At 62.5% G+C, this 55,298-nt stretch carries 55 protein-coding genes, 1 tRNA gene, 1 other RNA gene and 1 pseudogene (2 of these 58 running past the window's edge); 24 read left to right on the top strand and 34 right to left on the bottom strand.

Annotated elements, in window-relative coordinates:
• On the bottom strand, positions 1–1,447 hold the 5' portion of the coding sequence (gene putA, locus ACR0NB_RS08885) for a bifunctional proline dehydrogenase/L-glutamate gamma-semialdehyde dehydrogenase PutA (RefSeq protein WP_480775440.1). It extends 1,952 nt beyond the left edge of the window; only the first 1,447 of its 3,399 coding nucleotides appear in the window; the start codon lies at positions 1,445–1,447; the stop codon falls past the left edge of the window.
• A gap of 102 nt (positions 1,448–1,549) precedes the next feature.
• On the opposite strand from putA, the gene ACR0NB_RS08880 reads away from it, so the two are divergent.
• Positions 1,550–2,038, top strand: a complete 489-nt coding sequence (locus ACR0NB_RS08880) for an Lrp/AsnC family transcriptional regulator (RefSeq protein WP_170368032.1) — start codon at positions 1,550–1,552, stop codon at positions 2,036–2,038.
• Between the two features lie 30 nt (positions 2,039–2,068).
• Positions 2,069–2,635: a tetratricopeptide repeat protein gene (locus ACR0NB_RS08875; RefSeq protein WP_480752741.1), complete on the top strand. Its 567-nt coding sequence runs from the start codon at positions 2,069–2,071 to the stop codon at positions 2,633–2,635.
• Between the two features lie 54 nt (positions 2,636–2,689).
• Here the strand turns inward: ACR0NB_RS08875 and ACR0NB_RS08870 are convergent, their stop codons facing one another.
• Positions 2,690–4,579 carry a PhoX family protein gene (locus ACR0NB_RS08870; protein ID WP_480775439.1) on the bottom strand — a complete coding sequence of 630 codons (1,890 nt, stop codon included), beginning with the start codon at positions 4,577–4,579 and terminating at the stop codon, positions 2,690–2,692.
• A 307-nt stretch (positions 4,580–4,886) separates the two neighbouring features.
• Between ACR0NB_RS08870 and ACR0NB_RS08865 the strand changes: the two genes are divergently transcribed.
• From ACR0NB_RS08865 to ACR0NB_RS08850, 4 genes are all read left to right on the top strand, one after another.
• Positions 4,887–4,960: transfer RNA gene (locus tag ACR0NB_RS08865), tRNA-Gly, on the top strand.
• Between the two features lie 128 nt (positions 4,961–5,088).
• Positions 5,089–6,909 (top strand): ABC transporter transmembrane domain-containing protein, encoded by a 1,821-nt coding sequence (locus tag ACR0NB_RS08860; RefSeq protein ID WP_480775438.1) that lies wholly within the window; start codon positions 5,089–5,091, stop codon positions 6,907–6,909.
• Between the two features lie 154 nt (positions 6,910–7,063).
• Entirely contained in the window at positions 7,064–8,953 is a 1,890-nt protein-coding gene (locus ACR0NB_RS08855) for an acyl-CoA synthetase (RefSeq protein WP_170340702.1), read from the top strand.
• A 12-nt stretch (positions 8,954–8,965) separates the two neighbouring features.
• The gene (locus tag ACR0NB_RS08850; RefSeq protein ID WP_170369558.1) at positions 8,966–9,889 is read left to right on the top strand and encodes an alpha/beta hydrolase; all 924 of its coding nucleotides are present in this window, start codon (positions 8,966–8,968) and stop codon (positions 9,887–9,889) included.
• A gap of 6 nt (positions 9,890–9,895) precedes the next feature.
• Here ACR0NB_RS08850 and ACR0NB_RS08845 read toward each other — a convergent pair whose 3' ends face one another.
• The 16 genes and pseudogenes from ACR0NB_RS08845 to ACR0NB_RS08770 all read right to left on the bottom strand — a co-directional run.
• Positions 9,896–10,732, bottom strand: coding sequence for an alkaline phosphatase family protein (locus ACR0NB_RS08845; RefSeq protein WP_170405376.1), 837 nt, complete (start codon positions 10,730–10,732; stop codon positions 9,896–9,898).
• Positions 10,733–10,890: 158 nt separating this feature from the next.
• The gene (locus tag ACR0NB_RS08840) at positions 10,891–12,528 is read right to left on the bottom strand and encodes an ABC transporter ATP-binding protein (RefSeq protein WP_480775437.1); all 1,638 of its coding nucleotides are present in this window, start codon (positions 12,526–12,528) and stop codon (positions 10,891–10,893) included.
• Complete coding sequence (locus ACR0NB_RS08835) at positions 12,525–13,340, bottom strand: ABC transporter permease (protein WP_170340710.1); 816 nt, start codon at positions 13,338–13,340, stop codon at positions 12,525–12,527. Before ACR0NB_RS08835 ends, ACR0NB_RS08840 begins: the two co-directional genes overlap by 4 nt.
• Positions 13,337–14,293: an ABC transporter permease gene (locus ACR0NB_RS08830; protein ID WP_170340107.1), complete on the bottom strand. Its 957-nt coding sequence runs from the start codon at positions 14,291–14,293 to the stop codon at positions 13,337–13,339. The genes ACR0NB_RS08835 and ACR0NB_RS08830 overlap by 4 nt, the downstream gene beginning before the upstream one ends.
• A gap of 15 nt (positions 14,294–14,308) precedes the next feature.
• Positions 14,309–15,895, bottom strand: a complete 1,587-nt coding sequence (locus ACR0NB_RS08825) for an ABC transporter substrate-binding protein (protein WP_170368044.1) — start codon at positions 15,893–15,895, stop codon at positions 14,309–14,311.
• Between the two features lie 127 nt (positions 15,896–16,022).
• Positions 16,023–18,017, bottom strand: a complete 1,995-nt coding sequence (locus ACR0NB_RS08820; protein WP_480775436.1) for a CocE/NonD family hydrolase — start codon at positions 18,015–18,017, stop codon at positions 16,023–16,025.
• 51 nt (positions 18,018–18,068) lie between these two features.
• Positions 18,069–19,172 carry a glycerate kinase type-2 family protein gene (locus ACR0NB_RS08815; RefSeq protein ID WP_480775435.1) on the bottom strand — a complete coding sequence of 368 codons (1,104 nt, stop codon included), beginning with the start codon at positions 19,170–19,172 and terminating at the stop codon, positions 18,069–18,071.
• On the bottom strand, positions 19,172–19,609 hold the full coding sequence (gene dtd, locus ACR0NB_RS08810; protein WP_170340719.1) for a D-aminoacyl-tRNA deacylase: 438 nt from the start codon (positions 19,607–19,609) through the stop codon (positions 19,172–19,174). The genes ACR0NB_RS08815 and dtd overlap by 1 nt, the downstream gene beginning before the upstream one ends.
• Before the next feature lie 24 nt (positions 19,610–19,633).
• Positions 19,634–20,314: a nitroreductase gene (locus tag ACR0NB_RS08805; RefSeq protein ID WP_170369547.1), complete on the bottom strand. Its 681-nt coding sequence runs from the start codon at positions 20,312–20,314 to the stop codon at positions 19,634–19,636.
• Between the two features lie 99 nt (positions 20,315–20,413).
• Complete coding sequence (locus ACR0NB_RS08800; RefSeq protein ID WP_170440661.1) at positions 20,414–21,529, bottom strand: TFIIB-type zinc ribbon-containing protein; 1,116 nt, start codon at positions 21,527–21,529, stop codon at positions 20,414–20,416.
• A gap of 6 nt (positions 21,530–21,535) precedes the next feature.
• Positions 21,536–21,853, bottom strand: a complete 318-nt coding sequence (locus ACR0NB_RS08795) for a CPCC family cysteine-rich protein (RefSeq protein WP_480775434.1) — start codon at positions 21,851–21,853, stop codon at positions 21,536–21,538.
• Positions 21,854–21,862: 9 nt separating this feature from the next.
• Complete coding sequence (locus ACR0NB_RS08790; protein ID WP_170440665.1) at positions 21,863–23,011, bottom strand: SPFH domain-containing protein; 1,149 nt, start codon at positions 23,009–23,011, stop codon at positions 21,863–21,865.
• A 22-nt stretch (positions 23,012–23,033) separates the two neighbouring features.
• Entirely contained in the window at positions 23,034–23,987 is a 954-nt protein-coding gene (locus tag ACR0NB_RS08785; RefSeq protein WP_170340731.1) for a DUF2927 domain-containing protein, read from the bottom strand.
• A 13-nt stretch (positions 23,988–24,000) separates the two neighbouring features.
• Positions 24,001–25,191 carry a toxic anion resistance protein gene (locus tag ACR0NB_RS08780; RefSeq protein ID WP_170420325.1) on the bottom strand — a complete coding sequence of 397 codons (1,191 nt, stop codon included), beginning with the start codon at positions 25,189–25,191 and terminating at the stop codon, positions 24,001–24,003.
• 30 nt (positions 25,192–25,221) lie between these two features.
• Positions 25,222–26,136 carry a 5-bromo-4-chloroindolyl phosphate hydrolysis family protein gene (locus ACR0NB_RS08775; protein ID WP_480695759.1) on the bottom strand — a complete coding sequence of 305 codons (915 nt, stop codon included), beginning with the start codon at positions 26,134–26,136 and terminating at the stop codon, positions 25,222–25,224.
• Between the two features lie 180 nt (positions 26,137–26,316).
• A pseudogene (locus tag ACR0NB_RS08770) lies at positions 26,317–27,126 on the bottom strand (pseudouridine synthase); the annotation flags it as partial.
• A gap of 61 nt (positions 27,127–27,187) precedes the next feature.
• Between ACR0NB_RS08770 and ACR0NB_RS08765 the strand changes: the two are divergent.
• Complete coding sequence (locus ACR0NB_RS08765; RefSeq protein WP_480775433.1) at positions 27,188–27,658, top strand: nucleoside deaminase; 471 nt, start codon at positions 27,188–27,190, stop codon at positions 27,656–27,658.
• 7 nt (positions 27,659–27,665) lie between these two features.
• Here the strand turns inward: ACR0NB_RS08765 and ACR0NB_RS08760 are convergent, their stop codons facing one another.
• Together ACR0NB_RS08760 and ACR0NB_RS08755 are read right to left on the bottom strand one after the other, a co-directional pair.
• On the bottom strand, positions 27,666–28,844 hold the full coding sequence (locus ACR0NB_RS08760) for a M24 family metallopeptidase (RefSeq protein ID WP_480775432.1): 1,179 nt from the start codon (positions 28,842–28,844) through the stop codon (positions 27,666–27,668).
• Positions 28,841–29,533, bottom strand: a complete 693-nt coding sequence (locus tag ACR0NB_RS08755; protein ID WP_480775431.1) for a metal-dependent hydrolase — start codon at positions 29,531–29,533, stop codon at positions 28,841–28,843. The genes ACR0NB_RS08760 and ACR0NB_RS08755 overlap by 4 nt, the downstream gene beginning before the upstream one ends.
• A 57-nt stretch (positions 29,534–29,590) precedes the next feature.
• Here ACR0NB_RS08755 and ACR0NB_RS08750 point away from each other — a divergent pair, with 57 nt between their 5' ends.
• The gene (locus ACR0NB_RS08750) at positions 29,591–30,277 is read left to right on the top strand and encodes a ceramidase domain-containing protein (RefSeq protein WP_480775430.1); all 687 of its coding nucleotides are present in this window, start codon (positions 29,591–29,593) and stop codon (positions 30,275–30,277) included.
• Here ACR0NB_RS08750 and ACR0NB_RS08745 read toward each other — a convergent pair.
• From ACR0NB_RS08745 to ACR0NB_RS08735, 3 genes are all read right to left on the bottom strand, one after another.
• On the bottom strand, positions 30,237–30,995 hold the full coding sequence (locus tag ACR0NB_RS08745; protein ID WP_480775429.1) for a class I SAM-dependent methyltransferase: 759 nt from the start codon (positions 30,993–30,995) through the stop codon (positions 30,237–30,239). The two genes, ACR0NB_RS08750 and ACR0NB_RS08745, sit on opposite strands and share 41 nt — an antisense overlap.
• Before the next feature lie 6 nt (positions 30,996–31,001).
• The gene (locus ACR0NB_RS08740; RefSeq protein ID WP_480775428.1) at positions 31,002–31,565 is read right to left on the bottom strand and encodes a DUF4202 domain-containing protein; all 564 of its coding nucleotides are present in this window, start codon (positions 31,563–31,565) and stop codon (positions 31,002–31,004) included.
• Between the two features lie 201 nt (positions 31,566–31,766).
• Positions 31,767–31,928: a hypothetical protein gene (locus ACR0NB_RS08735; protein WP_480775427.1), complete on the bottom strand. Its 162-nt coding sequence runs from the start codon at positions 31,926–31,928 to the stop codon at positions 31,767–31,769.
• 227 nt (positions 31,929–32,155) lie between these two features.
• On the opposite strand from ACR0NB_RS08735, the gene gatC reads away from it, so the two are divergent.
• From gatC to rnpB, 5 genes are all read left to right on the top strand, one after another.
• The gene (gatC, locus tag ACR0NB_RS08730; protein ID WP_005981734.1) at positions 32,156–32,443 is read left to right on the top strand and encodes an Asp-tRNA(Asn)/Glu-tRNA(Gln) amidotransferase subunit GatC; all 288 of its coding nucleotides are present in this window, start codon (positions 32,156–32,158) and stop codon (positions 32,441–32,443) included.
• A 3-nt stretch (positions 32,444–32,446) separates the two neighbouring features.
• Complete coding sequence (gene gatA / locus ACR0NB_RS08725) at positions 32,447–33,934, top strand: Asp-tRNA(Asn)/Glu-tRNA(Gln) amidotransferase subunit GatA (RefSeq protein WP_480775426.1); 1,488 nt, start codon at positions 32,447–32,449, stop codon at positions 33,932–33,934.
• A 40-nt stretch (positions 33,935–33,974) separates the two neighbouring features.
• On the top strand, positions 33,975–34,673 hold the full coding sequence (locus ACR0NB_RS08720) for a hypothetical protein (protein WP_093964748.1): 699 nt from the start codon (positions 33,975–33,977) through the stop codon (positions 34,671–34,673).
• On the top strand, positions 34,612–35,379 hold the full coding sequence (locus ACR0NB_RS08715; protein ID WP_170434549.1) for an N-acetylmuramoyl-L-alanine amidase: 768 nt from the start codon (positions 34,612–34,614) through the stop codon (positions 35,377–35,379). Before ACR0NB_RS08720 ends, ACR0NB_RS08715 begins: the two co-directional genes overlap by 62 nt.
• 12 nt (positions 35,380–35,391) lie before the next feature.
• Positions 35,392–35,807: RNase P RNA component class A (rnpB, locus tag ACR0NB_RS08710), an RNA gene on the top strand.
• 7 nt (positions 35,808–35,814) lie between these two features.
• Here the strand turns inward: rnpB and ACR0NB_RS08705 are convergent.
• The 3 genes from ACR0NB_RS08705 to ACR0NB_RS08695 form a co-directional block, all read right to left on the bottom strand.
• Complete coding sequence (locus ACR0NB_RS08705) at positions 35,815–36,147, bottom strand: GYD domain-containing protein (RefSeq protein ID WP_149774644.1); 333 nt, start codon at positions 36,145–36,147, stop codon at positions 35,815–35,817.
• A 77-nt stretch (positions 36,148–36,224) separates the two neighbouring features.
• The gene (locus ACR0NB_RS08700; protein WP_480775425.1) at positions 36,225–37,079 is read right to left on the bottom strand and encodes a DUF2182 domain-containing protein; all 855 of its coding nucleotides are present in this window, start codon (positions 37,077–37,079) and stop codon (positions 36,225–36,227) included.
• Positions 37,066–37,701, bottom strand: coding sequence for a DUF1326 domain-containing protein (locus ACR0NB_RS08695; RefSeq protein WP_149774645.1), 636 nt, complete (start codon positions 37,699–37,701; stop codon positions 37,066–37,068). The genes ACR0NB_RS08700 and ACR0NB_RS08695 overlap by 14 nt, the downstream gene beginning before the upstream one ends.
• Positions 37,702–37,993: 292 nt before the next feature.
• Between ACR0NB_RS08695 and rpmG the strand changes: the two genes are divergently transcribed.
• Positions 37,994–38,161 (top strand): 50S ribosomal protein L33, encoded by a 168-nt coding sequence (rpmG, locus tag ACR0NB_RS08690; RefSeq protein ID WP_007799108.1) that lies wholly within the window; start codon positions 37,994–37,996, stop codon positions 38,159–38,161.
• 219 nt (positions 38,162–38,380) lie between these two features.
• Positions 38,381–38,887, top strand: a complete 507-nt coding sequence (locus ACR0NB_RS08685; RefSeq protein ID WP_170340151.1) for a lipoprotein — start codon at positions 38,381–38,383, stop codon at positions 38,885–38,887.
• A gap of 141 nt (positions 38,888–39,028) precedes the next feature.
• Here the strand turns inward: ACR0NB_RS08685 and ACR0NB_RS08680 are convergent, their stop codons facing one another.
• Complete coding sequence (locus ACR0NB_RS08680; RefSeq protein WP_170340154.1) at positions 39,029–39,766, bottom strand: Bax inhibitor-1/YccA family protein; 738 nt, start codon at positions 39,764–39,766, stop codon at positions 39,029–39,031.
• Positions 39,767–39,939: 173 nt separating this feature from the next.
• A complete protein-coding gene (locus ACR0NB_RS08675; RefSeq protein WP_093964754.1) occupies positions 39,940–40,155 on the bottom strand; it encodes a DUF1127 domain-containing protein in 216 nt (71 codons plus the stop codon).
• 127 nt (positions 40,156–40,282) lie between these two features.
• Between ACR0NB_RS08675 and ACR0NB_RS08670 the strand changes: the two genes are divergently transcribed.
• Positions 40,283–41,164: a LysR family transcriptional regulator gene (locus ACR0NB_RS08670; protein ID WP_093965049.1), complete on the top strand. Its 882-nt coding sequence runs from the start codon at positions 40,283–40,285 to the stop codon at positions 41,162–41,164.
• Positions 41,165–41,169: 5 nt separating this feature from the next.
• Here the strand turns inward: ACR0NB_RS08670 and ACR0NB_RS08665 are convergent, their stop codons facing one another.
• Entirely contained in the window at positions 41,170–42,126 is a 957-nt protein-coding gene (locus tag ACR0NB_RS08665; protein ID WP_480775424.1) for an NADPH:quinone oxidoreductase family protein, read from the bottom strand.
• Positions 42,127–42,427: 301 nt separating this feature from the next.
• On the opposite strand from ACR0NB_RS08665, the gene ACR0NB_RS08660 reads away from it, so the two are divergent.
• The 3 genes from ACR0NB_RS08660 (at position 42,428) to ACR0NB_RS08650 (ending at position 45,083) form a co-directional block, all read left to right on the top strand.
• A complete protein-coding gene (locus ACR0NB_RS08660) occupies positions 42,428–42,799 on the top strand; it encodes a helix-turn-helix domain-containing protein (protein ID WP_093964756.1) in 372 nt (123 codons plus the stop codon).
• Between the two features lie 44 nt (positions 42,800–42,843).
• On the top strand, positions 42,844–43,635 hold the full coding sequence (gene hisN, locus ACR0NB_RS08655; protein ID WP_480775423.1) for a histidinol-phosphatase: 792 nt from the start codon (positions 42,844–42,846) through the stop codon (positions 43,633–43,635).
• A gap of 113 nt (positions 43,636–43,748) precedes the next feature.
• Positions 43,749–45,083, top strand: a complete 1,335-nt coding sequence (locus ACR0NB_RS08650; protein ID WP_480775422.1) for an 8-oxoguanine deaminase — start codon at positions 43,749–43,751, stop codon at positions 45,081–45,083.
• A 7-nt stretch (positions 45,084–45,090) separates the two neighbouring features.
• On the opposite strand, the gene guaD is transcribed toward ACR0NB_RS08650, so the two are convergent.
• On the bottom strand, positions 45,091–46,380 hold the full coding sequence (gene guaD / locus ACR0NB_RS08645; protein WP_170364666.1) for a guanine deaminase: 1,290 nt from the start codon (positions 46,378–46,380) through the stop codon (positions 45,091–45,093).
• A gap of 138 nt (positions 46,381–46,518) precedes the next feature.
• Here guaD and mgtE point away from each other — a divergent pair, with 138 nt between their 5' ends.
• Both mgtE and ACR0NB_RS08635 read left to right on the top strand, forming a co-directional pair.
• Positions 46,519–47,913 (top strand): magnesium transporter, encoded by a 1,395-nt coding sequence (gene mgtE, locus ACR0NB_RS08640; protein ID WP_475143142.1) that lies wholly within the window; start codon positions 46,519–46,521, stop codon positions 47,911–47,913.
• Positions 47,910–48,467 (top strand): 5-formyltetrahydrofolate cyclo-ligase, encoded by a 558-nt coding sequence (locus ACR0NB_RS08635; protein ID WP_093964760.1) that lies wholly within the window; start codon positions 47,910–47,912, stop codon positions 48,465–48,467. Before mgtE ends, ACR0NB_RS08635 begins: the two co-directional genes overlap by 4 nt.
• A gap of 3 nt (positions 48,468–48,470) precedes the next feature.
• On the opposite strand, the gene ACR0NB_RS08630 is transcribed toward ACR0NB_RS08635, so the two are convergent.
• The gene (locus tag ACR0NB_RS08630) at positions 48,471–48,701 is read right to left on the bottom strand and encodes a putative hemolysin (RefSeq protein ID WP_217354725.1); all 231 of its coding nucleotides are present in this window, start codon (positions 48,699–48,701) and stop codon (positions 48,471–48,473) included.
• Positions 48,702–48,830: 129 nt separating this feature from the next.
• On the opposite strand from ACR0NB_RS08630, the gene ACR0NB_RS08625 reads away from it, so the two are divergent.
• The 3 genes from ACR0NB_RS08625 (at position 48,831) to ACR0NB_RS08615 (ending at position 52,349) form a co-directional block, all read left to right on the top strand.
• Complete coding sequence (locus tag ACR0NB_RS08625) at positions 48,831–49,643, top strand: TIGR00282 family metallophosphoesterase (RefSeq protein WP_170357221.1); 813 nt, start codon at positions 48,831–48,833, stop codon at positions 49,641–49,643.
• Positions 49,644–49,733: 90 nt separating this feature from the next.
• Positions 49,734–51,512, top strand: a complete 1,779-nt coding sequence (locus ACR0NB_RS08620) for an SLC13 family permease (protein WP_170365626.1) — start codon at positions 49,734–49,736, stop codon at positions 51,510–51,512.
• Between the two features lie 99 nt (positions 51,513–51,611).
• Positions 51,612–52,349 (top strand): YbaY family lipoprotein, encoded by a 738-nt coding sequence (locus ACR0NB_RS08615; protein WP_170369502.1) that lies wholly within the window; start codon positions 51,612–51,614, stop codon positions 52,347–52,349.
• Between the two features lie 13 nt (positions 52,350–52,362).
• On the opposite strand, the gene ACR0NB_RS08610 is transcribed toward ACR0NB_RS08615, so the two are convergent.
• The 3 genes from ACR0NB_RS08610 to ACR0NB_RS08600 form a co-directional block, all read right to left on the bottom strand.
• Positions 52,363–54,024 (bottom strand): FAD-binding dehydrogenase, encoded by a 1,662-nt coding sequence (locus tag ACR0NB_RS08610; RefSeq protein WP_480775421.1) that lies wholly within the window; start codon positions 54,022–54,024, stop codon positions 52,363–52,365.
• A gap of 11 nt (positions 54,025–54,035) precedes the next feature.
• On the bottom strand, positions 54,036–54,893 hold the full coding sequence (locus ACR0NB_RS08605; protein WP_480775420.1) for a bile acid:sodium symporter family protein: 858 nt from the start codon (positions 54,891–54,893) through the stop codon (positions 54,036–54,038).
• Between the two features lie 72 nt (positions 54,894–54,965).
• Positions 54,966–55,298, bottom strand: partial view of a glutamine amidotransferase gene (locus ACR0NB_RS08600; protein WP_480775419.1) — the 3' end only. 402 nt of this gene lie beyond the right edge of the window; 333 of the gene's 735 nt are visible here — the last part of the coding sequence; the start codon falls outside the window, past its right edge; its stop codon occupies positions 54,966–54,968.

The following is a 55,298-nucleotide window of genomic DNA, read 5'->3' as shown; positions in this document are numbered from 1 at the left end:
CGGCGGCCACCACTTCGGGGGCCACGTTTTCGTCCACGATCTGGTTGACGAACGAGCTGTTGGCGCCGTTTTCCAGCAGCCGCCGCACCAGATAGGCCAGCAGGTCGCGATGCGCGCCAACCGGCGCGTAGATGCGGCAGCGGGTATTGTGTTGGTCCTTGACGATCTGGTGCAGGGTCTCGCCCATGCCGTGCAGGCGCTGGAACTCGAAGGGCTGGCCCTCGGCCATGTGCAGGATCGCGCTGACCGTGTGGGCGTTGTGGGTCGCGAACTGAGGATAGATCCGGTCGGTCATGCCCAAGAGCTTGCGAGCATTGGCGATGTAAGAGATGTCTGTTGCCGCCTTGTTGGTGTAGACCGGGAAGCCGTCGACGCCCTCGACCTGCGCGCGCTTGATCTCGGTGTCCCAGTAGGCGCCTTTGACCAGACGCACCATCAACTTGCGGTCGTACCGCTCGGCCATGTCATAAAGCGTGTCCAGCACCAGCCCGGCACGCGGCCCATAGGCCTGCACCACCACGCCGAACCCGTCCCATCCGGCCAGCGCTGGCTCGGACAGAACCGCCTCGATCACCTGCAGCGACAGCGACAGGCGGTCAGCCTCTTCGGCGTCGACGTTCAGGCCCATTCCGGCGGCTTTGGCCAACAGCGCCAGCGCCCGCAGACGCGGCACCAGCTCGTCCATCACGCGCTGTTCCTGCGCAACCTCATAGCGCGGATGCAGCGCCGAAAGTTTAACCGAGATGCCGGGGTTGGCGCGGATGTCGTCCTGCGTGCAGGCATCGGCAATCGCCGCGATGGCACGGGAATATGAAAGGTGATAGCGCGCGGCGTCTGCCTCGGTGCGCGCGGCCTCGCCCAGCATGTCGTAGGAATAGGTGTAGCCCTTGGCCTCCATCCCGGCGGCGCGTTTCATGGCGGACTGGATCGTTTCACCCAGAACGAACTGACGGCCCATTTCCTTCATCGCGCGCCCGACGGCGGTACGGATGACCGGCTCGCCCAGCCGCTTGATGGCGCCGCGCAGGGCGCTGACCGGCGAGGCCCTGCCCTCGTCCAGCACCTTGCCCGTCAGCATCAGCGCCCAGGTCGAGGCATTGACCAGCGACGACGACGAGTGGCCCAGGTGCTTGCCCCAGTCCGAGGGCGCGATCTTGTCTTCGATCAGCGCGTCGATCGTGTCGGCGTCGGGCACGCGCAACAGCGCCTCGGCCAGGCACATAAGCGCGATGCCTTCATCGGTGGACAGGCCGTATTCGGCCAGGAACACCTCCATCAGCCCCGGCGCGGTGCTGGAGCGGATGTCGCGCACCAGTTGCGCGGCCGCCTCGCAGATGGCGGTGCGGCCCCCTTGGGTCAGGGCGGCCTGATCGGTCAGGGAGTTCAGCAACGCGGTCTGGTCCGCGCAGGTCATGGAATCGATGGTGTGGCGCAGGCTGTGGGTCATGTGTCCTCCGGTCTTTCACCCAGTATACTTGCGATTTTGCGGGACAACGGACCGAAAACAAAATATCTGGCATCCGATGTCCTGAATTTTGGATCAAATGCGATGCGAAACGACTTTCCAGGTTTGGACCGGTTTGACCGCGCGATTCTGTCCATCGTGGCCGAGGACGGCCGGATCTCGGTGGCTGATCTGGCCCGGCGGATCGGGCTGTCGAAATCGCCGACACAGGCGCGGCTGAAACGGCTCGAGTCCGAGGGGATCATCACCGGCTACCGGGCCATGCTGGACCCGATCCGCCTGGGCCTGGACCATGTGGCCTTTGTCGAGGTGCGCCTGACCGACACGCGGGAAAAGGCGCTGGCCGAGTTCAACGCGGCCGTCCGCAAAGTGCCCGAGATCGAACAGGCGCATATGATCGCGTCGAATTTCGACTATCTGCTGAAGGTGCGGACAGGGTCGATGACGGAATATCGCGCGGTTCTGGCCGAAAAGATTTCGTCGCTGCCGCATGTGGCCAGCACCTCGACTTTCGTGGCGATGGAGGCGGTAAAAGAGACCGGGCTGGCCGATGCCATCGATGGCGCGGGTTGACGAAAGGGCGATCCGCGTCACCATAGAAGCATGAGACACCTACTTCTTTCCGCAGTTCTGAGCGCGGGCGTTGCGATCCCGGCAATTGCTGAGACCTGCCCGCCTGCGCCCGATCACGCCGCCCGGCTGGGTGAACTAATCGGTCAGATCCAGCAGGCCGAGACCGAGATGGCCGCGCGCGAGATCTCGAACCAGATGTGGGAGCTGTGGGCCGACGCACCTGACGAGGCCGCGCAGACCGTATTGGATCAGGGCATGTCCAGACGTAATGCCTGGGATCTGTTGGGGGCGCTGCAGGATTTCGACCGTTTGATTGCGTATTGCCCCGAGTATGCCGAGGGCTACAACCAGCGCGCATTCGTGAATTTCCTGCGTCAGGATTTTGAATCGGCCCTGACCGATCTGGACCGCGCACTGGAACTGTCGCCGAACCATATCGCGGCGATGAGCGGTCGTGCGCTGACCCTCATGGGTCTGCAGAGAATGGAAGAAGCCCGCGTTGCTCTGGCAGAGGCGCTGGAACTGAACCCGTGGCTGCCCGAGCGTCACCTTGCAGCAGATGGTGGGCCTTTGGCGATGCCGGGCCAAGATCTCTGAACAGCGCTGTCACCCCCGACGCTTCGCCGGGGGTGATCGCTGAGGTAAGACGGTTCAGCCGACCAGTCCGTTGTCCTTGCGTTTGATCGCGATGATCGAGGAACGCGGCGTACCCCCATCTGGCCAGGATCCACCGGGGTGCTGGATGCCTACAAACATGGTCCGGCGGTCGGCCGACCATGTCAGACCGGTCACCTCGCAGCCGTTCGGGCCGGTCATGAAGCGCACGATTTCACCCGTGATCGGGTCGCCGGCCAGCATCTGGTTGTTGCCGTGGCCTGCAAAATCGCCTTCGTTGTCGTCGTTCCCGTCGGTCTGGATCCAGACCACACCGGTGCTGTCGATCATCATCCCGTCGGGCGAGTTGAACAGGTTGCCTTCGTTTACGTTCTCGGACCCGGCATATGCATCGGAATGCACTGTCGGGTTGCCGGCCATGACGTACAGATCCCACTGAAACGCGGTTTCTGCATGATCCTGGTTGGCTGGCCGCCAGCGAACAATCTGCCCGTATTTGTTGGCTTCCCGAGGGTTGGGGCCGTTGACCGAAGTATCATCGCCACCCGCGTTGGGTTTGACGCCACGGTTCTTGTTGTTGGTCAGGCAGCAATAGGCCTCGGCAAGAACCGGGCTGGTTGCAACCCATTCCGGTCGGTCCATCGTGGTTCCACCGGCCTCAGACGCAGCGATGCGGGCAAAGATCAAAATCTCGGCCTCGTCCATGCCGGTGGTTTCCGGTGTCAGCGGCACCCATTCACCGGACATGTCGTCGTTGAATCTGGCAACATACAGCGTGCCGTCATCCAGCAGACCTTCGGTATCCCCGCCGGGGGTGTAGACGCCGTTCGAGACGAATTTGTACAGGTATTCGCCCCGCTCATCATCGCCCATATAGACGACAATGCGACCATCCTTGGCCAGTTCGACCGCGGCGTTTTCATGTTTGAACCGCCCAAGTCCGGTATGCTTTACCGGGGTGCTGTTGGGATCGGTCGGGTCGATTTCGACCACCCAGCCGACGCGATGTGGTTCGTTGGGGTTCTTCGAGGTGTCAAACCGTGGATCGAACAACTCGTACCCGTTCCAGCTTTCGGCCTTGATGCCGTATCGCTTGAAGCCATCCGCGACCTTTGGAGTATATGTCGCGCTTTCGTTGCTGGAGCCGAAGTAGCCGTTGAAGTTCTCTTCGCAGGTCAGGTAGGTGCCCCAAGGTGTCTTGCCCGACCCGCAATTGTTCATGGTGCCCAGCGACGTCGTGCCGGTCGGATCGGCCTCGGTCTTTAGCAGGTCGTGGCCAGCTGCTGGCCCCACGATCTTCATGGGGGTGTTGTGGTGAATGCGGCGATTGAAAGGGCTGTCCTTGACCACGGTCCAGCCATCCGGGGTTTCGGCAATTTCCATCACCGTCACACCCTGCAGGTTCTGCAACTTTCGAACGTCATCCGCGTTTGCGGGCACACCTTCCTGCGCTGCGGGCAGGTTGATTTTGCGATTGGGATACTCGTGATTGATGGCGATCAACTGGTGCCCTTGGAACGAGAAAGTCTCCATACCATCAGTGTTCTCGCCAAAAACCTTGTCCGAGTTTTCGACCGGTCCACCATTGGTGATGTCATACCCATCGGCCTCGGAGAACAGCGGATCGCCCCAGCGCATGAGGACCTTCCATTCATACCCCTCGGGCACATGCACGGTGCCATCGGTCTGGGCCGCAATCGGGGTGAAGGCAAAACGAGAAGCGGTCTGTGCGTGGGCTGAGGTCGACCCCAGCAGACCGCTGCCCATGGCCGCAGCGCCCGACCCGAAGGCCAACACTCCACCCAAAAAGCCGCGTCGCGACAGCGCGCTTTCGACGACGCGGTCAAAGTCATTTTCGTCTGGGCGGGGGAAATTCAGTTCGTCCCAGTCGTCGGCGGAAAGGGTGGCTGGATCAACGTCTTTCATTGGATGATTCCTCGCTGTCGGAATGAATTTGTGAAACGGATTTAGGAACTGATTGTTACAGGTACTTAACAACCCCATTAACCGTTTGGGGCGGTACACACGCTAGGCAGGTTTTCGCGAACGGCAAGCACTGCAATCGCATGCTGCGCCAGTGCGCGACCCCAAAACAAGTGCAATTCAAAGCGATGGGCGGTTGGCCGCGCAGTCTGCAATGGTCGACCGCAAGCAGGCAGTCGCAAAAGCGATGCGCAGGTGGATTTCGGTTCTTGACGACGGCCCGGGCATGGACTACTCAGCCCTTCACCAAGCGGGTATAGCTTAATGGTAAAGCCCCTGCCTTCCAAGCAGGCTATGTCGGTTCGATTCCGTCTACCCGCTCCAAACTCTCCGGAATAAGTTGCGTCAAAAAGCCCTTGTCGGGTTGCTATTGTGCGCAGTCTCCTTGACCCGGCGCGCCTGCGCCGCCAAGAAGCCATATCGCGAGTCCCAGAAAGTAAAAAGGGTCAGGCATGGCAAGAACACGCTCCGCCAACCAAGCAAACGTGCAGGCGCCCGGTGCTCATGAAGATCGACCCGGATCCCGGAAGCTGAGCGTGCTGGCCTCGTTGTGGCCGTTCATGAAGCCTTATCGGCTCCTGATGCTTGGGGCGACGCTGGCGCTGGTTCTGACGGCCAGCATGACCCTAACCTTGCCTTTGGCCGTGCGGCGCGTGGTCGACAACTTCCGCATCGAAGACGGTGAACTGCTCGATTGGTATTTCTTGGCGGCGCTGGGCATCGCAGCGGTTCTGGCGGTGGGAACGGGTATCCGGTACATGCTGGTGACCCGGTTGGGCGAGCGGGTCGTGGCTGACATCCGCAAGGCAGTCTTTGACCGCGTCATCGGCATGAGCCCCGCCTTCTACGAACGCATCATGACCGGTGAGGTCCTGAGCCGTATCACCACCGACACCACGCTGATCCAATCCGTTCTGGGCTCGTCAGTGTCGATCGCATTGCGGAATTTCCTGATGTTCATCGGCGGGCTTGTGCTGATGTTGCTGACCTCGGCCAAGCTGACCGGGCTGGTTTTGCTGCTGATCCCGGTGGTGGTGGTGCCGATCCTGGTTCTCGGGCGTCGGCTGAGGGTCATAAGCCGCGAAAACCAGGATTGGATCGCCGCCTCGTCGGGCAATGCAGGCGAGGCGCTGGGCGCCGTTCAGACCGTACAGGCGTTCACCCATGAGGACGCCAGCCGCCGCCAGTTCGACGACATGACCGAGACCTCGTACCATGTTTCCCTGCGCCGTATCCAGACGCGGGCGGTTCTGACGGTGATCGTGATCTTTCTGGTTTTCTCGGGGATCGTCGGAGTTTTGTGGATGGGGGCGAACGATGTGCGCAACGGCGTGATGACCGAAGGCGTGCTGATCCAGTTCGTGATCTATTCGATCATCATGGCCGGGTCCGTAGCCGCCCTTTCCGAAATCTGGAGCGAGCTGCAGCGTGCCGCAGGCGCCACCGAGCGGCTGGTCGAGTTGCTGAACGCCGAAGATACGGTCAACGACCCGACACAACCCAAGGCGCTGCCGCAGCCGGTCAAGGGACAGATCACCTTTGACAACGTCACCTTCCGCTACCCGGCCCGGCCCGACGTTCTGGCACTGGACGACCTGTCGCTGACAGTGAACCCGGGCGAGACCGTGGCCTTCGTCGGACCCTCGGGCGCGGGCAAGACGACCGTGATCCAGTTGATCCAGCGGTTCTACGACCCCGAGGCCGGTCAGGTCAGCCTAGACGGGATCGATCTGGGCGACATGCGCCGCTCGGATTTCCGGCAGCACATGGCGCTGGTTCCGCAGGATCCGGTGATCTTTGCGGCCTCGGCGCGCGAAAACATCCGGTTCGGACGGCTGGACGCCTCGGATGCCGAGGTCGAGGCCGCGGCCCGTGCCGCCGCGGCGCATGACTTCATCTCGGCCCTGCCCGAAGGCTATGACAGTTTCGTCGGCGAACGCGGCGTGATGCTGTCGGGCGGACAGAAACAACGCATCGCCATCGCGCGGGCGATTTTGCGCGACGCTCCGGTTCTGCTGCTGGACGAGGCGACCTCGGCGCTGGATGCCGAGAGCGAGCGCGCCGTTCAGGCCGCCGTCGACCAAATGCGCGCCGGGCGCACCACCCTGATCGTGGCGCACCGTCTGGCCACCGTGAAAAAGGCCGATCGCATCGTGGTGATGGAGAACGGCCGGATCGTGGCGCAGGGCACCCATGACGATCTGGTGGCGCAAGATGGGCTTTATGCGCGTCTGGCGCGTCTCCAGTTCACCGATGGTGTGGCCGCCGAGTGAAGTGACGCGCGGGCATTTCGCGAACCGCCGTAGCGTCATTCTACTTTTTCCCCTTGCCCGAGGGTAAGCCCTCGCTTGCGCAGGGCTGCATTTGCTTACATCTTGGACGCAAGACAGCCTGCAAAAATGCAGGGTAAAAAAGGGGAGGAACCACATGGCCTTTGTGGGCAAGGAAGACAAACTGAGAATGGAGCAGGAAATGCCGTGGGAGGACCGCGACGTCCCCGTCACGTTCCATCAACTGCTCTCGCGGACGGCCGCCAAGTTCCCGGATCGCAACGCGATCAGTTTCCAGATCCTGTCCGGCCCCAAGGACAAGGCCGAAACCCTGACATGGTCGCAACTGCTGACCAAGACGAACCAGGCGGCCAACCTGTTCCGCTCTTTGGGGGTCAAGGAAAACGACGTGGTGGCCTATGTGCTGCCCAACTGCAACGAGACGCTGGTCACCATGATGGGCGGCGCGGTGGCCGGGATCGTGAACCCGATCAACCCGCTGCTCGAGCCAGAGCAGATCGCGTCGATCCTGCGTGAGACCAAGGCCAAGGTCGTGGTTACGCTGAAGCCATTCCCGAAAACGGACGTCGCGCAGAAGGTCGCCGAGGCCGTGCGCCACGCGCCGGGTGTCAACACCGTGTTGGAGATTGACCTGAACCGGTACCTGACGCCGCCGAAATCGTGGATCGTGCCTTTGGTCCGGCCCAAGATGGCCGACAAAGAGCATCTGGCCCACGCCGATTATCTGGATTTCAACAAGGAACTGGCGAAGCAACCCACCACGCTGACCTTCGAGGACAGCAAAGAGGACCGGGTTGCCTGCTATTTCCATACCGGCGGCACCACAGGTATGCCCAAGGTCGCGCAGCACAAATATTCCGGCATGATCTACAATGGGTGGCTGGGCCACACGCTGCTGTTCTCGGAAGAGGACGTGATCATGTGCCCGCTGCCGATGTTCCACGTCTTTGCCTGCCATGTGATCGTGATGGCGGCGGTGTCGTCGGGCGCCCATGTGGTGTTCCCGACCCCCGCCGGTTATCGCGGCGACGGCGTGTTCGACAACTTCTGGAAGCTGATCGAACGTTGGAAGGTGTCGTTCATCATCACCGTGCCCACGGCGATCTCGGCCAAGATGCAGCGCCCGGTGGATGCCGACATCTCGACCGTCAAGACGGCCTTCTCGGGTTCGGCTCCGCTGCCGGTCGAACTGTTCCGCCGGTTCGAGAAAGCGACCGGTGTGACCATCGTCGAAGGTTATGGCCTGACCGAGGCCACCTGCCTGGTGTCCTGCAACCCGGTGGATGGCGAGAAGAAGATCGGCTCGATCGGGATTCCGTTCCCGTACACCGACGTCAAGATCCTGCGCGACAGCCCCGACGGGCCCAAGGAATGCGCGGTGGACGAAGTGGGCGAAATCTGCGTGTCGAACCCGGGTGTCTATGCCGGGAACACCTATACCGAGGAGGACAAAAACGTCGATCTCTACTATTTCGACAAGTACCTGCGCACCGGCGACCTGGGACGGTTCGATGCGGACGGGTATCTGTGGATCACGGGCCGGGCCAAGGATCTGATCATTCGCGGCGGCCACAATATCGACCCGGCCGAGATCGAAGAGGCCTTGCTGGGCCATGACGCGGTGGCCTTTGCCGGCGCCATCGGCCAGCCCGACGCCCATGCGGGCGAGGTTCCCTGTGCCTTTGTCGAACTGGTCGAAGGCGCCAGCGTGACCGAGGAAGAACTGCTGGAATACTGCAAGGTGCACGTGCACGAACGCGCGGCGCATCCCAAGCACATGACCATCCTGCCCGAACTGCCGAAGACGGCGGTGGGCAAGGTCTTCAAGCCAGAACTGCGAAAACAGGCGATCACGCGGGTCTACAACCAAGCGTTGGAAACCGCCGGCGTTGCGGCGCGAGTCGTGTCGGTCATCGACGACAAAAAGCGCGGCCTTGTCGCGCAGCTTGACGCGAACGGCGCATCCGAGGACGATGTGAACCAAGTGCTGGGCAACTTCACCCGGCCGTGGGAGTGGGCCGACTGATCCGGAGGGGCAATGGACTATGAACGTCTGATCGACGAGGAGACCTGGGCGTTCATCCGGCGCACCGCCGAAAGCTATCCCGAAGACGCGGTGGATCGGTCCATCGAGGACCAGCGCCGCGTCTATGACGACATGTGCCGCGCGTTTCGGCAGCCGCGTCCACCGGGCGTCGAAACGCGGGACAGCTCGGCCGATGGGGTCGGGGTGCGCGTCTATTCCTGCGGAGATCCCACCCGAACCGTCGTCTACATGCATGGCGGCGGTTTCGTCGTCGGCGGGCTGGACAGCCACGATGACGTCTGCGCCGAACTGTGCGCCCAAACTGGCTATCGGGTGGTGGCGGTCGACTACCGCCTGTGTCCTGAACATGTTCATCCGGCGCAGTTCCAGGATTGCTGGACCGCGGTGAACTGGGTGGAATCCGAATTCGGCGATCCGCTGGTTCTGGCCGGGGACAGCGCGGGCGGAAACCTGGCCGCAGCCGTCGCCCATCACGCGCGCGGGCGCATCGGGAGCATCCTGGGGCAGGTTCTGATCTATCCCGGTTTGGGCGGCGATCCGAACCAGGGATCGTACATCGAACACGCCCACGCCCCGATGCTGACGCGCGACGAGGTCCTGTTCTATGAAAAGGTCCGCTGCGGCGGCGCCGTCCCGGAACATGACCCAACATTCGCACCCCTGCACGATACCGACTTTTCCGGGCTGCCGCCGACGGTAGTCGTGACCGCCGACTGCGATCCCCTGCGTGATGACGGAGCCGCGTACTGCGCCAAAATCACCGCCGCCGGCGGGCAGGCGCATTGGATCAACGAGGCCGGACTCGTGCATGGCTACCTGCGCGCCCGCCATTCGGTGACCCGCGCCGCCGACAGCTTCGAACGGATCTCGATCGCGGTCGAGGCGCTGGGGCAGGGGTTGTGGAACTACGACTGACCGCGCTCAGCGCAGGAACGGCCTGGCCTTCATCGTCTCGGCCACCGGTGCGCCCATGCGGGTCAGGATCGTGGGCGCCAACTGTAATTGGTCAATGACCGTTTCCGCATCGGGACCCTCGGCATCGCCGAAGTAGTACAGCGCCGTTTCCTGCTGCAGCGCGCTGCGCCCGCCGTGGTGGCCGCGCTCGTCCTGGCCGTGATCGGCGGTCACGATCACCTCGTATCCCAACTGCCGCCAGCGGGGGATGAAAGGGGCCAGCATCTCGTCCATGACGAAGCAGGCGTGATCCATCTCTTCACAGTCGTGGTAGAAGCGGTGGCCCATGCTGTCGAGCGTACAGGTATGGAGAATGCCGTAATCCAGCCCGAACCGCAGGCACAGGTTGGTCAGGGTCGCGAACAGGTCGACATCGGACGGCGTCATCTGGTTGGCCTTGCCATAGCCCGTCATCGAGTGGAAGCGGCCGTGGTTGATGGTGGCGCTGTCCGGCTCGTCATATTCGATGTCGCGCACATAGTCGAAAGGGTGGCGGTTGAAGAACTGCGACCAGAAGCTGTGGGTCACCGCCCCGGTCACGCCGCCGGCCTCGCGCACCTGACTGAAGATGTCCTTGTGATCCAACCTGAACACGTTGCCGTTTCCGGTGCAGCCATGCTCCTGTGGTGTCACGCCCGTGTGGATCGAGGCATAGCAGCTGGCCGAGATCGAAGGCAGCACCGAACGCAGCTTCCAAACCCGCGCTTCGCCGCTGTCGACCCAGCCTTCGAGGTTGCCGAATAGCCGGCGGAAATTGCGCCAGGGAACCCCGTCGAGAATGATGAGCAGAAGCTTGCGGTCCATCGCATGGCCCTCGTATTGGATCACTTGTTTGGCCCACCCTAGGAGATTCGGTCAGCCAAGGCTGCCTGTTCCCGTCCGGAATGAGAGAATCCCGACACTTCGATAGAAACAAAGTGTCGGGATTTCAGAGTGTTTTGTCGGCTTGCACAGCCAGCGGCTCAGTTGCCGGCGCTCTCCATCTTGCGGTGGGCCACGACCTCTTCCAGCCAGCCCAGATGCATTTCCGGCACCGAACTGAGCAGCAGGTCGGTATAGTCGTCGAACGGCGGGCTCAGCACCTGTGATTTGGGTCCATAGCGCACCACGCGCCCCTGATACATCACGGCGATGCTGTCGCTGATCGCGCGCACCGTCGCCAGGTCATGGGTGATGAACAGATAGGCCACGTCCTCGATCTTCTGCAGGTCCAGCAACAGCTTGAGGATGCCATCCGCCACCAGCGGATCCAGCGCCGAGGTGACCTCGTCACAGATGATCATCTTGGGCTTGGCCGCCAGAGCGCGGGCAATGCACACACGCTGCTTTTGACCGCCGGACAGCTCGGCCGGATACCGGTCGATGAAACCTTCGCCCAGTTCGATCTCGTCCAACAGTTCGATGATGCGCTTGCGCTTCTCGGCGCCGCGCATGTTGAAATAGAACTCGAGCGGCCGGCCGATGATGGTTCCTACGGTCTGGCGCGGGTTCATCGCAACATCGGCCATTTGGTAAATCATCTGCAACTCGCGCAGGTCCTCGCGCGAGCGTCCGGCCAGATCGGGGCTGAGCTTGCGCCCGGCAAAGGTGATCTCGCCGTCGCGCGGGGGCAGCAGGCCGGTGATCACCCGGGCCAGCGTGGATTTGCCCGACCCCGATTCCCCCACGACCGCCAGAGTCTGCCCCGGATGAAGCTCGACATTGACGTTGTGCAGCACGTCGAAGTTCAGCCCCTTGTAGCGGGCCGTGATGCCATCGACCTGAAGCACGGGTTCGGGCGTAGGCTGTTTTTCCTCGTGTTCGATCGAGCGGACCGAGACCAGCGCCTTGGTGTATTCTTCCTGCGGGTTGTTGATGATCTGGTCGGTGGTGCCGTATTCGACCGTGTCGCCCATGCGCAGCACCATGATGTCATCGCTGACCTGCGCCACGACCGCCAGATCGTGGGTGATGTATAGCGCTGCTACGCCGGTGTCGCGGATGGCCTCTTTGATCGCCATCAGGACGTCGATCTGCGTGGTCACATCAAGCGCGGTCGTGGGTTCGTCGAACACCACCAGATCCGGCTCGGGACACAGCGCCAGCGCCGTCATGCAACGCTGCAGCTGCCCGCCCGAGACCTGGTGCGGATAGCGGTTGCCGATGTTGTCCGGGTCGGGAAGGCCCAGCTTGGCGAACAGCTCACGCGCACGGGCCTCGGCCTCTTTGCGGCTGAACTTCTTCTGCTCGACCGCGGCTTCGACCACCTGATCCATGATCTTCTTGGCGGGATTGAAGGACGCCGCCGCCGATTGCGACACATAGGTAACCTCGCCGCCGCGCAGTTTGCGGATATCCGACAGCGACGTCTTGAGGATGTCGCGCCCGTTCACCCAGACCTCACCGCCGGTGATCTTAACGCCGCCCCGGCCATAAGCCATCGATGCCAGCCCGATGGTCGATTTGCCCGCACCGGATTCCCCGATCAGCCCCAGCACCTTGCCGCGCTCGAGGTCAAAGCTGACCCCGTGCACGATTTCGATGTCGCGGGGCTTTTCGCCCGGCGGGTAGACGGTTGCGCCGATCTTGAGGTCACGGACCTTGAGAAGGGTATCGCTCATCCCCGGCCTCCTTTCAGCGATGTGGTGCGGTTCAGGATCCAGTCGGCCACCAGGTTGACCGAGATGGCCAGCGTGGCGATGGCCACCGCCGGGTACAGCGCCGCGCCGATGCCATAGACGATGCCGTCTTTGTTTTCCTTCACGATGCCGCCCCAATCGGCCAGCGGAGGTTGAACGCCCAGGCCCAGGAACGACAGGGTCGAGACGAACAGCACCATGAAGATGAAGCGCAGGCCCAGTTCGGCCACCAGCGGGGACAGCGCGTTGGGCAGGATCTCGCGGAAGATGATCCAGCCGCGGCCCTCACCGCGCAGCTTGGCGGCCTCGACATAGTCCATGACTTCGATGTCAACGGCCACGGCCCGGGCCAGACGATAGACGCGGGTGGCGTCCAGCAGGCCCATGACCACGATCAGAACCGGGATGGTGACCGGCACCATGGCCAGAACCACCAGCGCGGTGATCAGCGACGGGATCGACATGATCAGGTCCACGGTCCGCGACATCACCTGATCGGCCCAGCCTCCCAGCACGGCCGCCAGAAAGCCCAGGATCGAACCGGTGACGAAGCTGAGGATGGTGGCGGCGGTGGCGATGAAGATCGTGGTGCGCCCGCCATAGATCATTCGGCTGAGAAGATCGCGGCCGATATTGTCGGTGCCCAGCCAGAATTCCGAACTCGAGGGCTCCCACACGTCGCCGACCACCTCGGCCATGCCGTAGGGCGCCAGGAAGGGCGCAAAGACGGCGATGATGAAATACAGGGCGGTGAAGGCCAGCCCGATCATTGCAGAGATTGGGATGTTCTTCATTTCGGGTGCCTCAGCCTTGGGTTGGCCAGGATTGCGACGATGTCGGCCACCATGTTCAGCCCGATGTAGATTGCGGCAAAGATGACCCCGCAGGCCAGAACCACCGGCACGTCACGTTTGGTCACGTGATCCACAAGGTACTGTCCCATGCCGGGATAGACGAACACCACCTCGACCACGACGACGCCCACGACCAGATAGGCCAGGTTCAGCATCACCACGTTCACGATGGGGGCGATGGCGTTCGGGAAGGCATGGCGCCAGATGACCTTGAAGTTGCTCAGGCCCTTCAGTTCGGCCGTTTCGACATAGGCCGACTGCATCACGTTCAAAATCGCGGCGCGGGTCATGCGCATCATATGCGCCAGAACCACCATGGTCAGCACGATCACGGGCAGCGCGATCGAGTTCAGCTTTTGCCAAAAGGACATGCTGTCATTGATCATCGCCAGCGGCGAGAACATGCCCAGCTTGACCGCGATGAAATAGACAAGGACATAGCCGATCAGGAATTCCGGGATCGAGATTGTCGTCAGGGTGACGGCCGAGATCAGCTTGTCGGGCCAGCGGTTGCGGTAGCGTACCGCGACGAGGCCAAGAAAAATTGCAAGGGGCACCGAGACGATGGCTGCCCAAAAGGCAAGAAACAACGTATTGCCCAATCGGTTGCTAACCGACTCGGCTATGTCCAGCTTGTTGGTCAGGGACGTGCCCATGTCACCTTGGACAATTCCGCCAAGCCATTCGAAATACCGGGTCAAGGCGGGACGGTTCAGCCCCATCTCCTCACGGAGGTTGGCAAGGGATTCAGGGGTGGCGGACTGCCCCAGGACGGCTTGCGCGGCGTCTCCGGGTAGGGCCTCGGTCAACCCGAAAATCAGGGCCGAAGCGCCAAACAGCAAGAGGAATCCCAGCGCCAGGCGCTGGGAAACCAGTTTGATGATAGGATGCATACCTGTCGATCCGAGTTAGACGAACCACATCTTGCGGGACATGTTGCCGTTCATCATCTCTTGGGTCGGATCAGTCTCCCAGCCATCCAGCTGGTTGCTGATGCCCTCGACAAAGTCGTTGAACATCGGGCAGATCAGGCCGCCCTGGTCACGGACCATCATGCCCATCTGGCTGTAGATGGCCTTGCGCTTTGCCGGATCCAGCTCGGCACGCGCGGCAAACAGCAGGTCGTCGAACTCTTTGACCTTGAACCGGGTGTCGTTCCAGTCGGCGGTGGACAGATAGGCAGTTGCGTACATCTGGTCCTGCACCGGACGGCCACCCCAGTAGGACGCGCAGAACGGCTGTACGTTCCAGACTTCGGACCAGTAGCCATCATTCGGCTCGCGCTTGATCTCAAGCGGGATCCCGGCCTGCTGGGCGGTCTGCTGGAACAGGGCTGCGGCATCCACGGCGCCAGGGAAAGCTCCGTCGGCCACGCGCAGAATGATGGGCGACCCGTCATGGCCGGACTTCTTGTAGTGTTCCGCGGCTTTTTCGACGCTGAACTCACGCTGCGGGATTGTCTCATCGAACAGCGGGTATGCTGCGTTGATCGGCATGTCGTTCCCGACCGAGCCATAGCCGCGCAGTACCTTCTCGACCAGCTCTTCGCGGTTGATCGCGTATTTCAGAGCGGTCCGCAGTTCGTTGCCGTCGAACGGCGCCGTGTCACAATGCATGATGAACACGTAGTGGCCGCGTCCTGCCGTGGAATGTACGGTCAGGTTGGGTGCACGACCCAAGAGGTCGGCAACCTTGGGCTCAACCCGGTTGATCGCGTGGACCTGACCCGACTGCAGCGCGGCCGTCCGGGCCGTAGCATCGTTGATGACCACAACTTCGACGCTGTCAAAGTTGCCGAAATCCGGGTTCCAGTGGTTTTCGAATTTGGAGAACAGGTGGCGCACACCGGGCTCGTCCGCTTCCAGCTTGTACGGACCGGTGCCGATACCGGCGCCCGGGTTGTCCATTCCGCCGTCCGGCTGGATGATCAGGTGGTAGTCGGCCATCAGGTAAGGCAGATCGGCGTTCGGCTCGTTCAGGGTGACCTGAAAATACTCGCCATCGGCCTTCATCGACTCGATGCCCTTCATGATGCCCAGCGCGCCCGACTTCGAATCTTCGTTCGAATGGCGCTGCATCGTTTTCAGCACGTCTTCGCTGGTCATGGTCTTGCCGTTGTGGAACTCGACCCCTTGACGCAGTTTGAACGTCCAAACCTTGGCATCGGCGCTGCCTTCAACGCTTTCGGCAAGGCGCGGCTCGATCGTGCCGTCGGGGGCGACTTCGACCAGTTGGTCACCGAACTGCTTGCCGTTCTGGAATGGAACCGAGCTGGCATAGGTGGCCGGGTCCAGCGAGTTTGTGGATTCACCGCCCTGCAGGCCCAGTTTCAGATCGCCACCTTTCTTGGCGCCGGCTGCGCGGGCCGCGTCGGCGAAGACGGTGCTGGCCATGGCAGCCGATACACCCAGTGCGGCTGCCTTCCCCATGAATTCACGTCGGGTCAGCTTCCCGGCGGTCACCTGGCTGGCCATGTGAGTGAGTTGTTCGTTCATTCGGATATCTCCCAGTTGAGTGTTTTGTGTGCCCGTTTCACGGGCTTTTTATTGACGCATGAGTCAACGTTGGCGCATTTCGTCGCGGCGGGCAAGGTCAAATCTCGGGGACTTGCCACCAGCAAAATCACATCTGATCACGAGGTATGGTGTCCTCCACGGTTTTGGAAAAAATCTTCACATCGTTTTCAAAGGCATCAAGCGTCGCGCGCAGATGAAAGCTGGATCGGTCCGACCACATCTCGCAATTGGCCTCGGTTCGCAGTTGGATGCCGTCGCGACGGGTCTCTTGTACCCATTCGCAGCGACCGCGCGCGCTCAGCGGATCGTCCGGATGGATCGACCACAGTTCAAAAGCGGTTCCGCCGCTGACCAGACCATGATCCGCGTCTTCGACCAAGCCGAAATCATCTTCGATGACCAGATCGATGACGCCGGTCGTCATGTCAGTTTCGACGCGCCGCGCATGGGTCGCCTCTCGCAATTGGGTCACTTGCCACGGAGAGTCCGCATCGGGTGGGGCAAATTGCCATTCATCCCGATCCGACCTGTCGCGCTGGGGGATCGTGAACGTGCCGCCTGTCAGGTGGAGCTCCGCTGTTTCCGGCGAAGGCCAGATCAGCGGCCAATAGGCGCTTGAGACGGCAACGCGCAGGCTGTGGTCCTTGGGAACCCGGTAGGCGACGTGGTCCAGCACAACTTCGATGTCGTAGACCTGTCCGGGTATCACCGTTTTGGGGGACGAATGCCCCTCCGTATGGGTCAGATTCAATACACCATAGGTGATCCGAGTCGCAGCTCCGTCGGGGTGGATTTGGTTCAGCCGAACGGCAATCTGGGCTTGTGGTTTGTCGACACTCAGCTTCAAGCGCAGGCGCGGGGCACCGACAATGTCCAGATCTGCGGTCAGAGGGGTCGTGTCGAAACAGGCGGACAGAGCGTCATCTGCCCGCTGGTCGCCCGGCATGTCCGGACCCAGCCAGATGGCGCAATATTCGCCGCCATCCATGCCGCAATGATGCGGCGAGCGGATTTTGGTATCCAAGGGGCCGTCCTTACCCAGCCCGGCTTCGGAAAGCGGAAGGGTGACCGTCGGCAGGTGGGACGTGGCGCTGGCATCCTCGGTGATCCAATGGCCCGGGCGTTCGGCATACCAGCGCGCCGGGCGCACGCCATCCATCAGATAGGCGCGATAGGCCGGGTCCTGTTCAACTCCGGTCTTTTTGCCCTTCAGCCAGCGGTCCCACCAGCGCAGCGCCTCTTGCAGGAAGCCGATGCGTGGTTCGGGCACGGCAAAATGCGGGTACTTGTGCACCCAGGGGCCGACGATGCCCTTGACCGGCGCAGTCAGGTTCTCGACCAGCCAGGGCACCGTGTTCTTGTAGGCATCACCCCAGCCGCCCACCGCCAGTGTCGCGGCTCGGATCGCGCCGGGGTCTTCGCAGACAGACCCATGTCGCCAATAGGCATCGCGGGTCTGATGCCGCAGCCAGACCGAGGGCAGAAACGGTTCGGCCGTCAACCGCTGCAGCCACATCTCGCGCCAGTCGTCACGCAGCGCCGGGTCGGGCGGGCGGGACGAATACGACCACATGGTGGCCCCCCAGCCCAGATTCTCGTTCAGAAGGCAGCCGCCCTTGTAATGGATGTCATCGGCATAACGGTCGGCGGTCGAACACAGGGTGATGATGGCATTCAACGGCGCGGGTTGCAGCGCCGCCACTTGCAGCGCGTTGAAGCCGCCCCAGCTGATCCCCATCATCCCGACCGCACCGCTGCACCAGGGCTGTTGGGCCAGCCATTCGATCACCTCGACGGCGTCTTCCAGTTCCTGCTGGGTGTATTCATCCTCCATCAGCCCGTGGCTGTCGCCGTTGCCGCGCATGTCGACGCGGATGCAGGCGTAACCCCGTTTGGCAAACCAGGGATGGGTCAGGGCATCGCGCGCCGTCGTGCCGTCGCGCTTGCGATAAGGCAGGTATTCCAAAATGGCGGGCACCGGGCGCTGCGCCGCATCGACAGGACGCCAGATCCGCGCCGACAGGCGGCAGCCGTCCGACAGAATGATGCCCTGATCCGGAACGTCTTCGATCTCGGCCAGTGAGTTCTTCGCCTGAGTCATGTGCCTAGTCTCAGGCGCATCGGCGGATGGTGTGCGAGGAAAAGCGTCAATTCATTCCTTCGTTGCGACAAGCAGATCCATGACATTGGTTCCCGTGGGGCCGGTCACCAGCAGAGCACCGACCCGGTCAAGGAACGTCCCCGCATCGGCCTCGCGCAAGGCTTGGTCCGCCCCATCGGCCCATGTCGCGCCGGTCACGACACCGCCGGCCGCATCAGTCGGCCCGTCGGTGCCGTCGGTTCCACCGACCACGACACACAGCCCCTCGCATCCTTGAATCTCGCGCGCCAACGCCAGTGCCAGCGCCTGGTTGCGCCCGCCTCGGCCCGGGTTTTCGGGCAGGACGACCGTCGGCTCTCCGCCAAAGATCATCGCGCCCGGCGGCATCTGACGCAGCCGCGCGCCGATATCTGCGGCGACGGACAGATAGTCGTCGTGCAGGGCCTCTTCCTCAACCAAAACGTCCAGACCGGCGGCACGTGCCGCGTCGGCTGCGGCGCAGCGCGCATGGGCGTTCGAGGCAATGATTTCGACACTCGCTTCGAATTGCGGGGCGTTGGGCAAGGCGCCGATGCCCGATCCGATGACGCCGATGTCGTCCCCCGGCACGTCCGAAATGGCCAGGACCGTCGCGCGCGCTCCGCCGAAACCGGTCAGCAGACCGCCGCCTTTGATCCGCGAAATCTTGCGCCGGCGGGCGTTCATGGCGGTGATGACCAGCCCCTCGGACAGCAGCTGCGCGTTCAGCCGCGCCAGATCTTCGAGGGTGGCCCCCGGCACAAGATCCTCGGCCAGCGAAGACGCACCGCCCGAGACCAGCAGCAACAGATGCGTGCCAGGCTCCATGGCCTGAACAGCCGCGCGCAGGGCCTGGCCACCCTTCAGGCTGCGGGCATCGGGCACGGGGTGAGAGGCTTCGATGACCTGCAGATGTGACGGCAGCCCTTCGGCATGGCCGTCTTTCGTGACCACAAGGCCCGGTGTTCTGCCGAAATGATCCTGCGCCGCATTCATCATCGCCGCCGCGGCCTTGCCCACCGCCAGAATCAAATCGGGGCGCGGCACATCGAGCAGCGCCGCCTTGACCGCGCCATAGCCGTCAACGGCGGCAACGCCCGCCTTCCAGATCGCGATCGCCTGATCCTGCATCGTCATCACATGTCCATCCAGATCGTAACCGGGCCGTCATTGACTAGGGACACCGCCATATCCGCTCCGAAAGACCCGGTTTCGGTCGGAACCCCAAGCGCGGCCAGCGCGCGGGCAAAGTGTTCGTACAGGCGTTCACCGGTTGCCGGATCGGCCGCCGCCGCAAATCCGGGCCGGTTCCCGCGCGACGTGTCGGCGGCCAAGGTGAACTGGCTGACCACAAGGGCCGAGCCGCCGATATCCAACACCGACCGGTTCATCTTGCCCGCGTCATCCTTGAAGATCCGCAGCTTGGCAATCTTGGCCGCCAGTTGCTCGGCGTGCGAGTCGTCGTCGCCCTGCATGGCGCAGACCAGCACCAGTAGCCCCGGCCCGCACTGGCCGATGACTTCCCCCTCGACCGAGACCGATGCCTCGGACACCCTTTGTATCAATGCGCGCATGTCGATGTTTTTCTCAAAGTTCGCTTACTCGGTCCAAGCCCCACGCCAGGTGACGAACTCGTCCAGCGTGGCGCGCTCGGTCCGGAATTGGTTGGCCGGATGATCGACATTCGGATAGCCGAAGGAAATCGCGCACAGGATCAGCCGGTCATCGGGGATGTTGAAATAGCGGTGCAGGAACGGCCCATAGGCGGCCACCGCCGCCTGTGGGATCGTGGCGATGCCCAAGGCCTGTGCCGCCAGTGTGAAGGCCGTGACAAACCCGCCGCAATCCATCGCGCCATAGGGGCCGAGTTCCGCCGGGCTGGACAGGATGGCGCAATGCGGGGCGCCGAACAGGTTGAAGTTTTCCATCATCTGCCGGGCCGATCCAGCGCGGTCGCCCTTTTCCACGCCCACGGCCTCGTACAGGGCCCATCCGCAGGCGCGGCGCCGGTCCTGATAGACGCCGGAATAGCCGGTCGGAAAGGGCAGGTCGGGCTGCGCCTGGCCGGTCTCGGCTTCGGCCCGCAAGGCGCTGCGGAAAGCATCCGTTTCCGCGCCGCTGGTCACGACCACCTGCCAGGGCTGCGCGTTGCACCAGCTGGGCACTTGGGCGGCGCTGGTCAGAATCTGTTCGATGTCACCCCGCGGCACCGGATCGGACCGGAAGGCGCGGCAGGACTGGCGCGCGGTCAGAAGCGTGTTCAGATCGGCCAGGGTCACGTTGTCCTCTCCTCCGGGGCAGCCGGCGGCAGGATGGGTGAGAAGCCGGGGATGTTCAAGGGGTTCCGCGGCAGAGTTTTCAGCGGCGGAACCCGGCGGTCATTGCTGTCCGGTCGCCACCAGATACCCGATGCCGGCTGCCGCCAGCAGGCCCAGGACCACCGCAATCGTGATCTTGATCGCCGACCAGGGTCGTTCACCCTGCACCTGACCGGTGCGGCCGTTGACGACAAAGCGATAGGTCTGGCCGCGATACTTGTACGCGGCCATCCAGACCGGCAGCAGGATGTGCTTGAAGGTCACGTCGCGGATGTCGGTTTCGATCGCATGGATGCGCTGCCGGTCGCCGCCGATGTCAAAGCGGACGTCACGCTCGATCACGCGGGCCATGTGGCCGCGGGCTTCCTGATAACCTTGCTGCAGATCGAGCGTGTAGGCCTCTGCCCGGAATCCGGCCAGGTACTCGGGCTGATAGGGCTCGAGCGCAGGGAGGTCCCAGGGTTGCAGCGCGTCGGTGTAGGACTTGGGTAGCGATTGCGAGGCCAGCACCAAAACGTCATCGAAGAACCGGGCCACCCGGCCGGATTTCGGTGTCCAGCGCACCTTGGGCACCTGCTGCTGCACGCGCTTGCCGTCACGCATCACCGTCCGGGTTTCGTAGTAGACCACGCCGCGTTCGCCGCGATAGGCCGATTTCGTGTCGGCGTCGAACGTCCAGTAGGGCACATAGATGCCCTGCATCCTGCGGCCCTTGCGGGCGTAGCCCTTGAGCCCGTTCGGCGCGAACCACAGCCGCCCCAGCCAGTCGCTCATGGCCTTGTGCGCGGCGCGTTCGTCCAGCGCAAAGGGCAGAACGCCGCGCGGCTTGATGTGCCGGTTCACGCCGGTATCGGTCACCACCGGGGTGGCGCAGAACGGGCATTCCGCGGCGTGGGTGTTGGGGTCGAACTCGACCTGCGCCGCGCAGTTGGGGCAGGTCAGGACCCGCGTCTCTTCGATCTCGCTGTCGGGCAGGCGGTCGGCGATGGCCGCGTCAAAGTCCAGTTCGCGCAGGCTGGCGCCGCCCCAGGGGCCAGCCCCGATCGGTTCGGAATGGCCGCAATGGTCACAGGTCAGCGTGCCGGATTGCGGGTCGAACCGATAGTCCGCGCCGCAATTGTCACATGGAAAACGGTGTTCCGCAGAACCGGGTGGTGGGGCAGGAGGCTGTGTCATGGGTGGTCAGTTGTCGAGGGGAAAGTGAAGATAGTCCGTGCGGTCTTTCTCGGTCAGGACATGCGGCAGCATTGCGGCCTCGCAGGCCCCGATCGCCCGGAAATTGTCGCGCGCCTCAGCCAGCGTCAGGCCGTGGTTGGCGGCAGATGGCTCGCGGGGGTTCTTGTCGTACAGAATGTCCTCGTCCTCCCAAAAGCAGATCGCGCAGATCAGGTAGGCCCCGCGCTCGGCCAGGGTGACATACCCGCAGCACGGGCAGATGAATTGCGGCGGCTGCGGTGCTTTGCGCCCGCCTGTCTTCGAGCGTTTCCGCGATGCGGGCATGCCGATGCCTCACGCGCCGGGCGGCGGAGGCGGCAGAATCGTGAACAGCTGCGCGAGTTCCTGCACCTCGCCCGCTTTCTTCCATCCGTCCTGACCGGGCGTCCACACGAAAGTGTCTCGCGTGATTTCTCCCTCGCTGGCCATGCGGCCCATTTTGGCTTTCGAGAACGGGCCGCTGGTCTGGCCATCCACCGCGATATGCCACACATGCTCGACCGGCGGCGGGGGCGGCGGGGCCACATGCGCGGCCGCTTGCGGTGCAGCGGGCGCGGGCGCCCCCCACGGGCCTGACGGCTGACCCGCTGCCATGTTCGACATCTGGTTCGCCATCGCCATCCCCATGCCCATACCAAGGCCGGCACCCATGCCACCGCCACCGCTTGGGTTGCTGGCGGCCGCCGTCATCGCCTCGGCCGCTGAATACTGGGTGAATTTGCCCAGATCCCCCGCCAGCCCCATCGAAGTACGCTTGTCCAGCGCCGCCTCGACCGCCGGCGGCAGCGAGATGTTCTCGATGTAGAATTCCGGCATCTCGAGGCCGTAGCCGTCCAGCACGGGCGAGACCTCGGCTGCGATCAGCTTGCCCAGATCGGCGGTGTTGGCGGCCATGTCCAGAACCGGAATGCCCGAGCCTGCGATGACCCGGCTGAATTCCTGCACGATGATGTTGCGGATCTGAAAGCTGATCTCGTCCATGGTGAATTCGCCATCGGTGCCGACGATCTCGACCAGGAAACGGGCCGGGTCCTTGACCCGGATCGTGTAGGTGCCATAGGCGCGGATCCGGGTCGGGCCGAATTCCGGGTCGCGCAGCATGATCGGGTTCTTGGTGCCCCATTTCAGGTCGTTGAACCGGGTCGTGTTGACGAAATAGATCTCGGACTTGAACGGAGACTGGAACCCGTGATCCCAGTGCTGCAGCGTCGTCATGATCGGCATGTTGTTGGTCTCAAGCATGTAGAGGCCGGGCGTGAACACGTCGGCCAGCTGGCCTTCGTGCACGAACACCGCCGCCTGGCCCTCGCGCACGGTCAGCTTGGCGCCATACTTGATCTCGTGGCCCTCGCGCTCGAACCGCCAGACCATCGTGTCGCGGGTGTCGTCCACCCAATGAATGACATCAATGAATTCTCCGGTCAGAAAATCGAAAATTCCCATCTGGGTTCTCCTGTCATCGGGGTCAGAGCGACTGCCCCATCAATTCACGGGCGATGATCCGCACCACCGGCGCGGCCTCTTGCGCGGTCATGCCGGGTTTCAGGCGCGGATCATACAACATCGTCAGCAGCTTTTCGTCATGGCTGGTCAGTAGGGCGAATTCGTCGTCATCGTTGAAGATCGACGGTCGTGCCCGGGGGCTGTCATTGGGCAGGCCCAGCCCCTGGGCGATTTCCTCATGGATGCAGCTCAGCCGCATCAAGTCGGGGTGCTCGGCCCGTACCAACGCAACCGCACCAGTGTAGGTGTTCGGTGCCCCGTTCGACGCCGAGGCAAAGACGAAGCAATAGAACGAGCGCGGTAAATCCTGAAACAGGTTCAACTGAGCCTGCCCGATATTGGGAAACAACTGGCGCAGTCGCGTTTGCACGAATTCCGTATCGTCATCGCCGGCGACGAAGACATGGAAGTTCGCGTTTCTGGTTACGGTCGAGATCGGGTGGCCAGTCAAGGACGACATGCGTTCGGTATAGGCCCGGATCTGTGCCTTGTCGGCCGCACGTTGGTCTGGCGATACTGACGGCCCGAACTCTGCCTGTATTCGGACTGGGCCAGACCAGCGGCTTAGCCTTCCGCTGGTACGTTGGCTGCTGCCAGATACGGCGGCGCCGGGATACTCGCTGTAGAACGCGATGGCTTCGAAATTCCGGGCCAAATCATCCGCATCAAACGGGGTGTCCGGCCCGCCACCGTCTGTACGCATCAGACCTCGGGTCAACAGGTCGCGCTCGACGCGCTGATAATAACGCGCCAGATCCCGGCTTGCGGCCGAAGGTTCGACATAAGCATTGGCCAACTGCGGCTGGGACGGGCGCGCCTGCGGGGCAATCGAGGACTCGAGCGCGTCATCGCAATTGGCCAAGATCAGCAATGCAGCTGCCCCCAACCCGTGCCCTAGAAATCTCCGAAGCCGCACCTGCGATCTCTCCTCAGCCCGGAACGGCGGTTCCGGCCGTGTCGCCCAGCCCGTCTTTCCGGGCCTTGGCCGAAGCCAAGGTGTCCCGCAGCTCGGCTTCCATCTTCTTCAGCTCTTCTTCTGCGGCGGCCCGTTTCGCCTTGCCTTCGTCAGCGATGGCGAGGCTTTCATTGATCGTGCCGATCAGATCCTCGTTGGCCTTCTTGACGGCTTCGATGTCGAACACGCCGCGCTCCATTTCCTCGCGGATCATCTTGTTCGACTGGCGCAGATTCGCGGCGTTCGAGGTCAGCAACTCGTTCGTCAGATCGTTGGCGTCGCGTACGGCGGCGGCGGCCTCGGCGCTGCGCTGGATGGTGACCGCCTGCGCCAGCTGGGTTTCCCACAGCGGCACGGTGTTCACCAAAGTCGAGTTGATCTTGGTCACCAGCGACTTGTCGTTTTCCTGAACCAGCCGGATCGAGGGCAGCGATTGCATCGTCACCTGCCGCGTCAGCTTCAGGTCATGCACGCGCCGTTCCAGATCGTCGCGGGCGGCCCGCAGGTCGCGCAGTTCCTGCGCCTTCATCACCTGCTGATCTTCCGGGGCGGCCTGCACCTCGGCCTCTTTCTCGGGGATGTCATGGCTGTCCAGTTCGGTTAGCTTCTCTTCGCCGGCCGCGATGTACAGCGCCAGTTCATCATAGAAATCCAGCGTCTTTTCATACAGCAGGTCCAGCGACTTGATGTCCTTCAGCAGCGTGTGTTCGTGCGACAGAAGGTTGTCGGTGATCCGGTCGATCTGATCCTGCACCTCTTCGTAGCGCGCGGTGAACTTGGCGAAAGGCGCGGCGCGGCCCAGCAGTTTCTCCCACCAGCTGCGCTCGCGGCGCACGTCCAGTTCAGACACGGAAAAGCCGCGGATCGTGGTGACGATGTCGCGCAGGCTGTCGCCGGCGGGGCCGACATCCTTGTTGCGCACGTCAGCCAGCATGGCCTGGCTGATTTCCTGCAGCTCGGCCTGCGCAGCCGATCCGAAAGCAACGATCGAGTTGGTGTCGCCCATGTCGATTTCGGACATGCGCTTGCGGATTTCGGCACCCACCGGTTCGTCGGCTTCTTCCAACGGCACGATCTCGGAACTCGGCTCGGGCAATGAGACGGCTGCAACTTCCTGAACCAGCGTTTCGGCCTCGGCCGCCTTTTTCTTGATTTCGTTAGACATGAGAAGCTTCCCTGTTCTTGGTTTGGCCGGTCAGTCGAGCCGGACGCCTTCGCGCTGCAGTCGTTCACGCAGCACGTCGATTTCGACCGTCAGATCACTGCGGTCATCCAATAGCATCTTTCGGGTGCGGGCCGAGAAATTCTGCTCGAGGTCGTCCAGCAGCGCCGAGTAATCGGACAGAGCCTGCGGGTCGCGGGTGCGCGCATAGACATCGGCAAACTTGATCGTCGCATCGCGGGCGCCTTGCAGATAGACGGTCAAGTATTTGCGGGCACCGGCCAGATCGCGCGGGTCCTCCTCGACCGTGCGGAACAGATCGCGAGCGGTGGTCTGAAACCGCTCGACCCTGGCTTCGATCCTGCGGTCGCCGGCCCGTTTGATGGCATCCGTCATCTGGTTCAGATGCGCCTCGGCATCTTCGACCACGCGGGCGACCCGGTCCTGTTGATAGGTGTCCACACCCTCCATGCCCTTGTTTTTCATCGGGTCGAGCCCGAAGGCGACGGAATGCAGGGCCGTGGCCACGCCGCCGAACAAGACCGGCGCCAGGAGGCTGACCTGGCTGGCGGCCTCGGCATCCAGATAGTCGTTGCGATAAGCGGCCAAACCCACCCCCAGCCCGGTCAACACCGACGAAAAGATCTTGCGGGGAAAGGCTGGGCGGCGCGCGGTGCGGCGTGCGTTGTAGGCATCCTCGGCTTTCAGCCCTTCGCGCAGCAGAAAGGCCGCAGCGGTCAGAATGCCGGCCGCGACCAATCCAAGGGTCATCCCGATCGCGCCGTCGTTGAGCGACAGAAAGACCAGCGGGATCGCGGGAACGAACATCACATTGGCGCGGGCGCCGACCGGGTTCACTCGGGCACCATCGTATTGCCCGCGCGGGGCGGGCGCGTCGGTGTCGGACTGGCCGTCGGGGCTGAACTTTCCGCCGTATCGCTTGGCCATGGCGTCAGAGCCCCCCAAGCCAACCGGTGCAGACGCCGAACAACAGCACCAGCAGGGCCGCGTAGGCCATTTTTTGCACTCCGGTCCCGGACATGACGTCCTCCAACTGCGGTTGTCCCCTTGAAAACCTAGGGGATCAAGGGGCTTGGCGCTAGGGGGAAGGTTCGATAACCCGCGTCACTTGCGTGATTTCTTGCCGACCGGCCTACGGGATCTTTGAGGGCGGCTTGGGCGTTTCGCAGCAGCCGATGGGGTTTCGGGTTCCAGACCCAGTTGATCGCGCAGAACGCGGCGGCGGATTTCCTCGACCTCGCCGGGTTTGAGATTGCCCAGCTGGAACGGCCCGTAGGACACGCGCAACAGTCGGTTCACGGTAAAGCCGATGTCTTCGATCGCGCGGCGGATTTCCCGGTTCTTGCCCTCGCGCAGTCCGATTGTCAGCCATGCATTCGCGCCTTGCTGGCGGTCTAGCGTCACGGTCATGGGCTGGAACTTTTCGCCCTCGATCACAAGACCCTGGCGCAGGGGGGCGAAATCCTCGTCCTTCGGGCGGCCGTTGATCCGCACCCGGTATTTGCGCAGCCAGCCAGTCGAAGGCAGTTCGAGCTTGCGCTTGATGGCCCCGTCATTGGTCAGCAGCAGCAGGCCCTCGGAATTCAGGTCCAGCCGGCCGACGCTCATGACGCGGGGCATGTCCTCGGGCAGGTTGTCGAAGATTGTGGGGCGGCCCTTTTCGTCGCGGTTCGTGGTCACAAGGCCGGTTGGCTTGTGATACAGCCACAGACGCGCGGGTTCGGGCTCGGCCACGGGCTTGCCGTCGACGGTGATCTTGTCGCTGGGTGTGACGTTCAGCGCCGGGCTGTCGATGGTCTTGCCGTTCACGGTCACGCGGCCGGCTTCAATCATGCGTTCGGCCTCGCGGCGCGAGGCGATGCCGGCGCGGGCCAGCACTTTGGCGATCCGGTCGCCGGGAGGAGGGGTGTTGCTCATGCCTTGCGCATAGCGCATCGGCGCGGCTTGCGAAAGGTGGGTTTCTGGGGCAGTCAGGGGCATGGTCTTCAGAACGCATATGGACAAGGCGCTGGAACAGGCGCGCGCGGCGGGTGATCGGGGCGAGGTTCCGGTGGGTGCGGTGATCGTGTCGCCCGATGGCCGGATCATCGCGGCGGACGGCAACCGTACGCGCGAGTTGCACGACCCGACCGCGCATGCCGAGATCCTGGCCCTGCGCGCCGCCTGCCGGGCCGTCGGGTCCGACCGGCTGACGGGGCATGACCTGTATGTCACTCTGGAGCCCTGCGCCATGTGCGCCGCGGCGCTGGCAGCTGCGCGGATCCGGCGGGTCTATTACGGGGCCGCCGATCCGAAATCGGGCGGCGTGGCGCATGGGGCGCGGGTGTTCTCGCACCCTCAGGCCCATCACAGGCCGGATGTCTATGACGGAATCGCGGCCGATGACTGCGCCAGCTTGCTGCGCGAGTTCTTTGCCGCGCAGCGCGGTGGCGGCGGGTTCAAGGGCTGAGGCGCGCTCAGGCCGGTTTCACGACCAGTTCGCGGGGGATGTCTGCCAAGGGTTGCCCGCCCGTCGGCGTGACGACGAAAGTTTCGGTGATGGCCAGCCCCCAATCCGGGGTCCACAGGCCCGGCATCAGGTGAAAGGTCATGTTGTCCTGCAGAACGGTGCTGTCGCCCGGGCGCAAGCTCATGGTGCGCTCGCCCCAATCGGGCGGATAGCTCAGGCCCACCGGATAGCCCGTGCGATTGCCTTTGACATAGCCGGCCCGGGCAAAGCTGTCATAGACGCAGGCGGCGACCTCTTCGCAGGTGGCGCCGGGGCGGGCGGCGACCAGCGTGTCCTCGATCGCGGTGAGAATCGCGGTTTCCGCGCGCCGGATATCGGCAGGCGGGTCACCCAGAAACAGGCTGCGGCTGGCCGGGCAGTGATAGCGGCGGTGGCAGCCCGAGATTTCGAAATAGGTCGCCTCGCCCGGTGTCAGCGGACGGTCGTTCCAGGTGATGTGCGAGGCCGAGGCCTCGGCCCCGGAAGGCGCGATGGGCGCAATCGCGGGATAGTCGCCCGCAAGCCCCGGCAGCCCGGCGATGCCCGCCGCCTGAACCTCGGCCACGAGCACGTTCTTGGGAACCCCGGCGCGGAACCCGTCGCGCAGCACCGCGTGCATATGCGTGGTCAACTGCCCGGCCTTGCGCATCAAGGCGATCTCGGCCTCGCTTTTGACCGCACGCTGCCAGTTCACCAACCCGGTCGCGTCGACAAGCGCATCCCGGCCGAACGCGGTCTCAAGGATTCGGTGGCTGGCGGCCGAGTAGTAATAATTGTCCATCTCGACACCCAGATGGGTCGTCCAGCCGCGCGCGCGCAGCAGCGATGCCAGCGACTCGACCGGGTGATGGTCGGGGTGCTGCACATGTTCTTCGGGCCAGTCGAACAGGTTGTCCGGGTCCAGCCAGGTGGTCTGCGCCGCGCCGGGCTTGTCCTGCGTCCGGCCCCACCACAGGGGCGCGCCGTCGCGTGGGACGATCACCATCTGCGGGACGTAGAAGCTCCAGCCGTCATAGCCCGTCAGCCAGGCCATGTTCGAAGGGTCGGCAACCAGCAGGGTTTCGACACCCCGCTGGGCCATCGCGGAACGGGTCTTGGCCAGCCGCGCCGCGTATTCTTCCGCCGAGAAGGCCAGCGCGGGTGTCAAAGCTCGATCTCCTGCAGGACCTCGGGCTCGATGACGGTTACGCCCGGTAGCCCGTCCGCCAAGTCCTTGGCGGATTGTTCCAGGGTCGGGAAAGTCCGATAGTGGCAGGGGATCACCGTCTTGAAGTCGAAATACCGCCGGGAGGCATAGGCGGCGGCTTTCATGTCCATCGTGAAGTAGCCGCCCGCCGACAGGATGCCGATATCGGGTTTGTAATAGTCGCCGATCCACTCCATGTCGGCCATGATCGTGGTGTCGCCCGAGACATAGACCGTGTGACCATCGGCCGACAGGATGAACCCCACCTCGGACCCACCGGCGCGCGGGCCATCGGGTGTAGCGAAGGTCGAGCTGTGCGAGGCCGGCACCATGTCGACCTTGACCCCGTTCAGATCGACCCGGCCGCCCTTGTTGAAGCCGATGGTCTCGATCCCTTCGGCCTCGGCCCAATGCGCCATGACGTCGTATTGGCCCACGACGGGAATGTTCAGGCGTTTGGCCAGCGGCAGAACGTCGGCAACGTGGTCGAAATGTGCGTGGGTCAGCAGGATATGCGTGGCGCCCTGGACGGCGGCCTCGTGCTGATCCTCGGGCAGCATCGGGTTGCCGCTGAGCCAGGGGTCGATCAGCAGGACCTGTCCTGCCGCGTGAATTCGGAAGCTGCCATGCCCCAACCAGATGATTTTCATGAAAGACCCTCCTGAAACCGGTTCAGGGTCAGCCTAGCATCGGCTATGTAAAAATCCATGGACTGGATGCGAGAAATCGACGGCTATTGCGAGCGCCTGTCGCCGACCTATTGGGCCGAACCCGTAAACGCCGTGACCAACGCGGCCTTTCTGCTGGCGGCATGGGTGATGTGGCGGCGGGTGCACGGGCAGGGTCTGCCCTTGGCCCGCCTGCTGGTCGCCATTCTGGCGGTGATCGGTATTGGCAGCTATCTGTTTCATACCCATGCGCAGGTCTGGGCCGCGCTGGCGGATACGACGCCGATCTTGCTGTTCATCCTGATCTATATCTTCGCGGTGAACCGGGACATCTGGCAGCTATCCACGCCGAAGGCGGCGTTTCTGACGGCCTTGTTCATCCCCTATGCGGCGCTGACCATTCCGGTGTTTCAACTGGTTCCCGGGCTGGGCGGGTCGGCCGCATATGCTCCGGTGCCTTTATTGATCCTGATCTATGCGTATCTTTTCCGCGTGCGCAGGCCGCAAGTGGCCCTGGGTCTGGCGGTCGGGGCTGTGATCCTGATCGCGTCGATCACCTTCCGTGCGCTCGATGCGCCGCTTTGCGCCCGCATCCCGATGGGAACGCATTTCATGTGGCACATCCTGAACGCCACCATGCTGGGCTGGATGATTGAGGTGTACCGCCGGGCCATGACGGATTCGGTCAGTCCGGCAGACGCCGTGCCACGTAGAACCCATAGCTGACATAGTCGGAATAGGTTTCGTACAAATCAATCTCGGCCTGTTCCGCATCGACAAGCGCTTTGGCCTGCTCGGAATTGCCCTGCCGGTCGAGGAAGGCAGGGAAGCTGCGTTTCAGGGGGAGATAGTAGTTCTCCATCCAGCAGTCAGAGCCCAGCGGGAAATAGCCGACAGGTTCATAACCGGCGGTCTCAATCTGGCGGATCTTCCGTCCGGCGGTCGCAACTTCGGGATAGGCGGCATCCCAGTGCCGTGTCAGAGGTTCGGGGCGTTGATCGGTCAGCCAGGTCAGCTCGGACACAGCCAGGACACCGCCGGGTTTCAGGAACCGACGCCAGGCGTTCAAACCGTTTTCGAACCCCATGTTGTAGATCGCGCCTTCCGACCAGATCACGTCAAGGCTGGCATCGTCGAAGGGCAGGTCCTCCATCGACGCCTCAAGGGTGTGAACCCGGGCCGCCAGACCCAAGTCCTGCGCGCGTCTGTTCAGCTCGGTCAGAAACTCCGGCAGGAAATCCACTGCCGTCACCGATGCGCCCAGATGGCGCGCAAGGCAGAAGGCCGCCGCGCCGGTTCCGCAGCCAATATCAGCGATCTTCAGTCCGGGATCGGCTTGTACGCCCGCCAGCGTCAGCGCCAGTTGCGTTGCCGCGTCGCTGCCGGGGCCTTGCCGGTCGTTGGGCAGGTGCAGGTCGATCAACAGCTGCATGTCATCAGTCATGACCCGTCAATCCTTGAAGGCGCTGGCTAGGTCTTCGGGTAGGTCGAACTCGTCCAGCACGCGTCGGCGCGCCTCGGCCGACATCTTGCGGGCGGTCTTTTCGACGATGCGCTGGATCTTTTCGTCCGAGTGTTTCGTGGCGAAGGGCGCAAAATACCATTTCAGAAAGACAAAGCAGATCACGTCCTCCAGCGCCTGAACGTCGTCGTCACGCTTGATGCCCTGTTTGCGCAACATGCGACGGGCGGCGTCGATCTCGGCCTGATCGTACCCGGCCTCGGACATCAGCTCGGCCACGACCTGCGCGTGATGCTCGGCCTGGGCTTTGCGCCACGCCAGATAACCCGCGCGCCCATCAGGGTATGCCGAGCGGGCCAGCTTCCAACGCTCGACATGCTGGCCGCGCGCGGCGATCTGCAACGGCTCGGAGGCGTCGGGGAACAGTCGATCCAACTCGGCGCTCATCCGTTCGCCATAAAGCAGCGCGGCGGGGCGACCGTCTTCTTGGGTGGGATCGGCCGAATTGGCCGTATCAATTGCATCCAGAACCTTCTGCTTGCGCTCTGTCATGGCATCTCCTGCTTTGGCAACGGCACCTCGGGATATTTGGTCATGCTGACCTGACACTCTTGAGTGAATGAACGATAGGGCACCGTGCTTCAACAAAAAAGCGCCGACCCATTCAGGGTCGGCGGCGCCACGAGGGCAGGTGCAGGATCGGGGCGGAAAAAGGGGGGAGAACCGGCCCGATCCAACAGGGAAGCGGTAGGGTTAGTTGCGGAGCGAAGATTTCTCCTGGCTCACCTGATCCGAGGGGTGCTGATCGGGGAAGGTCAGCGTCGGTGTCAGGTCGCCCATGGGAACCCCCAGCGCGAGGGCCGGCGCGGCACCGGTTGTCAGAACAACGGACACAGCAATCAACATGCGTTTCATGATTATTCTCCGGACTGAACTGTTTCGTTCAGTACATAAAGTAACTTTTTGCGCCGGCTTCAATCGTCAAAGTGAACTAATTAGTTCACTTTTTTGCATAGCGGGTATTCAAAATTGTTTGGCTTGGCGGCAACCGCGTGGGCTTTGGACAAATCGCTGTGGCTCAGTGGTCTTGCGACTGCTGCATCAGACGGGTAAATGCCCCTGTAACGCATATGAGGTTTCCCATGTCGATTGACCAAAGCACCGCCGCCAAGGTGGCCAAACTGGCCCGGATCAAGGTCGAGGATGACGCGTTGCCCGCGCTGGCCTCGGAATTCAACACGATCCTGGGGTTCATCGAACAGCTGAACGAAGTTGACGTCGAAGGGGTCGAGCCGATGGTCTCGGTGACGCCGATGCGGCTGAAGCGGCGCGAGGACGTGGTGACCGACGGGAACATGCAGGACAAGATCCTGTCCAACGCTCCCGACGCGCGCGAGGGCTTTTTCGCGGTTCCCAAGGTGGTGGAGTAAGACATGTCCGATCTGAACAAACTGAGCCTTGCCGAGGCCCGCAACGCCCTGCGCAACGGAGATGTGACCTCGGTCGAGCTGACCGAGGCCTGCCTGAAGGCGATCGACGCAGCCGATGTACTGAACGCTTTCGTGCATAAGACCCCGGAAATCGCGCTGGAGCGCGCCAAGGCCGCCGATGAGCGCCTCAAGGCCGGCGACGCGCCCGCCATGTGTGGCCTGCCGATCGGCATCAAGGATCTGTTCTGCACCAAGGGCGTGCCCTCGCAAGCTGCGTCCAAGATTCTGGACGGGTTCAAGCCCGAATACGAATCCACGGTCTCGCAGCAACTGGCCGATGCGGGAGCGGTGATGCTGGGCAAGCTGAACATGGACGAGTTTGCCATGGGTTCGTCCAACGAAACCTCGGTCTATGGCAATGCGGTGAACCCTTGGCGGCGCGGCAATGATGACGCGCAGCTGACCCCGGGCGGTTCCTCGGGTGGTTCGGCGTCTGCCGTCGCAGCCGATCTGTGCCTTGCGGCGACCGGAACCGACACCGGTGGCTCGATCCGTCAGCCCGCCGCCTTTACCGGAATCACCGGCATCAAGCCGACCTATGGCCGTTGCTCGCGCTGGGGCATCGTGGCCTTTGCGTCCTCGCTGGATCAGGCCGGGCCGATGACCAAGAACGTGCGCGACGCAGCCATCATGCTTGAGGCGATGTGCGGGCACGATCCGAAGGACTCGACCAGCGCCGAGCTGGCTGTTCCGAATTTTGAGGCCATGCTGACCGGCGACATCAAGGGCAAGAAAATCGGCATTCCAAAGGAATACCGGATGGATGGCATGCCCGCCGAGATCGAAAAGCTGTGGGCGGATGGGGCCGAAATGCTCAAGGCCGCCGGGGCCGAGATCGTCGACATCTCGCTGCCGCACACCAAATACGCGCTTCCGGCCTACTATGTAATCGCGCCGGCCGAGGCGTCGTCGAACCTGGCGCGCTATGACGGCGTGCGCTATGGCCGCCGTGCGCAGCTGGCGCAGGGCGACGGCATCACCGAGATGTATGAAAAGACCCGCGCCGAAGGCTTTGGCCACGAGGTGCAGCGCCGCGTCATGGTCGGCACTTACGTTCTGTCGGCCGGTTTCTATGACGCCTATTACAACCGCGCCCGCAAGGTGCGGACCCTGATCAAGAAAGACTTCGAGGATGTCTTTGCCGCAGGTGTCGATGCGATCCTGACACCGGCGACACCTTCGGCGGCGTTCGGTCTGGGCGAAATGACCGAGGCCGACCCGGTGCAGATGTATCTGAACGACGTGTTCACCGTGACCGTCAACCTCGCGGGTCTTCCGGGCATCTCGGTTCCCGCCGGTCTTGACGGGCAGGGCTTGCCGCTGGGGCTGCAGCTGATCGGTCGTCCGTGGGAAGAAGGTGACCTACTGAATACCGCCTACGCGCTTGAGAATGCCGCCGGGTTTGTGGCCAAGCCGGGCAAATGGTGGTAACCCTCAGGCAGCGGTAACAACGCGAGGACGGAGCAGTTCCATGCGCAAAATGCTTCTCATTCCGGCCTTCGGGTTCGTCGCGGCTTGCGATACCGTGGCGCCAGTCACGGACTCCGGCTTCAACACGCCGCAGTATCAGGCCGAACGCGAGGCGCAGTTGGCTGGGCAGGGCGCAGCAGGCAACCCGCTGCTGCCGCCGCCGGCCATTTCGCAGGAGCAGTTGAATGCCGAAGCCGGTCCCGCCCCCTTCACGACGGGCGACAGCGCCACGGACATTGCCAACCAGACCGCGGCGGCATTGGCGAGCACATCGGCGCAGCCGACTGCACCGGTGGCCGTAAGCTCAAACGGCATATCGAACGAGCAGGATTTCGCAGCGGTTTCAAGCAGCCGCAGCATCCAGGATGATGCCGCGCTGATTCAGCAGAACCGTCAGACATACGAGGTTGTCGCGCCGACGGCGGTTCCTCAGCGCGGGTCGGACGGACAGCCCAATATCGTCCAATATGCTCTGACTACGACCAATCCAGTTGGAACACAGCTCTACAGCCGAGCTGGGTTCAATTTGCAGGCCAAGGCACAACGCAACTGCGCAGGCTACGCATCGCCCGACCAGGCTCAGATCGATTTCCTGGCCAATGGAGGCCCCCAGCGCGACCGCAAGGGCCTGGACCCGGATGGCGACGGATTTGCCTGCGGCTGGGACCCCAGCCCGTTCCGCAGTGCCGTCGGCAACTGAACTCTCGCCGATCTGGCACCCATCCCCCAATTTCGGCCCCCGCCGGGATGGGTTGAAGCCGTCGCTGGTGGTGCTTCACTACACCGCGATGAACAGCGCTCAAGCCGCGCTCGAGCGTTTGTGCGACCCGGACGCCGAGGTATCAGCCCACTATCTGATCGGCTGCGACGGAACGCTCTGGCAGATGGTCCGTGAGGAAGATCGCGCCTGGCACGCTGGTGCAGGTGCGTGGCGGGGGTTCAGCGACATCAATTCCCGCTCCATCGGGATCGAACTCGACAATCGCGGCGATCATCCTTTCTCCGAACCGCAGATGGCGGTATTGGAAAACCTGCTTTCACATCTACAAGAGCGGTTGGGGATCAAGCCGTGGAACGTTATCGCCCATTCGGACATGGCCCCCGAGCGAAAGCTTGATCCCGGTCCCAAGTTTGATTGGGATCGTCTCGCGCAACAAAAAATGGCAGCGGGGCCGGCCGTTCTGAAGGGTATATGCCTTGATGAATTGCCGCCAGACGACCAATACTTTGCATTGGTTGCCAAGAGGGCCGGGTACCCCAAAGCCCCTGCCGCGGATCTGCTGAAAGCGTTCCGAAGCCGGTTTGCCCCGTGGCGGCGCGGGCCCCTGTCCAAGAAGGATATGGGCGACATCGAACGACTGGCTGGTTTGATGGAACACCTTGACGGTATTCGGGTGGACGTTTAACCCGGCAACCGCGCGGAGGGCCGGATGGCCGCTGGGGCTCAGGCCCGAGAGGAAAGTCCGGACTCCACAAGGCAACGGTGCCGGGTAACGCCCGGGCGGGGAAACCCGACGGAAAGCGCCACAGAAAACAGACCGCCATGACGGATCGGAGGTTCGCCTCCGGCACATCATGGCAAGGGTGAAACGGTGGAGTAAGAGCCCACCGCGCCGCTGGCAACAGCGGCGGCACGGCAAGCCCCACCGGGAGCAATGCCGAATAGGGTCCCCGCGCGGGCCGGTCGGCGTCAGCCGATACCGCCGCTAGGCTCGCCTTGGCCGAGAGGGACCGGGTTGGCAGCTCGAGCCGCGCAGCAATGCCCGGCCTAGAGGAATGGTCATCGAAGGGGGCAACCCCGGAACAGGATCCGGCTTACAGGCCCTCCGCGCGTATCTTCTTCATCCTCCGGGCGGTGTGTAGGCCGCGACCAGTTTCGAGGCTTTCTCGGTGATGGCAACAAATTCGTCGGCCGACCAGGCCCGAACCGTTTCGACACGCGAAACCGCCCCCGAAGCCGCAACGGCCATACCAACGGCCACGGCATCCGTTCCGTCCGGAGCTTCGCTGATGACCACCACGTCATTGCTTCCGGTCGTCACGTAGAACGCCAGCAGTTTGCCGCCAACCTTCTCCAGCAGCGCCGCCACCGGCCCGGTGCGGTTTTCCGGTTTCTTCAGCATCCCTTTGACACCGGCGTTGGAATAAGAGGCATAAGTGATGAAGACAGGCATGACGATCTCCTCGTGAACGAAATGTGCAGAGCGCTCCAATTGGCCGGCTCCTTGGCCCGGAAGACAGGCTTGCCGCATCAAACCAATGCGGTGATCGACACCCAGGCTCCCAATCCGATCAAAACGACACCGACGACCGGCGTCAGCCATCCCGCCCGGGGCAACAGCTTTTCCAGCGCGACGTAGACGGCGATTGCGACGATCCACCAAAGGTTCATGATGCCGCCGACGAACAGTAGTGCCATCAAGGCCCAGCAGCAGCCCAAGCAGTAGGCTCCGTGCAGGGCGCCGCATCGAAACGCACCCCAATGCCCGGGCCGGTTGTGGTGGGTCAGAAAGGCAGCCGGGCTCTGACAATGGCGGAGGCACGCGGATTTCAACCCGCTGAACTGATACATCCCGGCAGCACAGAGAACGATGCCCGCCAAGATTCCGGACCGGATGGTCATCATCGGGCCATCCATCGCTCCGATCTGTTGCAGGCCCCATTGCGGTCCGGTTGCCCCAAGGCTGAACACGGCCCAGGCAAAAAGATACCCCGACAGAAAGGCCAATCCGAAGCTGGCGCTGCGCTGCCTGTCGGGTCCAACCCGTTTCAACGCCACAAACAATAGGGCAGTCGGGGCCGCGCTGGGCGTCATCATTGCGACCATCATCACCCACCACATGGCAAAGACCAATGCGGCGTACCAAAGCGTCCAGACGGCACCGGCCCCCATCGGCATGGGCTGGCCAATTGGACCGGCCATCCGAGTCATCTCGACGGCCGACATCTGCATCCCGACACCGGCGACCGTGTACCAGACCGCACCCGAAACGATCAGAAGGACACTTCCAGCGACGATCAGACGTTCTTTTCGCAGTACTCGCTCGAGGCTGATCGTTCGGGCAGGGCGGGCCTGTTCCGACGCGTCTGCACTATGGCCCGACAACGCCATGACCTGAGATATTTAAATGCGCCAGATGGGCATGTGAGGACTCGAAGGTCAGGTCTATGGCTGAACCGCTTGTCCTGGCCGTTCCCGAGGCGACCTCGGCGTGGCGGTATTCGAAGCCATGTGGCAACTGGATCGACGCGCGATGCGGTTGGCCCGAGACGATATGGGCGATCGGCTTGACGTCCACATCGAACACGTTCTTGACCTTCGCGTAGCCGGTCCGGTCTTCGCGGCTCCAGTTCACGTCGATTTCAGCAAACAGTGTCTCATGCTTGGTCGGCGCCATGGCGCTGTAGACATACCACATGGTGGCCATTTCATCGGTGTCCTCACCGGACATGATGGCCTGCAGGGCGGCCCGCTGATCGGCGTCCGCCCGTTCGTCGATGATCAGTTGCATCTGCCCGTTGCCCTCGTGAATCGGGCCTGGCCAGTGGTAGACACCCGCAGCCCGCAGGCCGGAAAGATCCGTGTCCCCGTAGTGGCCGCTTGTGATGTCAAAGACGACCACGGCCTCGCAATTCCCGTGACTGGGCAGGCTGCTGAACTGGCAGGGGCAACCGAAATCACAGTTGCAATTGGCCAGAGTCTCGCCCTGAAGTTTCCATTCTGTCATGATTTCCCCCAAGCAGACGTACAAGAAAACTCTGCTGACAGAGGGTCTTGCCCGGTTTCGCTGCCTCACGCCGCACAACCTTGGACCGCGGCGTTCTGGGATGCTGTGACGCGATCATATCACGAAACCGTGACCTGTCCAAACCGGGCGCTGATCCACTGTGTGTCGGATACTGTGATTTGTGTTGAAACACCGCCGATTCAGGTTGACTCGGGCGCGCGACCGGGTAAAAGCGCACGCTCATAGGAATTCAACCGAAAGGCCCCTGCCTTTCCGGACGCAGGAGATAACCATGGCGAAGCCGACGACAATCAAGATCCGTCTGAACTCGACCGCGGGCACGGGCCACTTCTACGTGACCAAAAAGAACGCTCGCACCATGACCGAGAAAATGACCGTTCGTAAGTACGACCCGGTCGTTCGGAAGCATGTCGAGTACAAGGAAGGCAAGATCAAGTAATCTGCCTTTTTTCGACGCGAAAGCTTAGGGGGTTCTGCTTCGGCAGGACCCTTTTTCGTTGTTTTGACCGTGTCGTGTAGCCCTGACGCCGCCCGATCCGGCCGTTTAGGGCCGTTGCAGAGGCGCATCAGGCCGACAGGTATTCTGATTGGTGTTGGCTTGCTTTTTTGCCCCGCCTGCCAGTACGGTTCAGCAAACCGCCACAAAATGTTGAGCGCCATGAAAAAAATCTTGTTGCCCGCAATCGCCATTCTGACACTTTCGGCCTGTGAGGACCCGTTCAACCGCCAAGGCGTCGGGTTCACCGGCATTGATGGCGAACCAAGAACCGTTTCGGACGTCAAAGGCGCCGTTGCCTTTGTTCCGCCTGCGACGAACGTCCCAGCTGAGTTGGCTGAATTGCCGACCATTCAGGCCAGCACTGACAAGACAGAATTCGACAAGGTCGCGGGCGTTGCCATCGACAATGGCGGACGGTCCGACACCACGGCCGTACAGTTGACCGGCAGCAGCAGCACCATGTTCCTGAGCACGGTGAGCGTGAACGGAACCCTGTTCGGCGTGTTGCGCACCGAAAACAACAGCACCAAGGTGGACAACTCGGTTGGGGCCGCGTTCGGCAGCCAGACCGAGCGCTTTACCGGCTGTCTGCCTGCCGGCGACGTATACCGCAAGGGCGGGTCGTCGCGCAGCTCGGGTTTCGCGGTTCCGCTGAACTGCAGCTGATCGGATCCGTTGCGATTACAATGATGTAAGGCCCTTGCCATTTGGCTGGGGCCTTTTTCTTTGGGCTGGCTTTGCTGACGCCGGAACAAAAAAAAGGGCGGGCCTTTCGGGCCCGCCCTTTGATTTGGTGTTCCGGCAGTCTTACTCGCGATTGCCGAGCAGCTGCAGCAGGAACATGAACATGTTGATGAAGTCCAGGTACAGGTTCAGCGCACCCATGATGGCGGCCTTGCCCAGCCACTCCTGATCGCCCGCATGGGCCATCTGGATGTAGGTGGTCTTGATCTTCTGGGTGTCATAGGCGGTGAGGCCCGCAAAAATCAGAACGCCCAGGATCGACACGGCGAACATGATGGCTGGCGATTGCAGGAACAGGTTGATGACCATGGCCACAATCAGGCCGATCACACCCATCATCAGGAAGGTGCCCATACCGGACAGGTCCTTCTTGGTGACGTAACCGTACAGCGACAGACCGGCGAAGGCGATCGAGGTCACCAGAAAGACCTGGGCGATCGAAATGCCGGTAAAGGCCACGAAGATCCAGCTGAGCGACAGGCCCATCACCGCCGCAAAGGCGTAGAAGAACAGTTGGGCGCCAGCTGCGCTGAGGCGGTTGATGGCCGCGCCGAAGGCAAACACCATGATCAGCGGAGCGAACATGACGATCCAGCCCAGAATGTTCGGGCTGAGGGTCACCGGATCGCGGAACACCGACAGCAGCTGCGGGCTGGTTCCTACAGCCCATGCAACCGCAAAGGTGATCAGCATGCCCACGGACATCGTGCCGTAGACCTTGTTCATGTGGGCGCGCAGGCCCTCGTCAATCTCGGCAGCGCGCGCGCCAGTCGCCGTCCGGATCGTATCGAATTGTGCCATAGAGGTCTCCCTTGAATTCAGCTTTCAGCCCCCGGTTGCGGGGCGATTTCCCTGCAAATATCGGAGAGTGTAGCGCATGTTTCAAGGGTTTTGGGGCCAAAACTCAGCAATATGGTCAACAATTTCAGCGCCGCTTTGGAAGGTGGCGCTGAAATCCGTTGCAGGCCGTGCATTCAGGGCCGCTTGCGCCAGGTTTCGGGCGCGTCCCAGAACGGGCGGGATGCTTCTGTCAGGGCCTCTGATCGGGTGATCCCGATGTCTTGCAGGGCGCGGTCATCCAGCCGGGCCAGCTCCCGCCGTTGATGAGCGGCCGCAAGCATTCGCTGAAGCCAATTGCCCGTTTTGATCGATGCCGAGGCACAGGGTCGGTGTGCAGCGATTTGGGTCATGACTTGTGTCCTTTCATCGGTCTGTGATGTATATCTGTTTTCTTATCAGTTTCCTTGAACTATATGGCGGGTTGTGGCATATTTTAAAAATGAATGTTTTTGAATTCATACATAAGGATTATTGATGATGCGGAACCTAGACATCACCACCCTGCGCTCATTCGTGGCGGTCGCGGACCACGGGGGCGTAACGCGTGCCGCCGGTTTCCTGCATCTGACACAGTCGGCTGTGTCCATGCAGCTGAAACGTCTGGAAGAGCTGTTGGGCCTGGAATTGCTGGACCGGTCTGGGCGCACCATCGCGTTGACGGCCTCTGGCGAACAGCTGTTGGCTTATGCCCGGCGAATGGTGGCGTTGAACGACGAGGTCATTTCGAAGCTGACCGATCAGGCCTTTGAGGGCGAGGTGGTGCTCGGGGTGCCGCACGATATCGTCTACCCGGCCATTCCACGGGTTCTGCAGCGGTTCAATGCCGACTTCCCGCGCGTGCGGGTGCAGTTGGTTTCGTCCTATTCAATCCAGTTGAAAGAGATGTTTCGGCGTGGTGAATGTGACGTGATCCTGACGACCGAGGCTGCAAATTCGGATGGCGGTGAAACCATTGCAGAGCTGCCCCTGCGCTGGATCGGCGCATCAGGAGGCTCGGCTTGGCGGCGGCGGCCGCTTCCGTTGGCGCTGGGTCGGCGCTGCCTCTTCCGGCCTCAGGTCATTGCCGCCTTGGATGCAGCAGGCATTCCATGGGAGCTGTCGGTCGAAACCGAGAACGACCGCACGATCGAGGCTACCGTCAGCGCGGACCTCGCCGTCCACGCCATGCTTGAGGGGACCGAGGCGGCACATCTGGAGAAGATCGATTCAGGTGGGGTTCTGCCCGAATTGCCGGCGCATATGATCAACCTTTACGGAGGCGATCAGGGGCGCGGCGAAGTGGTGGAGGCCCTCGCTGCGCTGGTGCGGCAGAACTTCCACATGCTTGGTGGTACACCACTGCGCGCCGTGGTGGGCTGATCCGGTCAGATCGTGATGACGACTTTCCCGGTCGACTTTCGTGCCTTCAGCAGAGCCATGCCCTGCGCAACTTCGGACAACGGCAGGGTGTGGCTGATATGGGGCCGGATGCGTCCCTCGGCATGCCAGGCAAAGAGGGTCTCAAAGCTGTTGCGAACGACCTCGGGCCGGAACCTCAGATAGCCACCGATGTAGAACCCGATCACAGTCAGGTTCTTCACCAGCAAATGATTGGCCGGTATCTGCGGGACTTCGCCGCCGGCAAAACCTATCGGCAGCAGGCGGCCTTCGGGATTGGTCGCCCGGAAGGCAGCCTTGAACACGTCGCCACCGATGGCGTCATAGACAACGTCTGCGCCACCCAATGCCAGCACGCGCTCGCGCAGATCTTCGTCCGCGTCGATCAGGTGATCGGCCCCGGCCGCGCGGGCGACCGCCAGTTTATCGGCGCCCCGGGCCTGTGCGATCACCGTCGCGCCCATCAGCTTGCCGATCTCGACTGCCGTCAACCCGACCCCGCCGGCGGCACCGGTCACCAAGAGCGTCTCGCCCGGTTGCAGCCGCGCCCGATGGTCCAGCGCCATATGGCTGGTTCCGTAGGCGATCTGGATGGCTGCCGCGTCTTCAAAGCTGCACGACCGGGGGATGAGTACGGCACGGTCGGCGTCAAAAACCCCGAATTGCGCCAATCCGCCCTGGCCTGAGTATACCGCGACCCGGTCTCCGGGCTTCAGATGGCTGACCCCTGCGCCGACCGCGTCTACGACCCCCGCAACCTCAAGCCCCAATGTGAAAGGGGCCGCTGGCGTATCCTGATACGTGCCCTTCTGCATCAGAAGATCGGCAAAGTTCAGCCCGCAGGCGCGAATGGCCACGCGGATCTGGCCTTCGGCGGGTGCGGGCACGGGGATCTCGCGCAATTTGGCCTGCTCTCCGGCAGACTGGATCTGGTAGGCCAGCATCTCAAATCTCCATGTTGGCGCCATTGACCGGGGCCGCCCCTGACTTGTCAATCATTCCGGAAGGGAACGGCCCGGGCGTCGTTGTCGCACTGGCCAAATCGTGCACAACCGTAAACCTTCCTTCGGGCGCGCAGATTCAACCATCTTGAAAATTTTCCAAAAAGCGGCAATATTGCTTGTCAGTGCTGTTTCGGGGGGCACGTTCCGTATTAGAGAGTTTTTTACAAGCGTCTCGCTAGTGTGCGGTCATGGTTCAGTTAGCGTTTTCCCGGGCGGTTGTGTGTAACAGAGGAGAATACCAATGACCCATCACGTCGATGTCCATGTGGGCAAGCGCGTACGGCATCGCCGCTGGTTGATTGGCATGACGCAGCAGCAGCTGGCACAGCAGGTCGGTATCAAGTTCCAGCAGATCCAGAAATACGAAACCGGGGCCAACCGCATCAGCGCATCACGCCTGTGGGACATTGCCGAAGCTCTGGACGTTCCGGTCAGCTTTTTCTTTGAAGGTCTGGAGGACGCCCAGAAGGAAGATTCGGGCAAAAAATCGGTTCCTGCTGATCTGATGGGCGACAAGGAAGCGTTGGATCTGGTTCGGTCCTACTACGCGATCCCGGAAAACCAGCGCCGGCGCCTGTTTGAGCTTGCGCGCGTTCTCAGCGACGTGGCCTGAGACCGGGACTTGACTTCGCACAGGGCTGAGCGCACCAGTTGCGCATGACCAAAGCCTCTGCAAGTGACCTTGAAGTTGCCGAGAAAATGGCCGACGCGGCGCGTGCGGCCATTTTGCCGTATTTTCGCCAGTCGAATCTTGAAACCTCAAACAAGCTGAAAGGCGGGTATGACCCGGTGACCGTGGCCGATCGCGCAGCCGAGCAGGCCATGCGATCCGTTCTGGCCGAGCTGCGCCCCGACGACGGCATCTTGGGTGAGGAGTACGGTGCGGTCGAAGGCAAATCGGGGCGAACCTGGGTGTTGGACCCGATCGACGGCACCCGCGGTTTCGTCAGCGGCACACCGACATGGGGCGTTCTGATCGCGCTAGGCGACGATAGCGGGCCGATCATGGGGGTGATTGACCAACCCTATATCGGCGAACGGTTTGTGGGTCATGCAGACGGTGCGTTCATGACCGGTCCTTTGGGCAGAACCAGCTTGGCGACCCGTCGGACGGATGCCCTGCGGGACGCAATCCTGTTCACGACATTCCCCGAAGTTGGCACGACCGCCGAAGGAGACGCCTTTCGCGCCGTGGCCGGACAGGTGCAACTGACGCGCTACGGCATGGACTGCTACGCATACGCACTGCTGGCGGCCGGGCAGGTCGACCTGGTGATCGAGGCTGGACTGAACGCGTATGACATTCAGGCCCCGATCGCGGTGATCAAGGCGGCCGGTGGCGTCGTAACCGACTGGCAGGGCGGGCCGGCCCATCAGGGGGGGCGGGCACTGGCGGCTGCGAACCCTGAAATCCACGCCGCGGCCCTCGAGATTCTGCGCGGCTTCTGACGACGGTTGCCGCTGCGGCCGCGATTGACTAGGGTCAGAGCGTCGGTTCTTGCGCCCGTTTTCCACCGGCACACGCATTTCTGGCATGAGGCGGGCAGATGCAGGAGTGCGAGATGCCCGAAATCCTTCTCAGAAACGCCGATGCGATCCTGACCATGGACGACAACCGGCAAGAATTGGCCAGCGCCGATTTGCTGATCCGTGACGGTCAGATTGCCCGCATCGGCCAAGGTTTGACCACCGACGGAGAGGTGCATGACCTCAGCGGCTGTGTCGTGACGCCGGGATTGGTCAATACCCACCACCATCTCTACCAGACACTGACGCGAGCTGTTCCCGCGGGCCAGGATGCTCTGCTGTTCGGCTGGCTGCAGACGCTCTATCCGATCTGGGCGCGGTTCGGTCCCGACGAGATGTTCACTTCGGCTCAGATCGGCCTGGCTGAGTTGGCCTTGTCGGGCTGCACGCTCAGTTCCGACCATCTGTACCTGTATCCGAATGGGTCCCGCTTGGATGACACGATCGCGGCCGCTGCGGAGGTGGGGCTGCGGTTCCATCCGACCCGCGGCGCGATGAGCATCGGCGAAAGCGACGGGGGTCTGCCACCCGATACGTTGGTCGAGGCCGAGGCCGACATCCTGAATGACATGATCCGTGTGGTCGATGCGTTCCATGACCCGTCCGAAGGCTCAATGTGCAGGGTTGGACTTGCGCCCTGTTCACCCTTTTCGGTCAGTCGGGATCTGATGCGCGACACCGCACTGCTGGCACGGGACAAGGGGGTCATGCTGCACACCCATCTGGCGGAAAACGACGAGGATATACTGTATTCAGAATCCCAGTTCGGCTGTCGACCCGGCCAGTATGCCGAGGAACTTGGCTGGACCGGCCCCGATGTCTGGCACGCCCATTGCGTGAAGCTGGACGGGGCAGAGATAGACCTGTTCTCACGGTCACGCACCGGGGTGGCGCACTGTCCCTGTTCGAATTGCCGTCTGGGCTCGGGGATCGCGCCGGTGCGCGCGATGCGTGACAACGGGGTAAGGGTTGGCTTGGGCGTTGACGGTTCCGCAAGCAACGACAGCGGCAACCTGATGGCCGAGGCGCGGCAGGCGATGCTACTGCAACGTGTGGCGAACGGTGCCGATGCCATGTCGGCGCGCGAAGCTCTGGAAATCGCGACGCGGGGTGGGGCGGACGTGCTGAACCGGCCGGACTGCGGCCGCCTGATGCCGGGCAAACGCGCGGATATCGCTGTTTGGGACACAAGGGGTGTGGAGTGCGCGGGCAGTTGGGACCCGGCCGCCTTGCTGCTGGCAGGTCCGGTGCACGTCAAACACCTGTTTGTCGAGGGGCGACAGGTCGTCCGGGACGGCAACATTGCCACATTCGACCTGCCGCGCGCGATCGAACGGCAGAACAGGTTGGCCCTCGCATTGCAGGGCTGATCTGCCTTCAGGTCGAAACGCGCCGTCCGCCGATCCACACATCGGCGATGGCGCGGTCATCTCCCATCATTATTGTCGGGAACACCGCCTCCCAAAGGGACTGGGCATTGGCCTCTCGCTGGGCAATCGCGGGGGTCGAGGCGAGGTCGAGCACGATCAGGTCCGCCTCCATTCCGGGGGCGATATTGCCGATGCGGTCGTCCATCCGCAGCGACCGGGCCGAGCCTGCGGTGCCCAGCCACAGCAGTTGCGCCGGGTGCAGCGGATGTCCGCGCAATTGGCCGATTTCATAGGCGGCCGCCATGGTCCGCAACATGGAAAAGCTGGACCCGCCGCCGGTGTCGGTTGCCAGGCCGATACGATGGCCATCCCGCATCAGCCCGTGCAAATCGAACAGACCCGAACCGATGAAAGTGTTCGAGGTGGGGCAATGGATCAGCGACGCATCGACCTCACGCAGGCGGTCTCGCTCGCGCGGTTCCAGATGGATCACGTGACCATAGAGGCCGTTCGCGCCGAGCAGTCCGAATTTTTCATAGGTGTCCAAGTAGTCGCGCGCCTCGGGGAACAGCGACCGAACCCATTCGATTTCGTCCGTCTGCTCGCTGAGATGCGTCTGCATGAGGCAATCTGGGTGTTCTGCCCACAGCGCACCCATCGCCTCAAGTTGTTCGGGGGTCGAGGTCGGGGAAAACCGCGGCGTGATCGCATAGGAAATCCGGTCGACACCTTGCCATTTTCCGATCAGAGCCTTCGACTGGTCATAGGCTGTTTGGGCCGTATCCCGAAGACCTTCGGGCGCGTTGCGGTCCATGCAGGTCTTCCCGGCCACGACACGCTGACCGCGCTGCTGGGCGGCCGTGAAAAAGGCATCGACGCTTTCGGGATGAATGGTGCAGAAACTGCACATGGTCGTGGTGCCGTGTGCGGCGGTCAGGTCAAGATATCGGTTCGAAATCTCGGCAGCGTAGTCTGCATCACCGAACTTCATCTCTTCTGGAAAAGTGTAGGTGTTCAGCCAATCAATCAGCCGTTTGCCCCAACTCGCGATCATCGCCGTCTGGGGGTAGTGGACATGGGGGTCGATGAAACCAGCCAGGATCAGGTTTTCGCCATGGTGATGAATGGCCGCCTCGGGGTGCGCGGTTTGCAAATCAGCGGTACTTCCCAACTCCCGGATTTTCCCGCCCTCGATCAGAACGGCTTCGTGCAGCCGGACCGCCTGATCCGGTTGCGTTTCGAAGGGGGAGTGTTCGAAACTCAGTACGCGCCCTGTCAGAAGCGTCTTTTGCGCCATCCGCCGTGATCTCCGCCTTGGTGAATCCGGCTTGCAGCATAGGCATGTGAAAGATGCGGGTAAATCGCACCATTGTCATTGTTTTCCGGTAGCAGCTTCTTCTATTTAGGGGCCAATTCCCAGAACAAGGGGCAGCGCATGACGACCGGCACCGAAGACAACAGAACCGACCCCTCCCGCGATGATGACGTCTATGCGCTGGACCGGCGAACGGTGGCCGCAATCCTTTACGCCGTGGATGTCGAGGATCGCGAGAAGCTGATCGAGCTGATGGAGCCGCTGCACGCGGCCGATATTGCCGACCTTCTGGAACAGATCAACCCCTACGACCGGGCGCGGCTGATCCGCCTGTATGATCGGGAATTCGACGGGGACATTCTGTCCGAACTGGACGAATCCGTCCGCGAAGAGGTCATTGGAGTTCTGCGGCCCGACGTTCTGGCCGAGGCCGTACGAGAGATGGAAAGCGACGATGTCGTGGACCTTCTGGAGGATCTGGAGGAGCCGCAGCAGGAAGCGGTGCTGGAGGCCCTTGAGGCCTCGGAACGGATCGCGGCCCTGCAGGCGCTGGCCTATCCCGAGAACTCGGCAGGCCGACTGATGCAGCGCGAAGTGGTCATGGCTCCCGATCATTGGACGGTGGGGCAGGCGATCGACTACATGCGCTCGCAGGACGATCTGCCCGAGCAGTTTTATCACGTTGTGCTGGTCGATCCGCGGCTGAAGCCGGTGGCGCAGGTCATGTTGGGCAAGTTGATGGCCGCACGGCGCGATACCAAGTTGCTGGACATCGCCGAGGACGAGTTTCACATCATCCCGGTCGATCAGGATGAAGAAGACGTTGCTTATGCTTTCAACCAATACCACCTGATTTCCGCGCCGGTGGTGGACAGTGACAAACGGCTGGTCGGGGTAATCACGATAGACGACGCAATGGCCGTTCTGGATGAAGAGATCGAGGAAGACATGCTGCGACTGGCAGGTGTTAGTGATGACAGCTCGATTTCAGACAGTGTTGCAGCAACCAGTCGTCGTCGTTTGCCCTGGCTGGCGGTCAACCTGTGCACCGCCATTTGTGCTTCGCTGGTGATTTCACAGTTCGAGGCGGCAATCGAGCAGATCGTGGCGCTGGCAATTCTGATGCCCATCGTTGCCTCGATGGGTGGTAACGCCGGAACACAGTCTCTGACCGTTGCCGTACGTGCGTTGGCGACCCGCGACCTGACGGGCTCGAACGTGGCACGGGTCATCCGCCGAGAATTGCTGGTGGGCATGTTGAACGGGCTGTGTTTCGCCATCGTTCTGGGGACGGTGGGGATGATGTGGTTTGAATCCCCGCTGCTGGGTGTCGTGATCGGTTCCGCCTTGGTCGTGAACATGATCATCGCCGGGTTCGCTGGTACGGTAGTACCGGTGGTGCTGGATCGCCTGGGTGTAGACCCGGCATTGGCCTCGGGAACCTTCGTTACGACGACGACGGATGTAATGGGGTTCTTCATCTTTCTAGGGCTTGCAAGCGTGGTGCTGCTGTGACCGATCTGACTGAAATCAAGGCCGCAGCGCGCAAGGCTGCCTTTGCCCGGCGCAAAGCGGCCTTCGACGCGGGGCCGCCGGCCGCCGCGGGCCGCCTGTCCGAGGTGCTGGCCGGATTTCGTGGCGTTCCGCTGTCTGGCTACATGCCGATCCGCACCGAAATCGACCCTCTGCCCGCCATGGCCGAGGCCGCAGCCTATGGTCCCGTGGGTGTTCCGGTTATCCAAGGCGCCGGACGGCCTCTGCGATTTTCGCGGTGGACACCCGAAGGGCCGCTGAAAGATGGTCCATTTGGCGCCAAGGTGCCCGAGACGGACGACTATTTTGACCCTGAAATCCTGATCGTGCCTCTTGTGGCATTCGATCCGCAAGGCGGGCGATTGGGCTATGGGGGCGGGTTTTATGACCGCACGCTTGAAGGGCTGCGCGCCAAACGTCCCACATTGGCCATCGGTTTCGCCTTCGACGCGCAAGAGGCCGAAGCCTTGCCGCTGGAACCGACGGACCAGCCGCTGGACATGATCGTTACCGAGACCAGGGTCCTGACGTTTTAGGCGTCAGTTCTCAAAGTGGCTCCGCAGATAGTCCCAGGCATCAACCTCGGTTCCATCCTCAAGGATGCACACGCCGTATTCCGATCCATCGGTGTTTTTGCGGATCTGATATTCGCCGCCGTTTTCGATGCAGAAGGTCGCGGCCGGATTTGCCATTGTGGTCTTGGTCGTCGCGTGAGCAAAGCCGCCCGATATAGCGAGAGAGACAGTTGCGGTCAGGACTATGCGTTTCATCGAAATCTCCGAGGGAAAAAACCGGTTGCGCCAGAATTGCAGGTTTCCACCGGAATTCAACCCGCATGCGGCCCGCGAATTGCATCGTTCCGCCTTGTTATTGCCGTTTGCAGGGCCTAGGACCACGATATGAGAATCTTGTTCCTGGGTGACGTGATGGGGCGCGCGGGCCGCGCCGCCGTTCAACAGCATCTGCCCCGTCTGCGCGACGAGTGGCGGCTGGATTTCGTGGTGGTCAACGGCGAGAATGCCTCGAACGGCATGGGGTTGACTGGCGATCATGCCAAGCTGCTGTTGGAGTCAGGCGCAGATTGTCTGACGTTGGGCGACCACGCTTTCGACCAGAAAGACATGCTGCAATTCATCGAACGCGAACCCCGGATCGTGCGCCCTGTTAATTTCGCCAAGGGTGCTCCCGGTCGCGGACATCGACTGTTCACCGCGCCGGGCGGACGCAAGGTGTTGGTGGTTCAGGTGCTGGGACAGGTGTTCATGAAACGGCCGTTCGACGATCCGTTCTCGGCGGTGGAACCGATCCTGAAGTCCCACCCGCGGGGCGGTCAGGCGCAGGCCATCATCGTGGACATGCATTGCGAGGCGACTTCGGAGAAGATGGCCATGGGCCACTACTGCGACGGACGCGCCAGCCTTGTCGTGGGAACCCATACCCATGTTCCGACCGCCGATGCCCAGATCCTGCCCGGCGGTACCGCTTACCTGACCGATGCGGGCATGTGCGGCGACTATGACTCGGTGATCGGAATGGACAAGCAGGAGCCGATGCGCCGCTTCATCACGGGGATGCCCAAGGCTCGGTTCACCCCGGCCAATGGCGAAGCGACGCTTAGCGGCGTTTTCGTAGAAACTGATGACCGTGACGGGCAAGCCAAGACGATCAGCATGGTCCGGGTTGGCGGGCGCCTGCAGCAGGCAGCACCGTGAACGCACGTCAGGCTTGCTCTGCGGCCTGCAATACGTGAAACTGATCCACAGGCGCTTGGGCCGGGACAGGTTTCGGACAGAACACCACGAATGCAACTCCTTCAATTGTCAGATATGGGCAGCGCGATACTTGCGCTGGCGGTTGTTGCGGGCATGTTCATCATGTTCATGCGCGAGGTCTATCCGACCGAGGTCGTTGCCATAGGCGGCGTTTCGGTGATGCTGGTCACCGGCGTGCTTCCCTACCAAAGCGCACTGGCGGTTCTGTCGAACCCGGCGCCCTGGACCATCGCGGCGATGTTCATCATCATGGGCGCCCTCGTCCGGACCGGTGCCCTGCACGCCTTTACAGCGACGGCGCAGAAACAGGCGCAGGTAAACCCGCGCATTGCCATCGGTTTGCTGATGGCATTTGTCGTCCTGGCCTCGGCGGTCGTGTCGAACACGCCCGTCGTCGTCGTGATGATCCCGGTGTTCATCCAGATTGCCCGCACGCTGAATATTTCAGCGTCGAAGCTGCTGATCCCGCTCAGCTACGCTGCGATTCTCGGCGGGACGCTGACCCTGATCGGAACCTCGACGAACCTGTTGGTCGATGGTGTGGCAAGGGCACAGGGCCTGCCGGCCTTCACGATTTTCGAGGTCACGCCGTTGGGCATCATTCTTGTCATTTACGGCATGATTTACCTGCGCTTCATCGCGCCGCGCCTTCTGCCCGAACGTGACAGCATGGCAACCATGCTCAGCGATCGGTCGAAGATGAAATTCTTCACCGAGGCGGTCATTCCGCCCGACAGCAACCTGATTGGCCGTGAAGTGACCGGCGTGCAGCTGTTCAAACGTCCGGGTGTGCGGCTCATCGACGTGATCCGCGGCGACGAGTCATTGCGGCGGAACCTGAAAGGGGTCGAACTGAAGGTCGGTGACCGCGTGGTGTTGCGCACGGAAATGACCGAGCTGCTGAGCCTGCAAAGCAACAAGGAACTCAAGCGCGTTGATCAAGTTTCGGCGGTCGAAACACGTACGGTTGAGGTTCTGATCACCCCCGGTTGTCGCATGGTCGGGCGCACATTGGGTGCGTTGCGGCTGCGTCGTCGCTATGGGGTTTACGTCTTGGCCGTGCACCGACGAAATCAGAATATCGGGGGGCAACTTGACGATCTGGTCGTCCGGGTTGGTGATACGCTGCTGCTTGAAGGCTCGCCGGCCGATATCAGCAAACTGGCTGCCGACATGGACATGGTCGACGTCACCCAGCCATCGGCCCGCGCCTTCCGGCGCGGTCATGCTCCGATCGCGATTGCTGCGCTGATTGGGATCGTGGTGTTGGCGGCGCTCGGCGTGGCGCCGATCTTCCTGCTGTCGATTCTGGCGGTTGCGGTTGTGCTGCTGACGCGATGCATCGACGCGGACGAGGCGTTTTCCTTTGTCGAAGGCCGTCTGCTAGCGCTGATCTTTGCCATGCTGGCGATCGGGGCTGCGCTGGACAGCTCGGGTGCCGTCACCCTGATCGCCAACGCGATTGCACCGTCCTTTGCCAACCTGCCGCCGTTCCTCATCGTCTGGGCCATCTATCTACTGACCTCTGTGCTGACCGAACTGGTCTCGAACAACGCGGTGGCGGTTGTCGTCACGCCAATCGCCATCGGATTGGCACAGGCTGTGGGGGTGGATCCGCGGCCGCTGGTGGTGGCGGTGATGGTTGCGGCCTCGGCCTCGTTTGCGACGCCGATCGGGTATCAGACCAACATGATGGTGTACGGCCCGGGTGGGTACCGGTTCACGGACTTCATGAAGGTCGGGATTCCGCTGAACCTGACGGTTGGATTGCTGGCTTCGCTGATCATCCCGTTCCTCTGGCCGCTTTGATCTCCGGCACGAATTTGCCGTTTGGAACTGAAAAACCTTGTAAATCGCGCTGATGTCCCGATCTTTTGTGCTGGAAACTGGTGACAAAGGGATCGGACAATGCAAACCGCAAAAAGCCTGCTGGCAGGAACCGCGTTGTGGGCAGCCGTGTGGGGCGCCGCCCAGGCGGGGACCGTCGAGGGAACAGCCACATATCGCGAACGTATCGCGGTTCCGCCCGGGGCAACCCTGTTCGTCGAACTGCAGGACGTTTCACTGGCTGACGCGCCAGCCGTCACGCTGGCTGCGCAGCGCTATGCTTTGACGGGCGTGCCTGCCCAGTTCGAGCTGACTTATGACGACGCGTTGATTCAGGATCGGCACCGCTATGTGGTGCGAGCCTCGGTGCATCAGGACGGCAAGCTGCTGTTCACCACCGATACCGCTTACCCGGTTCTGACCAACGACGCCGGAAACTCGGTCGATCTGGTCATGGTCAAGGTGCAGGAACGGGGTGCGGCGATGCTTGAGAACACGCAATGGACCGCAACCGAGGTGAACGGCGTTGCGCTGGACACCGAGAAACGCCCGCAGATTACCTTTGCCGAGGGCGGAGCCTTTGGGGGAACAGGCGGTTGCAACCGGTTCAGCGGACAGGCCGAGATATCGGGCAAGTCGATTTCCTTCCCCGACAACATGGCCGCCACTCTGATGGCCTGCCCGCCGCCGCTGGACGAGGTTGAGCGGGAATTCCTTGCCGCTCTCCCAAAGGTCGCAAGCTTTGTTCAGCGCGGGGACACTCTGGTTCTTCTCGATGCGGCAGGTGAACCGGTTCTGCAGTTCCGCCGCGACCAATAATGCCCAAGGGCCGTCAGGCGACGGCCCTCGACCGCCCGGCATTGCGGCCCGAGAAGATGCATCCGCCCAGGAACGTGCCCTCGAGCGCGTTGTAGCCGTGATAGCCCCCGCCGCCGAAACCCGCGACTTCGCCGGCCGCGAACAGGCCGGGCACCATGTGGCCGTCCGCCCCGATCATCTGACTGTCCAGATTGGTCTGCAAACCACCCAGCGTCTTGCGGGTCAGCACATGCAGCTTGACCGCGATCAGCGGGCCGTTTTTCGGATCAAGGAACTTGTGCGGTTTGGCGGTGCGGATCAGCTTGTCACCGCGATAGTTCCGCGCCGCCAGGATCGCCATCATCTGAGCATCTTTCGAGAACGGATTGTCCACCTGTGAATCGCGGGCTTCGATCTGGGCGCGCAGATGTGCCTCGTCGATCAGGCCGCCGCCCAGATGGTTCATCCCGTTCACCAGTTCGGTAAGCGTGTTGGCGACAACGAAATCCTCGCCCTTTTCCTTGAACGCTTCGACCGGCCCGGTGGCCTTCGACCCCGAAAGGACCCGCTGACGGATGACCTCCTTCCAACTGCCCGAGGTGAAATCGGGGTTCTGTTCAGACCCGGACAGGGCGAATTCCTTCTTGATGACCTTCTGAGTCAGAACGAACCAACTGTATTCATAGCCGGTTTTCAGGATCTCGCGCAGGGTGCCCAGCGTATCGAACCCGGGCAGGTAGGGGGGCTGCAGCCGGTTGCCGCGCGCATCGAACCACATCGAGCTGGGGCCGGGCAGGATGCGAATGCCATGGTCGGGCCAGATCGGATCCCAGTTGCGCACGCCTTCGGTGTAGTGCCACATGCGGTCGCCGTTGATGACGTGACCGCCGGCCTTTTCGCTGATTGCGATCATCCGACCATCCACATGGAAAGGCACACCCGCCACCATGTCCTTGGGCGGTTCGCCCAGACGGTCGTGGGGCCAATTCCGGCGCACCATCTCGAAATTGCCGCCGATCCCGCCTGATGTGACGATGACCGAGGGGGCATAGACCTCGAACTCGCCCACCTCGTCGCGGTTGGTCTTGGCGCCGCGCGGGGCCGCGTCATCGGCCAGAACCTCACCCGAGACGCCCTTGGCCTCGCCGTTCTGCATGATGATGTGGCTGACCTGATGGCGGAACTTCAACTGGATCAGGCCGGTGCCGACATGCTCGCGGACCCGGCGGATGAAATGCTCCAGCACGCCCGAACCGGTGCCCCAGGTGATGTGGAACCGCGGGACCGAGTTGCCGTGACCGTCGGCATAGGACCCGCCGCGTTCCGCCCAGCCGACCACGGGAAACCAGCGCAGGCCCATCTGGTGCAGCCAGGGGCGCATCTCGCCGGCGGCGAACTCGACATAGGCCTCGGCCCATTTGCGGGGCCAGGCGTCCTCGTCCCGGTCGAACTGGGCGCTGCCCATCCAGTCGCGCAGGGCCAGGTCACGGCTGTCGCGGATACCCATGCGGCGCTGCTCGGGCGTGTCGACCATGAACAGGCCGCCCAGGCTCCAGAAAGCCTGACCGCCCAGGAAATGCTCGGGCTCCTGATCCAGCACGATCACCTTTTTGCCGCGGTCACCCAGTTCGGCCGCCGCGGCCAGGCCGGCCAGCCCGCCGCCCACGACGATCGCATCAGCAGTGTTTTCGGTCATGCTCTGTCCTTTCAGCGGTTGCGGTACCAGGCGATGAAGGGGATCGCGACGGCGTACATGGTGATCCCGTAGACGGCCGAGGGCAGGGCCAGCGGGCTGAAGCCGCTTTCGGTTCCGGTGATCAGGGCCGCCAGCGTGATGCCCAGGGTCGAGTTCTGGATGCCGGTTTCGATCGAGATGGTCTTGGCCTCATTCCACGACAGTTTCGCCGCCCGCGCCAGCCCCAATCCGATCAGCAGCAGCGCGAGGTTCAGCGAGATCAGCCCGGCGCCCATGATGCCCAGATTGTCGACGAACAGCTGCCAGTTTCCAGCCAGCGCGGCGATCACGATCAACACGAACAGGATGGTGGCCAGTTTGGAAAGGGGGCCGTCGATCCGGTTGGCAAAACCGGTTGCAAAATGGCGCAGGCCAACGCCGATGGCGACGGGCAGTGTAGTGATCAGGAACATCGCCAGCGCAAGACCGCTGATCGACACTTCAGGTGCGTCCTCGCCCATGAAGTGGTCGATCGACCAGGCCGCCAGAACCGGCACCGTGACGATCGACAGCAGGCTGATCACCGCCGTCAGGCTGACCGACAGCGCCACATCGGCCTTCGCCAGTTTCGACAGGATGTTGCTGGTGACGCCGCCCGGGCAAAAGCTGAGCAGCATGAACCCGACCGCAATTGCCGGCGGCAGGGCGAACATTTTGACCGTGGCAAAGGCCGCGACCGGCAGCAGAACGACCTGGCAGACCGCGCCGATCGCAAACGGATAGCGCCGGCTGATCACGCGCCGGAAATCTGCCACCTCAAGCCCGATACCCAGAGACAGCATGATGATGGCCAGCGAAACCGGCAGGCCCACGTTTATCAGAAGATCCAAAACAACCCCTCCCAAAGTCGTTTCAGCCCAACCTAAGCGGGCGGTCCCCGGTCAGGCAACCGCGCCGTTGGGTCACCCGAAGCGCTGGGCGAAACGGCGCAGGATTTCGCCGGGCTGCGTAACCTCGGCGGCATGGCAGCGTTCGATCAGCGGCTGGGCGTCCTCGGGGAGGAAATAGCCGTGGTTCTTGTAGATGTGGATGCGCTGTTCAAAGTCCTTGGCGTCGGCTTCGGGGTGGAACTGCGTGGCATAGACATTCTGGCCCCAGCGGATCATCTGGAGCGGGCAGGGGTCTGATGCAACCAGATGTACGCAGCCCTCGGGCAGGGCCTGCACCGCCTCTTTGTGGCCGACGAAGGCATCGAATTCGGGCTCGAGACCGGCTGTCAGCGGGTCGCGGGCGCC

The sequence above is a fragment of the Ruegeria sp. CG3 genome, assembly GCF_056537205.1.
Note: the sequence above shows the minus strand (reverse complement) of the source record. Positions and strands in the feature narration are given on the sequence as shown.

What these genes read in the sequence shown, in the direction of transcription:
- ACR0NB_RS08675 (WP_093964754.1), bottom strand. Translation starts at nt 40,155, where the DNA reads ATGACCCAAATCGCTGCACACCGACCCTGTGCCTCGGCATCGATCAAA.
- gatA (WP_480775426.1), top strand. Translation starts at nt 32,447, where the DNA reads ATGTCCGATCTGAACAAACTGAGCCTTGCCGAGGCCCGCAACGCCCTG.
- ACR0NB_RS08670 (WP_093965049.1), top strand. Translation starts at nt 40,283, where the DNA reads ATGCGGAACCTAGACATCACCACCCTGCGCTCATTCGTGGCGGTCGCG.
- ACR0NB_RS08775 (WP_480695759.1), bottom strand. Translation starts at nt 26,136, where the DNA reads ATGGCCAAGCGATACGGCGGAAAGTTCAGCCCCGACGGCCAGTCCGAC.
- ACR0NB_RS08745 (WP_480775429.1), bottom strand. Translation starts at nt 30,995, where the DNA reads ATGACTGATGACATGCAGCTGTTGATCGACCTGCACCTGCCCAACGAC.
- ACR0NB_RS08685 (WP_170340151.1), top strand. Translation starts at nt 38,381, where the DNA reads ATGAAAAAAATCTTGTTGCCCGCAATCGCCATTCTGACACTTTCGGCC.
- ACR0NB_RS08815 (WP_480775435.1), bottom strand. Translation starts at nt 19,172, where the DNA reads ATGACGATGCAGGATCAGGCGATCGCGATCTGGAAGGCGGGCGTTGCC.
- hisN (WP_480775423.1), top strand. Translation starts at nt 42,844, where the DNA reads ATGACCAAAGCCTCTGCAAGTGACCTTGAAGTTGCCGAGAAAATGGCC.
- ACR0NB_RS08750 (WP_480775430.1), top strand. Translation starts at nt 29,591, where the DNA reads ATGGACTGGATGCGAGAAATCGACGGCTATTGCGAGCGCCTGTCGCCG.
- dtd (WP_170340719.1), bottom strand. Translation starts at nt 19,609, where the DNA reads ATGCGCGCATTGATACAAAGGGTGTCCGAGGCATCGGTCTCGGTCGAG.
- ACR0NB_RS08820 (WP_480775436.1), bottom strand. Translation starts at nt 18,017, where the DNA reads ATGACTCAGGCGAAGAACTCACTGGCCGAGATCGAAGACGTTCCGGAT.
- mgtE (WP_475143142.1), top strand. Translation starts at nt 46,519, where the DNA reads ATGACGACCGGCACCGAAGACAACAGAACCGACCCCTCCCGCGATGAT.
- ACR0NB_RS08660 (WP_093964756.1), top strand. Translation starts at nt 42,428, where the DNA reads ATGACCCATCACGTCGATGTCCATGTGGGCAAGCGCGTACGGCATCGC.
- ACR0NB_RS08780 (WP_170420325.1), bottom strand. Translation starts at nt 25,191, where the DNA reads ATGTCTAACGAAATCAAGAAAAAGGCGGCCGAGGCCGAAACGCTGGTT.
- guaD (WP_170364666.1), bottom strand. Translation starts at nt 46,380, where the DNA reads ATGGCGCAAAAGACGCTTCTGACAGGGCGCGTACTGAGTTTCGAACAC.
- ACR0NB_RS08835 (WP_170340710.1), bottom strand. Translation starts at nt 13,340, where the DNA reads ATGAAGAACATCCCAATCTCTGCAATGATCGGGCTGGCCTTCACCGCC.
- ACR0NB_RS08850 (WP_170369558.1), top strand. Translation starts at nt 8,966, where the DNA reads ATGGACTATGAACGTCTGATCGACGAGGAGACCTGGGCGTTCATCCGG.
- ACR0NB_RS08680 (WP_170340154.1), bottom strand. Translation starts at nt 39,766, where the DNA reads ATGGCACAATTCGATACGATCCGGACGGCGACTGGCGCGCGCGCTGCC.
- ACR0NB_RS08695 (WP_149774645.1), bottom strand. Translation starts at nt 37,701, where the DNA reads ATGACAGAATGGAAACTTCAGGGCGAGACTCTGGCCAATTGCAACTGT.
- ACR0NB_RS08870 (WP_480775439.1), bottom strand. Translation starts at nt 4,579, where the DNA reads ATGAAAGACGTTGATCCAGCCACCCTTTCCGCCGACGACTGGGACGAA.
- ACR0NB_RS08860 (WP_480775438.1), top strand. Translation starts at nt 5,089, where the DNA reads ATGGCAAGAACACGCTCCGCCAACCAAGCAAACGTGCAGGCGCCCGGT.
- ACR0NB_RS08880 (WP_170368032.1), top strand. Translation starts at nt 1,550, where the DNA reads ATGCGAAACGACTTTCCAGGTTTGGACCGGTTTGACCGCGCGATTCTG.
- ACR0NB_RS08620 (WP_170365626.1), top strand. Translation starts at nt 49,734, where the DNA reads ATGCAACTCCTTCAATTGTCAGATATGGGCAGCGCGATACTTGCGCTG.
- ACR0NB_RS08755 (WP_480775431.1), bottom strand. Translation starts at nt 29,533, where the DNA reads ATGAAAATCATCTGGTTGGGGCATGGCAGCTTCCGAATTCACGCGGCA.
- gatC (WP_005981734.1), top strand. Translation starts at nt 32,156, where the DNA reads ATGTCGATTGACCAAAGCACCGCCGCCAAGGTGGCCAAACTGGCCCGG.
- ACR0NB_RS08615 (WP_170369502.1), top strand. Translation starts at nt 51,612, where the DNA reads ATGCAAACCGCAAAAAGCCTGCTGGCAGGAACCGCGTTGTGGGCAGCC.
- ACR0NB_RS08610 (WP_480775421.1), bottom strand. Translation starts at nt 54,024, where the DNA reads ATGACCGAAAACACTGCTGATGCGATCGTCGTGGGCGGCGGGCTGGCC.
- rpmG (WP_007799108.1), top strand. Translation starts at nt 37,994, where the DNA reads ATGGCGAAGCCGACGACAATCAAGATCCGTCTGAACTCGACCGCGGGC.
- ACR0NB_RS08795 (WP_480775434.1), bottom strand. Translation starts at nt 21,853, where the DNA reads ATGCCCGCATCGCGGAAACGCTCGAAGACAGGCGGGCGCAAAGCACCG.
- ACR0NB_RS08650 (WP_480775422.1), top strand. Translation starts at nt 43,749, where the DNA reads ATGCCCGAAATCCTTCTCAGAAACGCCGATGCGATCCTGACCATGGAC.
- ACR0NB_RS08855 (WP_170340702.1), top strand. Translation starts at nt 7,064, where the DNA reads ATGGCCTTTGTGGGCAAGGAAGACAAACTGAGAATGGAGCAGGAAATG.
- ACR0NB_RS08830 (WP_170340107.1), bottom strand. Translation starts at nt 14,293, where the DNA reads ATGCATCCTATCATCAAACTGGTTTCCCAGCGCCTGGCGCTGGGATTC.
- ACR0NB_RS08665 (WP_480775424.1), bottom strand. Translation starts at nt 42,126, where the DNA reads ATGCTGGCCTACCAGATCCAGTCTGCCGGAGAGCAGGCCAAATTGCGC.
- ACR0NB_RS08625 (WP_170357221.1), top strand. Translation starts at nt 48,831, where the DNA reads ATGAGAATCTTGTTCCTGGGTGACGTGATGGGGCGCGCGGGCCGCGCC.
- ACR0NB_RS08875 (WP_480752741.1), top strand. Translation starts at nt 2,069, where the DNA reads ATGAGACACCTACTTCTTTCCGCAGTTCTGAGCGCGGGCGTTGCGATC.
- ACR0NB_RS08715 (WP_170434549.1), top strand. Translation starts at nt 34,612, where the DNA reads ATGGCGACGGATTTGCCTGCGGCTGGGACCCCAGCCCGTTCCGCAGTG.
- ACR0NB_RS08720 (WP_093964748.1), top strand. Translation starts at nt 33,975, where the DNA reads ATGCGCAAAATGCTTCTCATTCCGGCCTTCGGGTTCGTCGCGGCTTGC.
- ACR0NB_RS08845 (WP_170405376.1), bottom strand. Translation starts at nt 10,732, where the DNA reads ATGGACCGCAAGCTTCTGCTCATCATTCTCGACGGGGTTCCCTGGCGC.
- ACR0NB_RS08825 (WP_170368044.1), bottom strand. Translation starts at nt 15,895, where the DNA reads ATGAACGAACAACTCACTCACATGGCCAGCCAGGTGACCGCCGGGAAG.
- ACR0NB_RS08630 (WP_217354725.1), bottom strand. Translation starts at nt 48,701, where the DNA reads ATGAAACGCATAGTCCTGACCGCAACTGTCTCTCTCGCTATATCGGGC.
- ACR0NB_RS08765 (WP_480775433.1), top strand. Translation starts at nt 27,188, where the DNA reads ATGGTCTTCAGAACGCATATGGACAAGGCGCTGGAACAGGCGCGCGCG.
- ACR0NB_RS08790 (WP_170440665.1), bottom strand. Translation starts at nt 23,011, where the DNA reads ATGGGAATTTTCGATTTTCTGACCGGAGAATTCATTGATGTCATTCAT.
- ACR0NB_RS08800 (WP_170440661.1), bottom strand. Translation starts at nt 21,529, where the DNA reads ATGACACAGCCTCCTGCCCCACCACCCGGTTCTGCGGAACACCGTTTT.
- ACR0NB_RS08740 (WP_480775428.1), bottom strand. Translation starts at nt 31,565, where the DNA reads ATGACAGAGCGCAAGCAGAAGGTTCTGGATGCAATTGATACGGCCAAT.
- ACR0NB_RS08840 (WP_480775437.1), bottom strand. Translation starts at nt 12,528, where the DNA reads ATGAGCGATACCCTTCTCAAGGTCCGTGACCTCAAGATCGGCGCAACC.
- ACR0NB_RS08705 (WP_149774644.1), bottom strand. Translation starts at nt 36,147, where the DNA reads ATGCCTGTCTTCATCACTTATGCCTCTTATTCCAACGCCGGTGTCAAA.
- ACR0NB_RS08735 (WP_480775427.1), bottom strand. Translation starts at nt 31,928, where the DNA reads ATGAAACGCATGTTGATTGCTGTGTCCGTTGTTCTGACAACCGGTGCC.